Consider the following 45,865-nt stretch of genomic DNA (forward strand, 5'->3'; position numbering starts at 1 on the left):
TTGTTGTGGATCTGCAAAACCAGATTCGCAGTGCTGGTGTCACCGTCCGAATCGGTGATGGTGTAGGCGAAGGTTTCGGTGCCGTTGCCGCCGCCGTGCAAGGCTTTGAAGTCGGCGTCGCTGGTGTTCAGCGTGTAGGTGTAGGTGCCGTTGGCGTTCAATACCAACGTGCCGTAGGTGCCGGTGAATGTACCGGCCGTCACCGGCCCGGTGGGTACACGGTCGGCGCCTTGCACGTCGTTGCTCAGGACGTTGCCGGTCAGCGTGAGCAAGGTTTCCGAGGCGGTCGACGCGTTGCTGTCATCGAACGCTTTGGGCACGTCGTCGATGATGTTGATGTCCAGCGTACCGGTCGCGGTATCGCCATTGCTGTCGCCAGCGATCACGGTGAACTGTTCGCTGAGACTATTGGCGCCGCCACCCGTCGCGTGGGTGTCGTTGCCATTGAGGGTGTAGCTGTAACTGACCACGCCGGTCGCCGCGTTGTAACCGGTGATAGTCAGGGTGTTGCCCAGTTGCGTGGTGATCGACTGCGGGAAACCGACGGCCACCCCACCGCTGATCACGTTGATGCCGCCGATGTTCAGACTGTTCAAACCATCCGGTGCCGTTACCGTGAAGCTTCCGTTTTGGGTCAGCGCGCCAGCGTTGGCCGCCGAGCCGTCTGGCAGATTGGCTTCGTTGAGGGTCAGTTCGCCCCCGGGCACGGCGAGGCCGGTGAGGGTCACAAGGTTGTTGACGGGCGGCACGACAGGCGCGGGCGTGCCATCGCCGTTATCGATCACAGCGTTTTGGCGTACTTCGGGAAATTCGGGAATGCCATCGAACCCGGCAGTGGGGAAACCGATGATCGGATCAACCCGCCCGCCGACTTCCGTCAGCAAGACAAAACTGTGCCCGCCGCCCACTGCACCACCGGTATCGCCCGGGGCGTTGGGGCCAGCGGCGGTGGCTTCAGCGGTTTTGGTCGGGTCGTCACCCGCGGCGATGGCTTTCTGGATCTGCTCGACGTCGGTCAGTTGCGCTTCGCTCGGGGTCACAGCCTCCGGCGCGTTCACATGGGCGGCCTGATCGGCGAGCAATTGGCCGGTCATGGTCAGGCTGCTGTCGCGGCCCAGGGTCAAGTCCTGGCCATTTTGCAGATGAACGGCGACGGCGCCTTCGGCCCCGGTGATCAGTTGATCGCCAGCAAACAAGCGGTCGCCCTCGACCAAGGCACGACGAGTGCCGTCAGTACCTTGCGCGAAAACCTGACCAATGACTTTAGTGACGATACCAATGAGCGTTGCCATGTGAATTCCTCCGCTGCCGACCACCGTCGGCACTGGTTCGCGAAGCAGCCCATGGCTCAATCGGGTTGCCGGGGCGACGCTCGCACCCTCGACAGTTCGTTTGGCCGGTGACGCCTCAAGCGGAAACTTCAGTGCTATCAAGCACTTGCAAACCCCGATTGAAGCAGCACACCGACTAACGCTACGTAACGGTGGTGAATCACCAAGGTGACAAAAATCTGTCGCCCATCAACCGCTACGCGTCCCTCCCCTTCAGCAGTACTTCGCCGTATGTCGCAAAGTGAATGGAACTTTCCTCAAGCCTTTTCGCGCTCCCTAAAGCACATAAAACAAAGGCTTTCGACCTGAACAATGTGCCGGTTTTTACAAAGCGCATAAGTTTTTTTCGGCATAAGCCTTATGAAAATTTTTTCTTAGCTACGCTTCAGGATGTTCTTAGCTCTGTTGTTACAAGAGTGAAACGCCTATAGCTAAAAATACCGCCAAATTTTTGGCGACAGTAAGACACCATCAGGAATCAGGGAGATGCACCCATGCGCGTTCTAACCCCCCTCTGCAGCGCGGTTTTGCTGGCCATGGCTTGCACTTCTCAAGCTCAGGCCATGAACCTCACCGAGGCGATCCAAAGTACCATCGCCACCCACCCGGAACTGGCTTCACGCGTGGATGCACGCCTGGCTGCGGATGAACAAATCAAAGTCGCCAAGGGCGGTTTCTACCCGTCCGTCGATTTGAACGCCTCCTACGGGCGCGGCTACAGCGACAACACCAATACCCGGGCGCTGGGTAACCACCACACGTCGATCCTCAACTACACGCAGTCCGAATTGCGGCTGCGGCAGATGCTCTTCGACGGTTTCAACACCGCCAACGAGGTTGAACGCACCAAAGGCGTGTCCAACTCGCGCGCTTACTACGCGCAGGGCACCGCTCAGGATCTGGCTCTGCGCACCATCGAGGTTTACCTCGAAGTGCTCAAGCGCCGCGAACTGGTGACCCTGGCCCGCAACAACCTGCAGGCGCACTTGCGTGTAAACGACCAGATTGGCCTGCGCACCGAGCGCGGCGTCGGTAGCACCGCCGACTCCGACCAGTCGGGTGCCCGTAAGGCACTGGCGCAAAACAACCTCGATACCGCTGAGGTCGATCTGGCCGACGCCGAATCGAATTTCTACAGCGTGGTCGGGCGCATGCCCGATGAGCTGGAAGCGCCGGCATCGACCCGCGGCGAGTTGCCCACCACCCTGCCGGAAGCCCAGCAGAGCATGGTCGAGAACAACCCGTATCTGAAATCCGCACAGGCCGATGTGCAGTCGGCCGAGAGCCAGTACGAAGTGGCCAAATCGCCGTTCTACCCTCGCTTCGACGCGGAAGCGGCAGTGGGCGCGAACAACAACGTGCAGGGTGACCAGGGCCACGACAACGAATGGCGCGTGGGCGTGGTGATGAACTACAACCTGTTCCGCGGCGGCAGCGACAAGGCACGACTGGCCTCCGATGCACACCAGATCAATCAGGCCATGGACATCCGCAACAACGCCCTGCGCCAGCTCAACGAGAACATTCACCTGGCCTGGAATGCCATGGTCAACGCCAAGAAACAAACCCCGACCGCCCGCGAATACGCCGAAACCACCAAACGCGTGCGCGCCGCGTATCAGGACCAGTTCGGCCTCGGCCAACGCACCCTGCTCGACTTGCTCGACAGTGAAAACGAGCTTTACAACGCCAACCGCCGCTACACCGAAATCCGTTACACCGAGGAATACTCTATGTACCGCGTGCTGGCGAACATGGGTCAGTTGCTGAGCAAACAACGGGTGGTGCTGCCTGCCGACGCGATCGCTGCGACCGAGGTGAAAAACGAAGCGCGCTTGCCTGAACTGAAATAAGCCCAATGAAGCGGTAACAGGGGAACGATCAATATGACCAGCATGGAACCCGGCCATTCCGGGGTCGATCCGCGGCTGAGCTTCGATGATCCGTTACTCGACGGTCTGTTGATCCTCTGCAAACTCCATGGCGCGACGGTCAGTCGCGCCAGCCTGAGTGCCGGTCTGCCGCTGAACAAACAACGCCTGAGCCTGGATCTGCTGCCCCGCGCCGCCGCCCGGGCCGGGTTACAGGCACGGTTGTTGCGGCGAGACCTGAACGACATTTCGCCGCTGAACCTGCCGCTTCTGTTGCTGCTCAACGACGGTCGCACCGCCGTGTTGCGGCGTTTCGGCGACGACGGCAAAGCGCTGATTTTGCCCAGTGAAGCCGATGGCGGCGAGCAATGGGTCAGCCGCGAAGAGCTCAGCGAACACTACAGTGGCCAGGCCTTGTTCGCCCGGCCTCGGCATGAACTCGAAGACCTGCGCTCACCGCTGGTGCCACGGGTGCATGCGTGGTTTCGCGACACCCTGAAGCTGTCGAAATGGTTGTACAGCGATGCAATTCTCGCCAGTTTCCTGATCAACCTTTTAGGCCTGATGGTGCCGCTGTTCGTCATGCAGACCTACGACCGCGTGGTGCCCAATCAGGCCACCTCGACCCTGTGGGTGTTGTCGATCGGTCTGCTGATCGGCACCGGTTTCGAACTGGTATTACGGGTGGTGCGCGCGCACCTGCTCGATACCGCCGGCAAGAAAACCGATGTGATCCTTTCCGCGACTTTATTCGAGCGCATCACCGGCATGTCGATGAAGGCTCGGCCGGCGACCATCGGCGGTTTTGCCCAGAGCATTCATGACTTCCAGGGCCTGCGCGAATTTCTTACGGCGGTGACCCTGACCAGCCTGATCGATCTGCCCTTCGTGGTGTTGATGCTGGTGGTCATCGGCCTGCTGGGTGGTTGGCTGGTGATGATCCCGCTGCTGGCCTTCCCCATCACCATCGTCTTCGCGATGGTCATTCAGGTGCGTCTGCGCGACACGGTGCAAAAAAGCCTGAGCCTGGGCGCTGAGCGTCAAGCGCTGCTGATCGAAACCCTCGGCGGCCTGGAAACCCTCAAGGCTTGCAGCGCCGAAAGCGAGCGCCAGCACAAATGGGAAAGCACACACGGCGCCCTCACCCGCCTCGACAGCCATGCGCGCAACCTCTCGGCGCTGGCGACCAACGGCACGCTGTTCATTCAGCAGTTCTCGGGGATGGCGACGATTGTCGCCGGGGTCTACAGCATCATCGCCGGCAACCTCAGTGTCGGGGCGCTGGTGGCAACCTACATGCTCGGCAGCCGCGTACTCGCACCGCTGGGGCAGATTGCCGGGCTGATCACTCGCTACCAGCAAGCGCAACTGACCATGAAAAGCACCGACGCGCTGATGTCGCTGCCACAGGAGCGCGACGGCAAACAGCGACCGCTGGAGCGTACGCAACTGCAAGGCGCACTGGACGTCAGCGGTGTGACGTTTCACTACAACGGCCAGAATGCGCCGGCCCTGAGCAACGTCACTTTCAGCCTGAAGCCCGGAGAACGGGTCGGCATCATTGGCCGTAGCGGCTCAGGCAAAAGCACCCTGGCGCGGCTGGTGATGGGGTTCTACGAACCGGAGGAAGGCCAGTTGCTGCTCGACGGCCTTGACCTGCGGCAACTGGATGTCGCCGACCTGCGCCAGCAGATCGGTTACGTCGCCCATGACCTGCCGCTGCTGGCGGGCAGCCTGCGCGACAACCTGACCCTCGGCGCGCGCTACGTCAGCGATTCACGGATGCTTGAAGTGGCCGAACTGACCGGTGTCACCGAACTCGCCCGTCAGCATCCGCAGGGTTTTGACCGCCCGGTGGGCGAGCGCGGGCAGTTGCTGTCCGGCGGTCAACGCCAGGCCGTATTACTCGCTCGGGCATTGCTGCTCGACCCGCCCATCATGCTGCTCGACGAACCGACCAGCGCCATGGACAACAGCAGTGAGGACCTTCTGCGTCAGAAACTGCACAACTGGGTACAAGGCAAAACCCTGCTGCTGGTCACCCACCGCACCTCGATGCTGAGCCTGGTGGACCGGCTGCTGGTACTGGACAACGGCCGGATCGTCGCCGACGGTCCGAAAGAAGCGGTCATCGATGCACTGCGCAAGGGCCGTGTCGGCTCGGCGGCGGTCTAGGAGTTGCCCCATGTCTGCTTCTTCAGATAGCAAATCACGCGGCTACTTCGACAGTTTCGGCAAAAGTGCCGAAGCCGATTTCATGCCGGAAACCGCCGGCGCCTCGTTGCAGGATTCGCCGCGCTGGTCGCGGATTACCGTGTGGCTGGCAGCGGGGTTGCTGATCAGCGCGCTGGTCTGGGCCAAGTTTGCGGTGCTTGAAGAAGTGACCATGGGCGAAGGCAAGGCGATTCCGTCGAGCAAGGTTCAGGTGATTCAGAACCTTGAGGGCGGCATCGTCACCGAGATTTTCGTCCGCGAAGGCCAGATGGTGAACAAGGGCGACACCCTGTTGCGTCTGGATGACACGCGATTTTTATCGAACAAGGGCGAAAGCGAAGTCGACCGTTATGCATTGACCGCACAGGTCGAACGGTTGGCCGCGGAATCGGAAGGTCGGCCCTTCAAACTCTCCGAAGAGGTCATCGCCAAGGCCCCGCAAGTGGCCGAAGACGAGCGCTCGCTGTACGAACAACGCCAGCGCCGACTGGCCAGCGAACAGCGCACCTTGAGCGAACAGTTGCGGCAGAAAACTCAGGAACTGGCGGAGTTCCGCTCCAAGCAAGGCCAATTCAGTTCAAGCCTGTCATTACTGCAACAAGAGATGAACATGTCCGAGCCACTGGTCAAGGCCGGCGCGGTATCGCCCGTGGAGATTCTGCGGCTCAAGCGTAGTGCGGTGGAAATCCGTGGTTCGCTGAATGCGACGACGCTGGCGATTCCCCGTGCGGAATCGGCGATTGCCGAGATCCGCAGCAAGATCGACGAATCGGAGCAGACCTTCCGCTCGGAAGCCGCCAAAGAGCTGAATGAAAAACGCACCGACCTGTCGAAAATCACTGCAACCAGCATCGCCATCGACGACCGCGTCAGCCGCACCACCGTGACCTCACCGGTACACGGGGTGATCAAGCAATTGAAGGTCAACACCATCGGCGGCGTGGTCCAACCGGGCAGCGACATGTTGGAAATCGTGCCACTGGAAGACAACCTGCTGATCGAGGCCAAGGTGCGTCCGCAAGACGTCGCGTTCCTCCATCCGGGTCAGAAAGCCATGGTCAAGTTCAGCGCTTATGACTACACGATCTACGGTGGGCTCAGTGCGAAACTGGAGTTGATCGGCGCCGATACCATCACTGATGACAAGGGCAACAGCTTCTATCTGATTCAGGTGCGTACCGATAAAAACCATTTGGGCGGGGATGTGAAACCCCTGCTGATCATCCCGGGGATGGTGGCGACGGTGGACATCATTACCGGGGAGAAAAGTGTGCTGGATTACCTGCTCAAACCAGTGCTCAAGGCCCGAACCGAGGCGATGCGCGAACGCTAGTCATTTTTGAGATTTGCGGTGATTGTTCTAACGCTTTCGCGAGCAAGCCCGCTCCCACATTTTGGAATGCGTTCCCCCTGTGGGAGCGGGCTTGCTCGCGAAGAGGCCGGCATTATCAACACCTATCTTTCGCCATGGTTCTTCTGAAAGGTCTCCTCCCCCATCGCCGCTATCTGCCCCTCGATCAACGCTTCAAACGGCTTGAGCAACGGTTCGAAAGAGGCCGGCGCCTCCAGCGTGTGCAATGCCTGCACAATCGCCTCAACCGTCGACAAGGCTCCCGGCCCTGGGGCCTTGCGCAACCGATAGCGCGACACCCCGCCCTCTGCCAGCGTCACCCGTGGCAACGCCGCCAGCAGCGGATTGAGATGGAGCATTTTGCGTGCCTTGCGCCAGGTGCCGTCCGGCACCACCAGCAACAGCGGTTGATCGGACTCACCATAAGCCTGCATCGGCTGCGCATCTTCGGCGGGAAACAACAACCGCGCCCGATACCCCGGTTGATTCAACAGGGTCGGCAAATCCTCAAACACCTCACCCACGATCAGCTCGGCATTGGTCAAACCCAGCGCCGCCAGCCGTGCCGTGTTCAACGCATGATTGACCTCACTCGGATGCTGCAACAACAGCACCCGCGTGCGGCTGTCGAGACGCGGAATCAGCGCACACAGGCAATGGGTTTGTGGGCGCAGGCAGCGCGGGCACTGGGGTCTGGACATATTTCTTTTTCCTTCGAGCTATGCCTGATTGAGCTGGGCTTTGAGCAAATCGCGGAACGTCTGAATCAACGGCTCACGGCTACGGCCACGGCGCATGATCATCGAAAACGGCGCCTGATAACCGAAAGTCGCCGGCAGCAACACGCGTAAATCGCCCTTGTCGGCCCAGGCCTGAGCGTAGTGTTCCGGCAGATACCCGATATAGGCGCCGGACAGCACCAGAATCAGCTGTGCTTCCATACTTTCCACGGTGGCGGCGCTGTGTTTGAAGCCGTGACGTGCCAGTTCCGCCTGGCTCCAGTAGCCGCGACCGACCATGCGTTGCTGAGTGATGACTTGCTCGGGAATGCGCCGCTCGTTGAACAACGGGTGACGGCTGCTGCAATACAGCCAGTGCTGCTCGCGGTACAGCGGCATGTAGACCAGACCGCTCATGCGCGTCGAGAACGCGCCGATCGCCAGATCGAGGCGGTTGTCCTGCACGCCGAGTTGCAGTTCGTAAGGGCTCATCACCGACAGGTGCAAATGCACCGCCGGGTGTTCCTGGCTGTAGGCGCCGATGGCTTCGGCGAACGGCAGCGCTTTGTCGCTGACGGTGGAGTCGATCACCCCCAGGTTGAGCGTGCCGCGCAGCTCACCCTTGAGCGCGGCGGCGTACTGCTCGAAACCTTCAAGTTCGCCGAGCAGGCGCAGGGTTTCCTGATGGAACAGCTCACCCTTGCTGGTCAGGCTGAAGCCGCCACGGCCGCGATGACACAGCACCAGACCGAGCGCGGCTTCGAGCTGGCTCATGTAGGTGCTGATCGCCGAGGTCGACAGGTTGAGTTCCTGCTGCGCGTTGGCGAAACCCTGATGACGCACCACGCTGACGAAGATGCGCAACAGTTTCAGGTCGGGTAAAGCGTTGGCCATGTCTACTCCATGTTCCTGTCGAAACGCCTTAAATGTGGGAACGGGCTTGCTCGCGAAAGCGTCGGGCCAGCCAACATCCACGTTGCCTGACACACCGTATTCGCGAGCAAGCCCGCTCCCACTGAGGCGCCATCTTCCCCCGGTGAACGACAACGAGTCTATCTTCAGCCTCGCCGTTAGTTTAGAAAAATCTGAACTAAGTATTTGCCCGTAGCGATTCTTCCCCACCCCTGCATTTCGCAGAATCGGCCCACAGCGGTGCCCGCCTGCCGGCGCGCCGACATAAATAAAACAAAGACGATGAGGCCCTACCCGTGGACAAAATTCTTCACCAACCACTGGGCGGCAACGAAATGCCGCGCTTCGGCGGCATCGCCACCATGCTCCGACTCCCCCATGTACCGACCGCTGCCGGCCTGGACGTTGCCTTCGTTGGCGTGCCGCTGGACATCGGCACATCGCTGCGCCCCGGCACCCGCTTCGGGCCACGTGAAATCCGCACCGAATCGGTGATGATCCGCCCGTACAACATGGCCACTGGCGCCGCGCCGTTCGACTCGCTGTCGGTGGCCGACATCGGTGACGTGGCGATCAACACCTTCAACCTGCTCGACGCCGTGCGCATCATCGAAGAAGCCTACGACAACATCCTCGAGCACAACGTCATCCCGATGACCCTGGGTGGCGACCACACCATCACCCTGCCGATCCTGCGTGCCATCCACAAGAAACACGGCAAGGTCGGTCTGGTACACATCGACGCCCACGCTGACGTCAACGATCACATGTTCGGCGAGAAAATCGCCCACGGCACCACCTTCCGTCGCGCCGTCGAAGAAGGTCTTTTGGACTGCGATCGTGTCGTGCAGATTGGTTTGCGCGCTCAGGGTTACACCGCTGATGACTTCAACTGGAGCCGCGATCAGGGTTTCCGCGTGGTGCAGGCCGAAGATTGCTGGCACAAGTCGCTGGCGCCGCTGATGGCCGAAGTGCGTGAGAAAGTCGGCGGCGGTCCGGTGTACCTGAGCTTTGACATCGACGGCATCGATCCGGCCTGGGCGCCTGGCACCGGCACCCCGGAAATCGGCGGTCTGACGACCATTCAGGCGATTGAAATCGTTCGCGGCTGCCAAGACCTCGACCTGATCGGTTGCGATCTGGTAGAAGTCTCGCCCGCTTACGACACCACCGGTAACACCTCGCTGCTGGCCGCCAACCTGCTGTACGAAATGCTCTGCGTACTGCCTGGCGTGGTCCACCGCTGAGGGTTTGGCCATGAACGAACGTGATCAGGTTCTGAAAGCGGCCGCCGAGCTGGTGTGCGCCTTCGCCCGTAATGATCGCGAGGCTTACTTCGGCGCGTTCAGCGCTGATGCGAGTTTCGTGTTCTACACCCTCCAACAGCCGCTGCTGTCGCGCGACGCCTATCAGGCGTTGTGGGACAACTGGCGCGCCGAGGATGGCTTCGAGGTGCTCTCGTGCACGTCGAGCAACGCCTTCGTCAGCCTGCAAGGTGACGTGGCGATTTTCATCCATGACGTGGCCACCGAGCTGCGCATGCAAGGGGAGCAACACTTCAGCCAGGAGCGCGAGACGATTGTTTTCAAGAAACAAGCGTCAAGCCTAGAACAACAAGGCCTTTGGCTGGCCTGTCATGAACATTTATCCGCAATGCCGGAAGGGCTGCCATCCCCTTAGCCAAACAGGTGACGCTCACGCACGATGCGCGCGCCTTTATGATCGGAGCAGATCATGAATAACAACAACAACGACCAAAGCCTTACGCAAATTGAAACCCACGGGGTCGAACAGATCCCGGACAACGAACGCACCGCAGGCCCGACGGATTTGTTCCGGATGATCTTCGGCGGTTCCAATACCTTTGCCACCGCCGTGCTCGGCAGTTTCCCGGTGCTGTTCGGTCTGTCGTTTCAGGCCGGCGTCTGGGCGATTGTCGCGGGCGTGTTGCTCGGCTCGCTGATCCTCGCACCGATGGGCCTGTTCGGCCCGCTCAATGGCACCAACAATGCCGTGTCGTCCGGTGCGCATTTCGGCGTACACGGGCGGATCGTCGGCTCGTTCCTGTCGCTGCTGACCGCCATCGCCTTCTTCTCGCTCTCGGTGTGGAGTTCGGGGGATGCGCTGATTGGCGGTGCGAAACGCTTGATAGGCTTGCCGGAAACCGACCTGACCCTAGGCTTGGCCTACGGCCTGTTCGCGATCCTGGTACTGACCGTGTGCATCTATGGCTTCCGCTTTTTGCTGTGGGTGAACAAGATCGCGGTGTGGAGCGCCAGCCTGCTGTTTCTGCTGGGCGCCTTCGCTTTCGCCGCTCCTTTCGACGCGCAATACGCCGGCACGGTCAGCCTCGGTCAGCCCGGCTTCTGGGCCGCGTTCATCGGCGCCGCGCTGGTGGCCATGAGCAACCCGATTTCCTTCGGCGCGTTCCTCGGCGACTGGTCGCGCTACATCCCGCGTGACACCTCCAAGCAGCGGATCATGGCGGCGGTGGTGCTGTCGCAGATCGCTACGTTCATCCCGTTCCTGTTCGGCCTGGCCACCGCGACCATCGTCGCGATCAAAGCGCCGGACTACATCGCGGCGAACAACTATGTGGGCGGTCTGCTGGCAGTGTCGCCGAGTTGGTTCTTCCTGCCGGTGTGCCTGATTGCGGTGATCGGCGGCATGTCCACCGGCACCACGTCGCTGTATGGCACCGGGCTGGACATGTCCAGCGTGTTCCCAAGAGTGCTGTCACGCGTAAAAGCGACGTTGCTGATCGGCGTGCTGTCGATTGCCTTCATCTTCATCGGGCGCTTTGCGGCGAACCTGGTGCAGAGCGTGTCGACCTTCGCTGTGCTGATCATCACCTGCACCACCCCGTGGATGGTGATCATGATCATCGGCCTGCTGGTGCGTCGCGGCTTCTACTGCCCGGACGACCTGCAAGTGTTCACGCGCGGCGAGCAAGGCGGACGCTACTGGTTCACGCACGGCTGGAACTGGCGCGGTCTGGGCGCGTGGATCCCGAGCGCGGCGGTCGGCCTGTGCTTCGTCAACCTGCCGGGACAGTTCGTCGGCCCGCTGGGTGAAATGGCCGGCGGCATCGACATCAGCCTGCCGGTCACCCTCGGCCTGGCTTCGGTGGTGTACCTGACGCTACTGCGCCTGTTCCCCGAACCGCGCGAAGTGTTCGGCCCGCAGGATGCCCGAAGCCAGGGCGCAAACACGCCGGCTAAAGCGTCGTTGCGCCAGGCCGCCTGAAGAAACACATAACCCCTGCGGGAGCGGGCTTGCTCGCGAAAGCGATCTGTCAGTCACATCACTGTTGAATGTGCCGACGCCTTCGCGAGCAAGCCCGCTCCCACAAGGGCAAATCGATTCCAGCCTCACATAAAAAAGACAATCGGAGACACGCCATCATGGCTTTGGATTTAATCGTCGTACTCATCTACGCCGCCGCGATGCTGATTCTGGGCTATTACGGCATGCGCAAAGCCAAGACCCACGAAGACTATCTGGTCGCCGGTCGTAACCTGGGCCCAAGTCTGTACATGGGCACCATGGCCGCGACTGTACTGGGTGGCGCGTCCACCGTGGGTACCGTGCGTTTGGGTTATGTGCACGGTATTTCCGGGTTCTGGCTGTGCGCAGCACTGGGTTGCGGCATCGTTGCGCTGAACCTGTTCCTCGCCAAGCCACTGCTGAAACTGAAAGTGTTTACCGTCACCCAGGTGCTGGAAAAACGCTACAACCCGATGGCTCGTACCGCCAGCGCCACCATCATGCTGGCCTACGCCTTGATGATCGGCGTGACCTCGATCCTGGCGATTGGCACCGTGTTGCAAGTGCTGTTCGGCCTGCCGTTCTGGATGTCCGTGCTGCTGGGTGGCGGCATCGTCGTGATCTATTCGACCATCGGCGGTATGTGGTCGCTGACCCTGACCGACATCGTCCAGTTCGCGATCCAGACCGTCGGCCTGATGTTCCTGCTGCTGCCGATCTGCCTGTACCGGGTCGGTGGCTGGGATCAACTGGTGGCGCAATTGCCGGCCGCCAGCTTCAGCTTCACCAGCATCGGCTGGGACACGATCATTACCTACTTCATGATCTACTTCTTCGGCATCCTGATCGGTCAGGACATCTGGCAGCGCGTGTTCACCGCCAGAAGCGAGAAAGTCGCGAAGTACGCCGGCACTTCGGCCGGCATCTACTGCATCATCTACGGCCTGGTCTGCGCCCTGATCGGCATGGCTGCACACGTCCTGATCCCGGATCTGGATAACGTCAACAACGCCTTCGCCGCCATCGTCAAAGTCTCGCTGCCGGACGGCATCCGGGGTCTGGTGATCGCCGCAGCACTGGCTGCGATGATGTCCACCGCCAGCGCCGGTCTGCTCGCCGCGTCCACCACGCTGACAGAAGACCTGCTGCCGAAACTGCGCGGCGGCAAACAGTCCAACGTGGCCGTCAGCCGCCTGTTTACTCTGTTGACCGGCGTTGCGGTGCTGGGCATCGCGTTAGTGGTCAATGACGTCATCAGTGCCCTGACCCTGGCCTACAACCTTCTGGTCGGCGGCATGCTGATTCCATTGATGGGGGCGATTTTCTGGAAACGCGCGACCACCGCTGGCGCGATCAGTGCGATGACCTTGGGTTTCGCCACCTCATTGATCTTCATGTTCAAGGACGGGATGGACGCCAACTCGCCGATCTATTACAGCCTGGGTATCAGCCTGGTGAGTTTCGTGCTGGTCAGCCTGTTCTCGCGCCGCCCTGCGATGGTGGCGAGTGCGCTATAAGCTTTGATGTAACGACTTGATGCTTTCTTCAACGGGTGTGGCGTCGGTTGCCACACCCGTTTTTTTCGTTTTAAGGAATGTACTGATGAAGATTGTTTCTCGCGATCAGTGGTTCGAAGTGCAAACCCTGAGTGACAGCATCCGCCTGATTCACGAGCCGTACATCCGCCCGTTCTACCGCTGCAACCTGTGGCACGTTCAGGGCCGCGATAAGGATCTGTTGCTCGACAGCGGTTCAGGGCTGGTCAGCCTGCGCGAGCAACTGCCATGGCTGACCGAGCGGCCACTGGTGGCCGTGGCCAGCCATTGCCATTTCGACCACATCGCAGGCCATCACGAGTTTGCCGAGCGGCTGGTGCACCCTGCCGAGGCCGACATCCTTGCCGCGCCGGATGGTGAAAACGATTTGAGCCGTACCTTCGTCGGCGACGACATGTTCGAAGCACACCCGGATTGCCCGCTGTGCTACGCCGAATACCGCGTCAAAGCGGCACCGGCGACCGGGTTTGTCGAAGACGGGGATGTGCTGGATCTGGGCAACCGCACGTTGCAGGTGCTGCACACGCCGGGGCATTCGCCGGGCGGGATCAGCCTGTTTGAAGCCACGACACAAATACTGTTCAGCGGCGACATCATTTACGACGGGCCGCTGATCGAAGATGCCTACCATTCGAATCTGGACGATTACGCCACCAGTCTGCGACGTTTGCAGGCGTTGCCGATCCGTACCGTGCATGGTGGACACTTCGGCAGTTTTTCCGGTGAGCATTTGCGTTCGATGATTGACGAATGGTTGCGCCAACATCAGTGAGGCCTGCTGTAATCAAGCAGAACAACGACTAGAACTGCCTGCCATGAGAAGAGCTGCCGTGCGTGCTGCCGTGCATCGGTTCATCCGCCGACTGCTGGAAAACCGCGAATTCGATGACCACACCCGTCTGGTGCAATTGGGACTGGAGAAAGCGGATATCGAGGATCTGATTTTTCATCTGGAGGATGAATTCGGACTGACGGCATTCACCGCCGAAGAAGATCACCTGCTCAAAACTGCGAAGACCGCGAATGACTTGAGCCGGTTTTTACTGATGATCGCGCGGCACTGAATGCAAAAGATCGCAGCCTTCGGCAGGTCCCACACCGTTTTGTGTGGGAGCTACCGAAGGCTGCGATCTCTCGATCGATTAATGGGGCATTACCGCCGACGCTGCTGACGCCGACGCTGTTCGTCGTCTGTGCGAATCGGTACCGGTTGCAGAGGCGGTTCGATCAAGCCGAGGGCCACACCCAAATCATGCAGCCAATTCTGAATTTTCTCTTTCATCGTAATGCCCCCTTCAGGGTGGTGCCGAGCGACCGGAATTCTGAGGTCGCCTCGCACTGATAATAGTCCGAAGTCCTGCGCAATGCTCGGCCTAATCCGCAATGATCTGTTACTGAATAGAACAGAATCCATTGCCATCGGTTCAAGCCGTTTCGCGGGTTTCAGCCAGAGCCGCAGGATAGACGGCCTGCTGCACTTCAATCCATGCATTGAGATTGGCGCCCCCCCTGCCCTTGCGCCACATGAGCCATGTTGTCGCACCCTCGAACGCTTCGGCCAGCGGCTGGTTCCTCACCGCGCCGCCGGCCAACTCAGCGATGGCCTGGCGATGCAATCGACTACTACTGGCCGAGCGCTTTGCGCAAACGGCGACGCAACCACTGCTCAGCGCTGACGAAAGTGATGCCGAGCAACACCAGTACCGCGCCGATGACGAAGTTCAGGCTCAGTCGCTCGCCGAGCAGCAACACACCGAAGGTGACCCCGAACAGCGGCGTCATGAATGAGAACACCGCCAGATTCGCCGCCAGATAACGGCGCAATAGCCAGAACCACACCAGATAACTGAAGAACGACACCACCAGCCCCTGGAACAGCACACTGGCCACCGCCACGGAGGTCAGGCTGACATGGGTGATCTGGCCGCTGAACAACGCGATCAACAACAGGCCGATGAAGCCGACGATCAACTGATAGAACAGGGTCAGCGTCACCGGAGCGTCCGACAGTCGCGAGGCGCGCACCACCACGGTGGTCGCACCCCAACAGGCGCCGGCCAACACACCGAAGGCATCGCCCAGCAACATGCGACGGTCGATGTTATCCCACGACACACCGCCGGCGAAGGCCAGCGCAATGCCGATGAATGCCAACACAATCCCCAGCCACTGCAAGGGCCGCAGACGCTCACTGGCCAACAGAAAATGCACGCCCAGCGCGGTGAAGATCGGCGCGGTGTAGAGGAACACCGACATGTGCGCAGCGGTGGTCAGTTGCAAACCTTCGCTGATAAAGAAGAACTCCAGGCCGAACAGTGCACCGGCCAGCAAACCGCCGCGCCAAGTGCTGCCGACCTGATCCCAGCCACCCTTCCAGCAGATGAGCAAGCCTACAAGCAACGCGGAAATCCCTGACCGCCCCGCCGCCTGCATCACCGGCGCGATATCCGGTGCAGCCCACTTGATCATCACTTGCTGCACGCCCCAGATCAGACACAGGCCGATCATCACCTGCAAGGCAAAACGGTCGGCATTGCGCCGCTCGGCACTCACCGCAACACCTCGAACACACACAACATGGCAGCCATCCAATGGTCAAAAACAGTGCCGAGGATTATCAATCAGTCAGGCAGAAAAAGCCGTCTGAAAAAGACTCTGGAGGCGTCAGTAACGTCACCGGGGGAATGGCGGATGGCTGCGCCATCCATCGCGAGCAGGCTCGCTCCCACAGGATTCGGCGTCGAGCTCAGAATTTGCGCACGACATCGGTCCCTGTGGGAGCGGGCTTGCCCGCGAAGAGGCCGGTTCTTTCAACAAATACTACAGACCAGACCTGTCCAGTCGCTTCGCCGCCAGGAAACCAACAGTACACGCCACAGCCGTGGCAAACGTCCCCCACGCCCAATCCATCAACGTCACCTGCACCGACCACCCACGCAATGTCGCCCAATTGGTCAGGTCATACGTGCCATACGCCACGAGCCCCAACAACGCGCCCATCTTCGCTGCCCGCTGCCAACTCGATGCCGGCAACACCACAAACACCACACACCCGAAAACGTACAGGCAATAGAAAACCGCTGCCGGAACCAGCAGCGGTTTTTCGAGCATCAGGGTACCGAGCAACTCACGATAGGTCGGCGCCATCAGCAGGCCGAGCCAAATACCGTCGAGCAACAGAAACGTCACCAGCGTGGCGACATAGGCAATCAGCGCTTTTTTCATTTAACCGACCTCAAGTAAGCCCATGAAACATGGGCCACGCAAGGCTCAGGTTAGTTCAATGCGATCGGCATGAATGACGATCTTGCCTTCCTTGTACAGCGAACCGATAGCCTTCTTGAAGTTGCCTTTGCTGACGCCAAACAGGCTAGTGATCAACACCGGATCGCTCTTGTCGCTGACCGGCAATGTGCCGGCGTTCTCGCGCAACTTGGCGAGGATTTTCGAGTTCAGGCTGCTGGCCGCTTCCTGGCCAACCGGTTGCAGGCTCAGGCTGATCTTGCCGTCGGCGCGCACTTCCTTGATGAAGCCTTTCTCGATCATGCCGGCGCGCATGAACTTGAAGATTTCGTTCTTGTGGATCAAACCCCAGTGCTTGTTGTTGATGATCGCCTTGAAGCCCATATCGGTGGCTTCGGCAACCAGCAGATCAACTTCCTGGCCCTGGCTGTAGTTGGCCGGGGTCTTGTCGAGATAGCGATCCAGCCGCGCGGTGGCGGTGATACGACGGGTGTGTTTGTCGAGGTAGACGTGCACCACGCAATACTCGCCCGCCGTCATCTGACGCTTTTCTTCGGAATACGGCAGCAACAGATCCTTCGGCAGCCCCCAATCGAGGAACACACCGATGCTGTTGACTTCAACAACTTTCAGACTGGCAAATTCACCCACCTGAACTTTTGGTTTTTCTGTAGTAGCGAGAAGTTTGTCTTCGCTGTCCAGATAAACAAAAACGTTGAGCCAGTCTTCATCTTCGCTGGGAATATCTTTAGGGATATAACGGTTGGGCAAAAGAATCTCACCATCGGCACCGCCGTCCAGATATAAACCGAAGTTAGTGTGTTTAACCACTTGCAAACTGTTGTAACGCCCGACTAAAGCCATTTCCAGAACCCTCATTGCGTGGGCGGCATTCTACCCGTTTTGCCGTGAACGTTGGCCGGCAGATTCCCAGGTTTCAGTAAAATCTGCGCAAAGCCTTGATTTTCCTTGGCCCCGGATAAGCGGGTTGCCGCTCGTCAGGCCGGTTTTGCGCCTTACGGGAGAACGCCACAGCACGGCAGAATATAAATGATGTTATTTAAAACAGCAGGTTAGACGATTATTTCGAGTATTGAATCGAGCGTAATGCCGTCACGGGGCGTGTTATTCCGGGGGATATTTAACAAGCTATTGTCAAGTTATTCCTGTACGATGCCTGGCCGAGTTACTTTTCTACAGGTTAATGGCCGCCATGCGTGTAAAAGCATCCACCAGCAAAGCAAAGCCAGCTCCAGCCGTTGAAACCAGCGAATCGATCAACGATCAAATCGCCGCATTCCTCAAGTCTGGCGGCGAGATTCAGCAAATTGCCAAAGGCGTCAGCGGCCAGACGTTCGGCCCGTCCAAGCAGATCAGCCTGGGCAAGAAGTAACACCCGGTTTTACCCCCGTCCAGAGGCGCTTTGAGCTTCGAAGCGTCTGGACTGGCACCACGCAATACTCCCCCCGTTTAAAACAAACAAATACTCAAAAATCGACGAACGGCCATCAATGCCGATCATTCGCCGGTATCCTTGCACGCGTCTGGATCAAGCGTTTCAGCAGGCCCGCCGCCCTGCGCTCGCTGTTCATGGAGTGACGCATGCGCAAATCATCCTGTTTATTGCTCTCAAGCCTGATGGCTTGCACAGCTGTGCATGCGCAGGTTTTCCAGCGTGAACTTGGTGACTTCGACCTGAAACTCGACACCACACCCAGCCGCAGCATGGCCCAAGGCCTGGTCAAACCGGCGGCCGCGGGCTCGTTTCATGGCGGGCTCGACCTCAGCCACGACAGTGGCCTGTATTTCGGCCAGTACGCGCCGAGCATGGGCATCACGCCGGGCAAGAACCTCGAAATCGATTCCTATGTCGGTTTTAAACAACCTTTCGATCAAACCCTCGGCTATGAAATCGGGATGATCCACTACAGCTATCCCGAGGTAGACACACTCGACAGCCAGGAACTGTTCGGTGGCCTGACCCTGCTCGGCAGCCGTTTCGGCATCGCCCTGAGCCACGACCCGGACAAACAGAACAACACGTTGTTTGCCGATCTTGGCGGCAACCAACCGTTCGGCATCGGGGTCAGCATGAAATACACCACCCACCAACTGAATACACCGGTGGCGGTGGACGGCGGTTATGTCAGCAACTTTACCGATTGGTCGGTGAAACTGTCACGGCCGTTAATGGGCGTCGATCTCAACCTGATCTACAGCAACTCCAGCCTCAGCGGCAGCGATTGCTCGGCCTACTCCGGACACAACAGCCAGTGCGACGGCCTCGTCACACTCAAGGCCGAGCACGCATTCTATTGATCGGCTGAACTGCCGGGTTCATTGTGCGTTCACACAAGAATCAGATCCCCAAGGCTGGCTATCGCAAGGATTCGCCCATGTCTCGCTGGTTCAAACATATCGCTACCCTCTTGATCTTCACCCTTGCCCTCGGCGCCTGCAGCCGCGTCGGCCTGGCTTATCGCAACCTCGACGTGATCATCCCGTGGACGCTTAGCGACTACCTGGACATGAACGGCGAGCAGAAAGGCTGGTTCAACGAACGCCTCAAAGAACACCTGAGCTGGCACTGCAGCACGCAATTGCCAGAGTATCTGGACTGGCTCGACCGCCTGCAAACGATGGTTGAAAACAATCAGGTGACCGACACAGCGCTGCAGACACGCACGGAAGAAGCCAAGCAGGCGATTGCTCAAACCGCACGGGAAATCACTCCGTCAGCCATCGAGTTGCTGCAAGGCTTGGATGACAAACAGGTCGCGGAAATGAACGACGCATTTGCCAAGGATTTGCGTAAACGCCAGCGGGAATATTTGAACCCGCCGCTTGCCCAGCAGATCGCCGAACGCGGCGCACGCATGGTCAAACGCCTCAACGACTGGCTCGGGCCATTGAGCGTCACTCAAGAACAGCGGGTAATGGCGTGGTCGACCGCGCTGGGCGACCAGAACACCCAATGGATCGCCAACCGCGCTCACTGGCAGCAGCAGTTCAGTAACGCCGTTGCCCAGCGTAAAAGTGCCGAATTCCCACAGCGAATCGAGACACTTCTGGTCAACCGCGAGCGTTTATGGACAACGGATTACCAGAAGGCCTATGCGAACACCGAAGCGCAAGCGCGCTCGCTGGCGGTGGACCTGATGGCCGAGAGCACACCGCAGCAGCGTCAGCGGTTGCTCAAGAAAATCGAAGGGGTGCGTAAAGACTTCAATGACCTCAAATGCCTCAAGGCCGCACAAAAACCTTGAATCAGACGTCAAACCAATGTGGGCTTGCTCGCGAAGGCGGTGTATCAGACACGTAAAGGGTGAATGACACACCGCATTCGCGAGCAAGCCCGCCCCCACAAAGGCTATCAGGCAATCTGCGCTTTGGAAGCCACGTCATCAAACGTGACCGGGTCCAGCGCGTCTTCCTGTTCATCCAGCACCTGCCGTGGATGATCATTGCCGGGAATGCTGCTGTCGATCAGGCTCAGCAGGCTCGAACCACGCGGAGTCAAAATGAAGTTTTCGCCATTGCCGCCCTGATCCTCGGGCCGTGGCTCGAAATAACCGCGATCCAGCAACAACTTTTCATACTCGCAAGCCAACGTTTTCAGATGATCCAGATTCTCTACCGACTCACCTTGTGCTGCAGTCTGCGCCGCTTCCTGTTCGGCATAAGGCCGTGGCGTGAAGCTATGGCCAGCGCTGTTCTGCGCTTCATGCAGCAAGCGCTCAATCAAACCCCAGTTATAAGTCGTCATCCTGATTCAACCTCCGGTGCACGTGAATTTTGGCGCGTTCATAGGTTGTGACCCAAGCGGATCGTAGCCGTTCAGCCAAGTTTTCCCATGCGACCGACCGGCGGTCTGTCGAATTCTTCAAGGTTTAAACGACTAGTCTGAAACAGACGGTTTCAACCCCGCAGGAGAAATCATCATGAACATTGAGAATCATCCGGTGGTATCGCACGAAGAATGGCTAGCCGCCCGCCAACAACACCTCGCCCACGAAAAAGCCTTCACCAGGGAACGCGATCGCCTCAGTGCAGAACGCCGCGCATTGCCTTGGTTGAAGGTCGACAAGGACTACCGCTTTCAGGGGCCGAATGGCGAACTGAAGCTGGCTGATCTGTTTGGCAAGAACAGCCAATTGGTTGTTTATCACTTCATGTTCGCCAAGGACTGGGAGGAAGGCTGCCCAGGCTGCTCGTTTCTGAGCGATCACATTGACGGCGCCAATCTGCATCTGGCCCATCACGATATTGCAGTGGTCGCGGTTTCCCACGCCCCGTTCAACGAATTTCAGGACTTTAAACGGCGCATGGGCTGGAAGTTTGACTGGGTGTCGTCAGACGATTCCGATTTCAACTACGATTTTGGCGTATATGCCCGAGCTGAAGACGCCGAGGCCGGCAAGGCTACCTACAACTACGAAAAGACTGACAGCGCCGAGGAGGAAATGCCGGGGCTGAGCGTGTTTTACCGCGATGATAAAGGTGGGATTTTCCACACTTACTCAACGTATGCCCGTGGGCTGGACATGTTGGTGGGCGCCTACAACTACCTCGATCTGACGCCCAAGGGCAGGAATGAAGACGAGATCATGGAGTGGGTGCGGCATCATGATCGGTATGAGTCGGCAATCAAGTCTGAATGCTGTCATGGGAAAGAAGGTTGAACAAAATAGCCAAAGCGGGGGCCCATGGCCATCCGCTGTTTACTTAAAGAACAGGGCAGATTTGTTATCTGAATTGCTAATCGCTATGGCCCTGCAAGAGCGCCATTCTGATCATCGAAGATAAACAGCGATCTCAAAATAGTGACCATCCAACAGATAATTTCGACCCGATCAAGTCAATGGGTTCAGCACGTTTGTTGCGCTGAACTTTATCCCTGAAAAGCTCCTCAACCGGTTAACCCGACTTAACCGGAACGAAGGCCTACCCCATGAAAACCCTGATCAAGCTCACCCTCGCCGCCACGCTCGCCTGCGCCCTGCCCGTCTGGGCTTGCACGCCGGAAGAAGCCACCGCCAAACGCGAACAACTGGCCAAGGAAGTTGCGAAGCTCACCGAACAGAACCCGGCCAAGGCCAGGGAGATCAACGCCGAGCTGCAGAAAGTGGATCTGGGCACGGCCAGCGCCGATCTGCCGGACAAGTGCCAGTTGATCGATCAGCGCTTGAAAGAGCTGGATTCGGCCGAGAAGAAAACCGAGGGTTAATCACCGCAGAATCAAAAGATCGTCCGATCGCGGCCCGAGCCTTCGGCAGCGCCTACACCGATCCCTGTAGGAGCTGCCGAAGGCTGCGATCTTTTGACCCTGAAAATGCATCAATGCATTTATTTACTTGCATAAACGCATACTCGAACTAAGATTACCTCGAGCAAGGAGATCGGCACCGTTCATCGCAGATGAAAACCTTTAACCACCGATCGCTCGGCAACACCGCTACAACCACACAAGCTGGACGCTTGTTTTCACTCATGGAGGATTGAAAAAATGTTAACCAATGAAGCAACCCGATTCACCGGCGAAACGCTGCCAAGGTGCTTGAGCGGCCATCTGCTTGACCCGCAACTGGTCGAAGTCGAAGCGGCTGAACAGATCAACGCCCTCGCCACTGGAAGCCTCAATTTCAGCATGCAGAAACAGACCCAGACCAACTGGTGCTGGGCGGCCGTTTCCGCTTCGGTCGGCAACTATTACGGCACCGGGTCCTGGACCCAGTGCGGTGTCGCCAGTTCGGAACTGAATCGCAACTGCTGCAATCAGCCGGGGCCGTGCAACGTTTACGGCTATCTGGATTCCGCCCTGCGCACCACGCGCAGTTACAACGGCATGAATCAAGGCTCGCTGCAGATGTCGGCCATTCAGAACCAGATCAACATGGGCCGTCCGGTCGGCCTGCGCTGTGCCTGGTACGGCGGCGGTGCGCACTTCCTGACGATCTATGGCACCAACGGCAACTACGTGCTGGTCGCCGACTCGATCTATGGCTATTCGACCCGTGCGTTGAACGCTTTCCCCGGTTCGTATAACGGCGGCGGCAACTGGACCCACACTTACTTCACCGCCAAAAACTAGGAGGGCGACATCATGCAACTGACTTATCCAAAGGCGCCTTCCAACGGCGTTCAGACACTGCGTCCGGCGCTGCAAGCCGCACTGCAAAACCAAGGCTTCGGCGCCAATCGCCAGTTTGCCAATGCAGCACCTGCGAAAATCAGCCTCAGCGAAGCCTATCGCGGCTACTCATTGAGTCTGGATGACCTGAGCACCGGCAAAGGGCTGAAAGACGCCAAGGTGGGCGACTGGCATTACTTGGTGTTCGCCGATGGCGTGACGATTGCCGATGCGCAACTGGCCGATGTACGCGGTCACGTCGAGTTCGCCTCGTTGAACCACGGGACGCTCGCCGCCGCGACTGTCGGAGCGCTGAAACTGGCCGAACAGTCACCACAACTGCAGGGTAAAACCGTTGAGCTGCGGGTGTTGTTTGTTTCAGCGCTGCACGTTGTGGCGATCTGGCTGCACGCCGACGGTGAAGATGTGCTGATTCCAATCGATCCAACGCCCAAAGAACTGGCGGGCACCCGGTTGTACAGCGAGGCGGCGCTGCTCGCCCTGCTGAAGCCGGCCGCTGACACGGCAAAGCAACGTTTTGATGCCGACACCAGCGGGCAGCTCGGGAGCTGACAAATCCCGGCCGTAAAAAAACCCGGACACTGTCCGGGTTTTTTGTGTGCGCCTGAAACGACTTACTCAGCCGCTGGCTCTGCCGCCTTGCGGCGCTTGAGCGGGGCCATGCCGTCGCTGCTCACCAGAGAGTCCGGCTTCGGACGATTGACGCTCTTGCGCTTGGTCGGCGTCTTGGCGGCAGTTTTCTTCTTGTCGCCCTTGGCGTCGGTCTTTTTCTTCTTCACGCCAACCGCTTTACCCGAGGCCTTGACCTTTTTCGGTCCGCCGTAGGTGCCTTTGACTTCCTTGACGGTGCGGCGCTCGAAGCTCTGCTTCAGATAACGCTCGATGCTCGACATCAGGTTCCAGTCGCCATGGCAGATCAGCGAGATCGCCAGACCGTCGTTACCGGCACGACCGGTACGACCAATGCGGTGTACGTATTCGTCGCCGCTGCGTGGCATGTCGAAGTTGATCACCATATCCAGACCATCGACATCCAGACCACGGGCCGCGACGTCGGTCGCTACCAGAATCTTCACCCCGCCCTGCTTCAGACGATCGATCGCCAGTTTGCGATCCTTCTGGTCTTTCTCGCCGTGCAGCACGAACGCCTTGTATTCCTGAGCCACCAGACGACCATAGATGCGGTCGGCCATGGCGCGGGTGTTGGTGAAGATGATTGCTTTCTGATAGGTCTCGTTGGCCAGCAGCCAGTTCACGATCTGTTCTTTGTGCTGGTTGTGGTCAGCGGTGATGATCTGCTGACGGGTCGTCGAGTTCAGTTGGCTGACCGCGTTGAGCTGCAAGTGCTCAGGGTTGTTCAGCACCTTGGCGATCATCTCGCGCAGGCCGGAGCCGCCGGTGGTGGCGGAGAACAGCATGGTCTGCTGACGGTTCGGGCATTCATCGACCAGACGCTGCACGTCTTCGGCAAAACCCATGTCGAGCATGCGGTCGGCTTCGTCGAGAACCAGCACTTCAACTTCTTTCAGATCGAGGTTGCCGGCGTTGAGTTGCTCGATCATCCGGCCTGGGGTGCCGATGAGGATGTCCGGCACCTTGCGCAGCATGGCGGCCTGCACCTTGAAGTCTTCACCGCCGGTGATCAGGCCGGACTTGATGAAGGTGAACTGCGAAAAACGCTCAACTTCTTTCAGGGTTTGCTGGGCCAGTTCACGGGTCGGCAGCAGGATCAGCGTTTTGATGCTGACGCGGACCTTGGCCGGGCCGATCAGGCGGTTGAGGATCGGCAGTACGAAAGCGGCGGTCTTGCCGCTACCGGTTTGCGCCGTCACCCGCAGGTCACGCCCCTGGAGCGCCAGCGGAATGGCCGCGGCTTGCACAGGCGTTGGCTCGACAAATTTCAGCTCGGCCACGGCTTTGAGCAGGCGTTCGTGCAGGGCGAATTGGGAAAACACGGGTGCTACCTCGAAGATATGCAAAAAAACAGCTGCATAGGTTACCGGTTTCGAGCGCTCAGGCCGAGTTTCTTTATACAAACGGTGCTAATCAGTGGTTTTTTGTTGCCTGATTTGTCTCTTACGGTAATACACAGCGTCTTAAATGCTCTAATCGCCCATCGCGTCTTACAGAAGAATCGTTTCTCTTATGGATTTCAAACAGCTCTGGCTCAACGCCCAGGACCTCTGGGGCACCCTGGAACAGCATCCACTCTTGCAGGCCGGCCTGGCTTTGGCAGTGTTGCTGGTGATCGCGCTGGTACTCGGACGAGTGGCGCGCTACCTGATCCTGCACGCCAGCCGTATGCTCGGCCGCCAGCCTTCGCTGCACTGGATCAATGATTTTCGCCATAACAAGGTGTTTCAGCGTCTGGCGCAAATGACGCCATCGCTGGTCATCCAGTTCGGCCTGCATCTGGTGCCCGAACTGAGTGACACCGCCATGACCTTTCTGGGCAACGTGGCGCTGGCGTTCACCATCCTGTTCCTGTTGCTGTCGGTCACCGCCCTGCTCAACGCCTTGCTCGACATCTATGCACGCACCGAACACGCCCGTACTCGCTCGATCAAGGGCTATGTGCAACTGGCGAAAATGGTCTTGTACGTGTTTGGCGCAATCATCATCGTCGCCACCCTGATCGACCGTTCGCCACTGTTGCTGCTCTCGGGTCTGGGCGCGATGTCGGCGGTGATTCTGTTGGTCTACAAGGACACGCTGCTGTCGTTCGTCGCCAGCGTGCAGTTGACCAGCAACGACATGCTGCGGGTCGGCGACTGGATCGAGATGCCACAAGTCGGTGCCGATGGCGACGTGGTCGACATCACCCTGCACACGGTCAAGGTGCAGAACTTCGACAAGACTATTGTCTCGATCCCGACCTGGCGCCTGATGTCCGAGTCGTTCAAAAACTGGCGCGGCATGCAGCAGTCTGGCGGGCGGCGGATCAAACGCAGCCTGTTCATCGACGCCAGCGGTGTGCGTTTCATTCGCGATGATGAAGAAGAGAAGCTGAGCCAGGTACATCTGCTGACCGACTACATGGGCCGCAAGAAAGCCGAGCTCAAGGCGTGGAACCAAGCCCAGGGCAATGTCGCGGCGATGTCCGCCAATCGTCGACGCATGACCAACCTTGGAACGTTCCGCGCTTATGCGCTGGCGTATCTGAAAAGCCACGCAGAGATCCAGCCGAACATGACCTGCATGGTCCGTCAGATGCAGACCACGGCTCAAGGCATTCCCCTGGAAATCTACTGTTTCACCCGCACCACGGCGTGGGCCGATTACGAGCGGATTCAGGGGGATATTTTTGACTATCTGCTGGCGGTGTTGCCGGAGTTCGGCCTGAGCCTGTATCAGCAGCCAAGCGGCGGGGATCTGCGGACGGGGTTGCTGCCGGCGGTGTTGGGTGCAAGCCACATTCCCGAAGCCCAGAAACACTTGATGTAACACCGCGAACCAAAAACGGTGGGAGCGGGCTCGCTCCCACAGTGGGTTATGCGCTGGCCAGTGGTTTGCGGATACCCAACCGGCTGATCCACACTGCCGCCAGAATCACACTCGCGCCGAGGAACAATCTTCCAAGCTCCTCATGCTGATTCCAGATCAGCAGATTCAGCAGCAAGCCCAACGGTACATGCAGGTTGTTCATCACCGCCAAAGTCCCGCCGTTGACCATGCAGGCGCCCTTGTTCCACCAGTACATGCCCAACGCGGTCGAGACCAGACCGAGGAACAGCAACACCCCCCATTGCAGCGGCGCTTCAGGCAAGAAGTTGGCTTTGCCGAACATCAGGAACGCTGGCAACACCACCGCCAGCGCACCGAGATAGAAGAAGCCGAAGCGCCGGTAATGCGGCAGATCGCTGGGGTGTTTTGCCACCAGATGCTTGTACAGCACCTGCCCGGCGGCGTAGGTGAAGTTGGCCAGTTGCAGCAGCAGGAAGCCCATGAAGAAGTCCGGGTTGATCCGGTCGAAACGAATCACCGCCGCGCCGCCCACCGCCACCAGTGCGGCGACCAGCGCCCATGGGTTGAAGCGGCGATTCAGCGCATCTTCGATCAGCGTTACGTGCAACGGCGTGAGGATGGTGAACAGCAACACCTCCGGCACCGTCAGCACCCGGAAGCTCAGGTACAGGCAAACGTAGGTCACACCGAACTGCAAGGCGCCGATCAGCAGCATGCCGCGCATGAACGCCGGTTCTACCGAGCGCCAGCGGGTCAGCGGGATGAACACCAGCCCGGCCAGCACCACACGCACCAGCACCGCGAAGTAGCTGTCGACATGACCGGCCAGGTATTCACCGATCAGACTGAAAGAAAACGCCTGGATCAGCGTGACAAAAAGTAGATAGCCCATGCTCGCCTCTGTTTCGAATGGCGGCGACGATAGCGGGTTTTGTCGTGAAACGGATAAATCGCAGGCAAAAAAACCTCGAAAGAAATGCCTGGTCAGTCCCCTCGCCTTCCGGGAGAGGGCTATCAAGAACCTCCAACGAACTCAAGGTTGAGCAAAGACCAAGGCCTGCGGCACATCGATGTCCCAAAGCACCCCGGGATCCTCCACCACCACTTCCACCACCCGTCCCTGCTTGAACAAAGGTCTGGCGCCGCGCTCACCGGACAACGCCTGCAACCGCCCCCCCAACGAACGACCGAACCCTACTGGATGCCCAAACTCGCCATCCAGCACCGGCACACTCACCGCATCATCGGCCATTGCCGCGGCGACCCGCTCGATACTCGACGGCAAGATAAACGGCATATCCCCCAGCACGATCAGCCAGCCATCCACATCCGGACACGCCGCCACACCCGCTGCAATGCTGTCGCCCATCCCGGTTGATGCAATTGACACCACCTCGCAGCCATAAGCCTGCGCCATGCGCATTGCCTGCGGCCGCGCTTCAGTCGTCACAAGGATTCGTTTGTCGAGACTGGCCGGCAGATTGACCAAGACCTGCTCGATCACCGAACGCAAGGCGCCATCACGTGCGGCGCAATCAGCCAGTAATTTATCCTTGTCGGCGCCCGCCACTTCGCGAAAGCGACGGCCCTCGCCCGCTGCCAGCACAATCACAGCAATGGATCGACTCATGCGCCCTCCACTGCCCTTTTCTGTTTCAGCTCGACGCCGTTTTTGATCGCGACGATTTCTGCCAGCAAGGACAAAGCAATTTCCGCCGGCGAATGACTGCCGATGTGCAGCCCGATCGGACCGTGCAATCGACTGATGGCCTGTGCCGACAAGCCTAGCTGGGCCAGATTTTCCCGACGCTTCTGGCTGTTGACCCGCGAGCCCAGCGCGCCGACGTAAAAGGCCCGCGAATCGAGCGCAGTGAGCAGCGCCATATCATCCAGGCGTGGATCGTGAGTCAGCGCGACAATTGCCGTGCGTTCGTCGGTCTGAATGCTCAACACCGCATCATCCGGCATGCCGGGGACGAAACGACCGTGATGCTCTTCCCAGCCATAGACGAACTCGGTGCGCGGATCGCAGATCAAGACCTCGAAATCCAGCAACCGCGCCATGTCCGCGACGTAACGCGACAATTGTCCGGCACCGATCAACAGCAGACGCCAACGCGGACCATAGATGGCACGCAGTTTTTTGCCGTCGAAGAGCAGCGAATCAGACTGGCTGGCTGGCGACAACACCACTTCACCCGTGTCGATATTCAGCTCACGCGCCACAATCTCGTGGGCTTCGCAACGTGCGAGCAATTCGGCCACCCACGCCGGATCGCCGACGCGCTCTTCAGTCAGACGCAACGTGCCACCGCAAGGCAAGCCGAAGCGCGCCGCTTCTTCACGGGTAACGCCGTAAGTGATCAATTGCACGGGCGGCCCGTCGGTAGCGATGCGTCCGTCGTGCAGACGGGCGATCAAGTCATCCTCGACACACCCACCCGACACCGAGCCGATCACCACGCCATCTTCGCGCAACGCCAACATCGCGCCAGGAGCCCGGGGCGCGGTGCCCCAGGTCTGCACCACGCTGAACAGCACCACCCTCTGCCCGGCGCGGCGCCATTCGAGCACGCTGCGCAGGACGTTCAGGTCGACGCTGTCCATCACGCTTTCGCCTTCTGCCAGCCCTGCAACTGATAACGCACTGGCAGGTTCCGGATACGTTGGCCCGTCGCCGCAAAAATCGCGTTGCACAACGCCGGCGCGATAGGTGGCACACCCGGCTCACCGACGCCGCCCAATGGCACATCGCCCGGCGGCGTCACCAGATGCACCGCGACTTCCTTGGGCGCCAGCGACATACGCGCCACTTCATACATGTGGAAGTTGTCTTGCTGAACCTTACCGTCCTTGAAGCTGATTTCACCCAGCACCGCGTTCCCCAGGCCCATGACACACGCGCCCTCGAACTGCGACCGAATGCGTTCAGGGTTGATCTGCGGCCCGCAATCCACAGCGATGTCAGCCTTGTGCACGATCAGCGTGCCGTCATCCTTGACCTCGACTTCAATCACCGCCGCCACGTAAGTCACGAAGCTGTAATGCACCGCCAATCCCAGACCACGGCCCTTGGGCAATTTCCGCCCCCAACCGGCCGCCTTGGCTGCGGTTTCCAGCACGGTGCGCATGCGCCCGGTGTCGATCGGATAGCGCTCAGGTGATTCGCCGTAATTCCACTCTTCACTCAACGTGCGCGGGTCGATCTGCCGATCCGGGCCAAGCAGCTTGATCTGGTACTTGAGCGGATCCTCACCGGCCTTGTGCGCCAGTTCGTCGACAAAGCTCTGGATCGCGAAACCATGGGGAATGTTCGACACCGAGCGATACCAGCCAACCCGCGTATGCACCGTGGCTTCGGGGTTTTCCAGACGCACATTGGGAATCGCATAAGCCATGTTGGTGAAGCCCATGCCCAACTCGAACGCCGCTTCATGATTCATGCCCGGCGCGAACAGCGCGGTAATGCTTGGCGCCACGGTGCGGTGCAACCAGCCGGACGGCATGCCGTCCTTATCGACGCCAGCCTTCAGGTATTCAGCGGACACGGTGTGGAAGTAAGAATTGTGAACGTCATCTTCGCGCGTCCACTGTACCCGCACGGCTTTGCCGGGGAATTGCTTGGCGAGGATTGCCGCTTCGATGACAAAGTCGGGTTTCGACTTGCGACCGAAACCGCCGCCGAGCAAGGTGACATTAACGGTCACGTTGTCGAAAGGCAGCCCTAAACGCTCGCTGATTCGCTCACGGGTAACCTGCGGTGCCTGACTCGGCGCCCAGGCTTCGCAGAGGCCGTCCTTGAAGCGGGCAATCGCGACCATCGGCTCCATCGGCGCTTGCGCCAGATGCGGCAAATAGTAAGAGGCCTGGAGGGTGCTCGCGGCGCCGCTCATGGCTTTGTCGATATCGCCAGTGTTGCGCACCACTTTGCCGGGTTTCAGCGACGCGGCTTCCAGTTCCTTGCGGTAGGCAACCGAGTCGTAACTGGCGTTCGGGCCGTCATCCCACTCGATCTTCAGCGCCTCGCGCCCCTTGATCGCCGCCCACGTGTTACTGGCGACCACCGCGACTCCGCCCAACGGCTGGAACTCCGAGGGCAACGGACGACTTTCGATCTGAATCACTTTAAGCACGCCGGGGACCTTCAGCGCGGCGCTGTCATCCAGCGATTTGACCTTGCCGCCATACACCGCTGGCCGGGCAATGGTGGCGTACAACATGCCATCGAAATGCACATCGGCGCCGTACACCGCGCGCCCCTTGACGATGTCATCACCGTCGATGGCTTTGGTGCCCTCCTTCCCGATGTAGCGAAATTCGGACGGCTGCTTGAGGCGCAGACTGTCACGCGCCGGCACCGCCAACGCACTGGCCGCAGCGGCAAGTTCGCCATAGCCCAGCTCACGGCCGGACGGTTTATGCAGCACTTTGTGCAACTGTGCGTGACACTCGCCAACCGGCACTTTCCACTGCTCGGCCGCCGCTTGTTCCAGCATCGTCCGGGCTGCCGCGCCGCAGCGTCGCATCGGTTCATACCAGTGGCGCATGCTGCGCGAACCGTCAGTGTCCTGGTTACCGAAACGCACTTCATCGCCCGGTGCCTGCTGGACTTTGACGTGAGCCCAATCGGCCTCCAACTCGTCGGCCACCACCATGGTCAGACTGGTACGCACGCCCTGGCCCATCTCGGAACGGTTGCAGACCACGGTTACGGTGCCATCAGCGGCGATGCTGACGTAAACCTTCGGATCGTCGATCCAGCCGTTGGGCATGCCGTCGGCGCCGAACTTCTTCGGTTTGTCCTCAGCCAACGCATCCTGCCAACCCCAACTCGCTGCCAACACCAGTGCACCGGTGGCGGTGGCGCCTTTGAGAAAACCGCGACGGCTGAGATTGCTCAGGGCGAAATCATGGGGTAGACGACTCATGCCTTGGCCTCCTTCAAATGAGTGGAAGCCTGACGGATCGCGGTTTTGATTCGGTTGTAAGTGCCACAGCGGCAAATATTGCCAACCATCGCTTCTTCGATCTGTTGGTCGCTCGGGTTCGGGTTGGTTTTCAGCAATGCAGTGGCCGACATGATCTGCCCGCCCTGACAAAAACCACACTGGGCCACGGCGCTGTCGAGCCAGGCTTGCTGGACGACTTGCCCGACCGGATCAGCGTGCAGGTTGTCGATGGTCGTAACGTTCTGCCCGACGACCGAGCCGATCGGCGTGATGCAACTGCGTGCCGGCAAGCCGTCGATATGTATCGTGCATGCGCCACACAAGCCCATGCCGCAGCCGAACTTGGTGCCGTTGTAACCGGCGACGTCGCGAATGGCCCAGAGCAGGGGCATGTCTTCGGTGACATCAAGGGAATGGTCTTGGCCATTAAGTTTCAGGGTAATCATGGGCACGCCCGCATATTCATGGAGGTTATGGGGTCGAGCAATCTGCTGCCGAAAAAGCAACGGTGGGTTCACGCAGATCGACTCAGGCTAATGAGGCTCTCTTGTGCCGACGGGAACGCCTGCACCGGGCCTTTGATGGAGCAAATGGCTGGTATCGTTAGCTCGCTAAGTTAACCCAACGTTAACAAAAAAGCCCTGCACTTTTTAATCGGTGCAGGGCTTCGGATGGTGTTCGGCAAGCGTAGCCTCAATAACGATTGGGCTCCATTTCCAGCTCGACATTGAAACGCTCGGCAATATCTTTCTGGATACGTTGCGCCAGATCGAGCAATTGCAGGCCGGTCGCTGCCCCGTAATTGACCAACACCAGCGCCTGCAATTTATGCACGCCGGCATCGGCCTCACGGAAACCTTTCCAGCCTGCGCGCTCGATCAGCCAACCGGCCGCCAGCTTCATCTGCCCGTCAGGCTGCGCGTACGCCACCAGATCCGGATGCTGCTCCTTGATCTGCGACACCTGCGCCGCCGACACCAGCGGGTTCTTGAAGAAGCTGCCAGCATTGCCGAGCACTGCCGGGTCCGGCAGTTTTTCGCTGCGAATGCTGCAAATGGCGCGGCTGACGTCGGTGGGCGTCGGCTGTTCGATGCCCTGTTCGGTCAAGCGCTGACGCACCGGGCCGTACTCCAGGTGCAGATGTGCCACGCGATCGAGTCTGAAGCGCACCCGCAGAATCAGCCAACGCCCCAGCTCCTGTTTGAACAGGCTGTCGCGGTAGGCGAAGTTGCATTCTTCCAGGGTGAAATCGCGCAGCTCGCCGCTCTGACGATCCAGCGCGGTGAGCCCGGCAAACACATCCTTGATCTCGACACCGTAGGCACCGATGTTCTGCATTGGCGCTGCACCAACGGTGCCGGGAATCAGGCTGAGGTTTTCCAGTCCGGAGAAACCCTGTGCCAAGGTGTGTTGCACAAACGCATGCCACGGTTCGCCCGCTTCGGCTTCAATCACCACACGGTTGCCGTCATCACTGATCACGCGGATACCGCGTGTGGCCATGCGCAGCACCAGCGCCGCAATGTCAGCGGTCAGCAGCAAGTTACTGCCGCCACCGATCACCAGCAACGGCACCTGGTGAGCAGCGGCATAGCTCAGCGCCTCACGCACATCGGCGTCGCTGTGGGCTTCGGCATACAGTTGCGCCCGCACATCAACGCCAAAGCTGTTGAACGGTTTAAGGGAAACCCGGGGTTGCACCTGCAAACTCATAAACGGCCCTTCACTTCGATCAACAACTGGTCACAAGCCGCCTCGATCAGGTCCAGCACCTGCTCAAAACCTTGATCACCGTCGTAATACGGATCTGGCACTTCATCGACCACACCGGCATAACGACGCAGGAACAGATCCAGTTCGGCTTTGCCGGTAGACGGTTGCAACGCCTTGAGATTGCGCAGATTGCTGTTATCCATGGCCAGGATCAGGTCGTAACTGGCGAAATCGGCACGGCTGACCTGTTGCGCGCGCTGCGCCGACAGGTCATAGCCACGCACTTTGGCCGCGGCCTGGCTGCGCTTGTCCGGCGGGTTGCCGACGTGCCAGTCACCGGTACCGGCAGAAGCCACTTCAACCTGATCCGCCAACCCGGCCTCACGCAGTTTGCGGCGCAGCACGCCTTCGGCAGTCGGTGACCGGCAAATGTTGCCCAGGCACACAAACAGAACACGCATCAGGCCTCCAGCAGGCGACGAACGCGCTCGAGGTCTTCGGCGGTATCGACACCGGTCGGCGGCGCGATCAGAGCGTCAGCCACATGAATACGCACGCCATGCCACAAGGCACGCAGTTGCTCGAGGGATTCGGTGTTTTCCAGCCAGCACGGCCCCCAACTCACGAAGTCCTGCAAGAAACCAGCACGGTAGGCATAAATGCCGATGTGGCGACGGTACGGCACGCCTTCGGGCAGTTGCTCGCGGCTCTTGGCGAAGGCATCGCGGGCCCACGGCAAGGTGGCACGGCTGAACGTCAGCGCCAGGCCGTTGAGGTCGCTGACGACCTTGACCACGTTCGGGTTGAACAGGGTTTCCACGTCCTCGATGGGCTCGGCCAACGTGGCCATCCGCGCTTCGGTGTGGGCCGCAAGATTGGCGGCAACCTGATCGATCACGCTCGGTGGAATCAGCGGCTCATCGCCTTGCACGTTGACCACGATCGCGTCGGGTTCAAGCCCCAGTTTCGCCGCGACCTCAGCCAGACGATCGGTGCCGGAGTTGTGATCTTCACGGGTCAAAACCACTTCGGCGCCAAACCCTTTGCACGCCTCAACGATGCGCGCATCGTCCGTTGCGACCACCACGCGGGTGGCGCTGCTTTTGCTCGCCTGTTCCCAGACGTGCTGGATCATCGGTTTGCCGGCAATCAACAGCAGCGGTTTGCCCGGCAACCGAGTGGAGGCGTATCGCGACGGGATGACAACGGTGAAGGCTGTGGTCATTTATCCAGGCGCTCGTCGGTGGTCAAGGTGCGGGCTTCGGTCTCGAGCATCACCGGGATGCCGTCGCGGATCGGGTATGCCAGACCGGCGCCCTTGCTGATCAGCTCGGTTTTGTCGGCGCTGAGCTTGAGCGGGCCTTTGCAGATAGGGCACGCGAGGATGTCGAGCAATTTGGTGTCCATGAACATTCCCTGGATAAAAGAGTTAAGGCAAAAGACGATCCGGCAACAGGCGCATCAGTTGTGTGTCGAACCAGGCCACAAAGGCCGGCGACGGCACCGCATCGACCGCCAGGTACCACCAGTCGGCAGCAGCGAAGGCACGGCACTTCACCGCGTCCTTTTCGGTCATCACCAATGGCAATGACGGTGTGAAATTCAAGGCCTGCACGCTGTATTCGGCGTGGTCGGCAAACGCATGGGGGACGGGTCGCCAGTCTAGCGCTTCGAGGGTATTGAAGAAACGTTGCGGATTGCCGATCCCGGCGACCGCGTGCACAGCCTGACCGGCCGGAAAATGATCGAGCGGCATACGTTCGCCACTGCGCAGATTGACCAGCGCGGTGGGTTGAAGACGGAAGGCGAAACCGTCGTCGCGATCATCGAGCGCACCGTTGAACAGCACACCGTCGACGCTTTGCAGACGTTCAATCGGCTCGCGCAATGGCCCGGCAGGCAGGCAGCGCTTATTGCCCAGACCTCGGGCGGCGTCGATCAGCACCAACTCCAGATCCCGTGCCAAACGGTAATGCTGCATGCCGTCGTCGGAAAGAATCAGATCCAGCGGTTCGCTTTCGAGCAAGGCTTTGACGGCGGCGCTGCGATCGGGGTCGATCATCAGCGGCACGCCGGTGCGCTGAACAATCAGCAGCGGTTCATCGCCCGCGATATCGGCGCTTTGATCGGCCTCAACTCGCCATGGCAGTTGCGCAGGCTTGGCGCCGTAGCCACGACTGACCACGCCCACACGCAAACCGCTGCGCCGGCAGTGTTCGATCAGCCAGAGAATCATCGGTGTCTTGCCCGTGCCCCCGACGGTGATGTTGCCGACCACGATCAGCGGCACTGGCGGCTGGTAGATTTCACCTTCGCCATCAAGAAAACGCTGACGTTTGTTGACCACCACGCGGCGGTACAACATTTCCAGCGGCCGCAGCAGCGTCAGGGCCGGGTGCCCCTGATACCACGCGGCGAGCAAGCGATCAGACAGGCTCATCAGGATTTGGGCGCCGCCTCGACCGTGGTCATGCGCAGATGGCTGAAACCGAGCTTGCCGGCCGCGTCCATGGCAGTGATCACCGATTGGTGTTGAGTTTTGCCATCGGCACTGATCGACAACGGCAGGCTGGTGTCGCCGTTGGATTCTTTCTGCATGGCCTCCATCAGGGTGGCCAGATCGTTTTTCGGCAGAATCTTGTTGTTCACCGAAAACACGCCCTCGGCGCTGATGGCGACGTCGATCTGCTTGACCTGCTGATCTTCGGCGGGCGAGCCGCTGACCGCTTCTGGCAAATCGACGCGCAACTGGGTTTCACGGGTAAAGGTGGTGGTCACGACGAAAAACAGCAGCAGGATAAACACCACGTCAATGAGCGACGCGAGGTTGATGTCCACGGTTTCCCGGGGTTTGCGACGGAATTTCACGCTTTGCCCTCAGCCAGATCGACGTCACGGTCGCCCTGCACCACTTCAACCAGTTTGATCGCCTCCTGCTCCATGCCCACCACCAGTTCATCGATGCGGCGCTGCAGGAAACGGTGGAAGAAAACCGCCGGAATACCAACCATCAGGCCCGCTGCGGTGGTGATCAGCGCTTTGGAAATACCGCCGGCCAACACCGAGGCGTTGGTGCCCATGCCGGAACCGGTGAACGCGCTGAAAATATCGATCATGCCCAGTACGGTGCCGAGCAGGCCCAACAAAGGCGCCATGGCGGCGATGGTGCCCAGTGCATTTATGTAGCGTTCAAGCTCGTGAATGACCCGGGCAGCGGCCTCTTCGATGCACTCTTTCATGATCTCGCGACCATGTTTGGAGTTGGCCAGGCCAGCGGCGAGGATTTCCCCCAGCGGCGAATTGGCGCGCAATTCCTTGAGTTTTTCTTTATTGAGCTGCTTGTCCTTGATCCAGACCCAGACCTGACCCAGCAGATGCTCGGGAGTGACGCGACTGGCGCGCAGGGTCCACAGGCGCTCGGCGACAATCGCCATGGCCGCGATGGAACTCAGAATGATCGGCAACATCATCCAGCCGCCGGATTTGACCAATTCCCACACAGTGACAGTCCCCTCGAAAAAGTGCGTCACTTTACCATACCGGTTCATGATTAAGACCCGCCGCCCCGACGACCGTGACGTCGCCTTCGTCCGCGCCCCGATCAATGAGCCAATGACGGTGGATCACGCCAGAAACGCCGCTGTTGGCGCATTGTCCAGGGTGGCCTGAAGCGGCCCAATTGCAGATGAATGGCGCCCTGTTCAGCACTGTCATAAATGCGCAGCCCCTGTTTGCGATAGCGTGCCAGCACCGTCGGGTGGGGGTGGCCAAACGAATTCCCGTGGCCTCGGGAAATCAGCACGGCGTCGGGCTTCAACACTTTCAGCAAGGCCATCGATGAAGAACTGCGACTGCCGTGGTGCGGCGCTTGCAACCATTGCGTCGGTGCTGCCAGTGGGCTGTCGAGCAGGACACGTTCGGCATGGGTGTCGATATCGCCGGTCAACAGCAGGCGCTCGCCGTTGGCCTCGACCTGTAATACGCAGGAGCGCTGGTTGCTGTCGCGGGCATCCGCCCATTGCCACAGGTGAAAACTGACGCCGTCCCACTGCCATCGGCGGCCACTTTCACAAGCTTCGGCGTTCAGTTCGGCTGGCAGCCCGGGCGGATCGCCGCTGATGACTCGATCCACCTTCAAGTGGCGCGCCACTGCCAGGGCGCCACCGGCATGATCGGCATCGGCGTGGCTGAGCAGCATCAAATCAAGCTTCTCGACCCTCAATTTGCGCAAGGCCGGCACCACAACGCGCTCACCGAGATCGGAATCACCGAAACGCGGCCCGGCGTCGTAGAGCAAGGTGTGATGCCGGGTGCGGATCAGAATCGCCAAGCCCTGGCCGACGTCGAGCTGCCAGAGGTCGGCTAAATTTTCCTCCAGTTGCTCCCGTGGCGGCACGACCAGAACCAGCAGCAACGGCCAGCCCAGAGGACGCATCGGTACACCGCGCGGCAGCAGTAACAGCAGGGTTCCGAGACTGCCCATGGCTAACGCCCACGCGGGAATCGAGGGAGCAATCCACGCAGGCCATTGCCCGGCAACCAACGCCAAGGCTCGAAACAAACCGTTGATCAAACCTCCGGCCAGCCATAACAGGCCTTCGCCGACATACGGCACGGCTAACAATAAAGTGCCGAGCAATGCCGGCGGTAACACCACCAGACTGATCCAAGGCACCGCCAGCAAATTCGCCAACGGCCCACTCAGGCTGATCGGCAAACTCAGCGCCATCAGCACTGGACACAAACCGATTGCAATGAGCCACTGCGCCCGCGTCCAGGTTTGCCACCAACGCCAGCCTCCGAGACGACCGCCAAAGGTAAGGACCAGCACCGCCACCGCCGCGAACGACAACCAGAAACCGGGGCGCAAACCGGCCAGCGGATCAAGCAACAGCACGGCGTTGAACGCCAGCAACAGCGGCCACCACGCGCCGAGATGGCGAAAGCGCAAACGCCACAACAGCACCAGCCCGACCATTACGCAGGCCCGGCGCACCGGCACGTCGAACCCGGCGAGCAGCCCGTAACCGAGCGCCGCGGCGAACGCCAGCGCACAGGCCCACGGCAGCCACGGCCAGCGCAGCGGCCACAGCCCATAACGGGCCAACCCGGCAACCAGCAAGTACATCACCGCCGCCAGCATTGCGATGTGCTGGCCGGAAATCACCAGTAAATGGACGGTGCCGGTGTCCTGCAGAATCTGCCAATCGTTGCGGCTGAGTCCGGAGCCATCGCCCAGCACCAGCGCGGCCAGTGCGCCTGCCCGCCCCTGCGCGTCTACCGCGAGCAAGCGCTGACGAATGCTGTCGCGCCACGCCCACCGCGCCTCGGCCAAACGCCGGCCATCCTTGATCGTACCGGTCGCACCGATGCGTTGCGCCAGCAGCCAGGCTTCGTAATCGAAGGCATCCGGATTGAGCAAACCGGCCGGGCGTTTGAGCTTGACCGCCAGGCGCCAGCGCTCGCCACTGTTGACCGGTGGCCCGGCGTACCAGGCCAGACGCATCAGTGACGGCAGTTTCTCGTGACGCGAGCGCGCCTCAGCCAATTCGAAACGCACCACACCGTCGCCATTGTGCGGCAGACCAACCACCCGCCCCTCAAGCCAGCGGGTCTCGCCGTCCAGACGGGTTGAAAGTCGCTCATCCAGCGCCCATTGCGCGCCGACGCAGGCCCAAGTGAAACCAAACAATAAAAATGCCAATGGATAGCTGCGAAACGGCAGCAACATCAAACCCACCACCGCCATTAACACGGTCAACCCGACCGGCGGCAAGGCTGGCAAAACTATCGGGGCCAGCAGACCGACTGCCAACGCCATCATCCCTGTGCGCATAAGCCCGTCCTTGAGAGTCGCGCACTTAGGCATAGCGGGTCTTGGGCACGACCGTCGTCAACAATTGTCACAAAGTCTGAATGGGCGGTTCGTAGAATCCAGACATACTTGCCGCCTTAATCGACCGAGAAGCCTTATGCCCCGGCGCTTATTCAAACGCTACATGCCCGACCCAACGAGGATCAGGGAACACAAATCCTTACGATTTCTCGGCAAGTTGCTGCATGACCCGAACCTCTGGCACCTCAATCGCCACTCGGTTGCTCGAGCAATGGCAGTGGGTCTGTTTACCGCATTCCTACCGATCCCGTTGCAGATGCTGGTGGCCGCGGCGCTGGCAATCATGGTGCGCGGCAACATGCCGATTGCCGTGAGCCTGGTCTGGCTGACTAATCCGATCACCATGCCAGCGGTGTTTTTTTGCACTTATAAGGTGGGTGCGTGGCTGATGGACGTGCCGATACGGCATCTGCCCGATCAACTGACCTGGGAATGGATAAGCGGTGAGCTGTCGACGTTGTGGCAACCGTTTTTGCTCGGTTCGGTGCTGTCCGGGTTGGTGCTGGGCGCCCTCGCCTACTTCGTGGTCATGATGTATTGGCGCTGGTGGGTCGCACGGCAATGGGCGCGCCGCAAGAAAAATCGAACGCCTTGAATGCAAAACGGCCTGCGCAATGGAGGCCGTTTTTTGTGGTGCCCGGACTAGCCAGGCATGCGACTGGGCATAGCGTCAGGTCCGCATCCCGCGCCCACTCACCAGTAACCGCGCGCAACCGAAATACAACACCACCGTCGCCACCAGCATGAAGGTGATCGCAATACCGATGCGGATATCCGAAACACCGAGGATGCCGTAGCGGAAGGCGTTGACCATGTGCAGCACCGGATTGGCCAGCGACACCGTCTGCCAGAACGGCGGCAGCAAAGTGATCGAGTAGAACACGCCGCCCAGATACGTCAGCGGTGTCAGCACGAAGGTCGGGATGATCGAAATATCATCGAAGTTGCGCGCAAACACGGCGTTGATAAAGCCCAGTAACGAGAAAATCGTCGCCGTCAGCACCACCACCAGAATGGTCACGCCCAGGTGATGCACCTGCAAGTGGGTAAAGAACAGCGACAGGATGGTGACGATCACACCCACCATCAACCCGCGCAGCACGCCACCACAGGTATAGCCGATCAGGATTGTGTGCGGCGAGACCGGCGAGACCATCAACTCTTCGATGGAACGCTGGAACTTGCTACCGAAGAAGCTCGACACCACGTTGCCGTAGGAGTTGGTGATCACCGACATCATGATCAGCCCCGGCACGATGTACTCCATATAAGTGAAGCCACCCATGTCGCCGATCTGCCGACCGATCAGGTTACCGAAGATCACGAAATACAGAACCATGGTGATCGCCGGCGGCAGCAGGGTTTGCGGCCAGATCCGGGTGAAGCGTTTGACCTCGCGGTAAACAATGGTTTGGAGCGCGACGAGGTTGGGACGGAATTCGGAACTCATACCGCCACCTTCGACAGATTTTTCTCCACCAGGGACACGAACAGCTCCTCAAGGCGATTGGTTTTGTTGCGCAGGCTCAACACTTCGATGTTCTGCAGAGCCAGTTGGCCGAACAACGCGGTGATGCCCATGGATTTGTCGACCTGCACCTCCAGCGTGTGTGCATCCACCAAACGGGACGGATAGCCGACCAGTTGCGGCGCGACGCTCAAATTGCCCTTGAGGTCGAGCAGGAAAGTTTCTACATGCAGTTGGCCGAGCAACTGACGCATGCTGGTGTTCTCGACAATCGTGCCGTGGTCGATGATGCCGATGTTGCGGCACAACTGCTCAGCCTCTTCCAGATAATGCGTGGTGAGGATGATGGTGATGCCTTTCTGGTTCAGTTCGGTGAGGAACGTCCACATCGAACGACGCAGTTCAATGTCGACGCCGGCCGTCGGTTCGTCGAGGATCAACAGGCGCGGCTCATGCACCAGCGCACGAGCAATCATCAAGCGGCGCTTCATGCCGCCCGACAGCGAACGCGAAGGCACATCGCGCTTGTCCCACAGGCCGAGCTGGGTCAGGTACTGCTCGGCACGTTCTTTGGCGATTTTCGCCGGAATGCCGTAGTAACCGGCCTGGGTCACGACGATGTCGAACGTCTTTTCGAACTGGTTGAAGTTGAATTCCTGGGGCACCACGCCGATCGAGCGCTTAAGCGCGGCCGGGCTCTTGTCCAGGTCATTGCCAAAGATATTCACCGTGCCGCTGGTCTTGTTCACCAGGGTGGAAAGAATGCCGATGGTCGTGGATTTGCCGGCGCCGTTGGGGCCGAGCAAGGCGAAAAAGTCACCTTCGGCGACGTCCAGATCGATACCACTCAAGGCCTGGAACCCGTTGCCGTAGGTTTTGGTTAGCTGCCGGATGGACAGAGCGGAACTCATATCTGATTTACGCACCATGGTGAAGGGAGGAAAGAGAGAAATAAGGGCAAGCGGCGAGGGATACAACCGCAGCGCAAGAGCGCAATGGTGCTTGCCCTCGCCGCACAAGTACAGTCAAGTGTGTCGATAGTAATTATCAAGTCAACGCGGTCATGACGGCTTTTTTGTAGGCCGGACGCTGTTTGAGCCGCTCGTACCAGGCTTGCAGATGGGGTTGCGGAGCCCGCTCGATGGGCATCTCGAACCAGGCATAAATGAAACTGCCGAGCGGAATATCGCCCATGCCGATTTCTGTTCCGCCAAGGTAAGGTTGGCTGGCCAAAGCAGCGTTGACCATGCTCAAAAGCTCGTTACATTGCGTGATCGCCGCGTTGATCGCCGCCCAATCCTGCTGGTCGGCCGGTGTACGCAAAACGCCCCAGAACACGGTGCGGAAGGGACCGGCAAAACTCGAAGTGGTCCAGTCCATCCACTTGTCAGCGATAGCCCGGGCTTGTGGGTCTGCCGGGTACCAGGCGCTGTCAGGCGCATGTTTGGCCAGCAGATAGCGGACGATGGCGTTGGACTCCCACAGCACAAAACCGTCGTCTTCGATCACCGGCACCCGGCCATTCGGATTCATCGCCCGGTACTGCGGCGTGTCGACCACACCGAACGCGCCACCCGCATCGATCGCCTCATAAGCCAGGCCGAGTTCTTCGGCGGCCCACAATGGCTTCCTGACATTCGATGAGTTTTTCCGTCCCCAGATCTTCAGCATGACCGCCTCTTTGCAAATGTGTGGGCAGGCAGCATACGCCGGATCAGAGGCGGCTGACATCGCTCTGCATGTCACCCAATAGTGGCGGCTCTTGATCGCCGAACAGGTGCGGATAACATTTTTCCAGGTGCTCAAAGAAGAAGGTTTGCGGCACATCGGTGAACTGGCCGTGATCGACCAGATACTCCATCAACTGGGCACCGTCCCGGTTGTACGGGTGGAAAACACTGTCGTTGATACCGTCAAAATCCAATGGCGCGACGTTGAACAGTTCGCAGAGTTTCTGGTTAAACGCAGGCGTCGCCTTGACCCAGCGATCACCAAGAAACAGCTCGGTGTAACCGTGCATGGCGAACACATCGCTCTTGAGCAGTTCAAGCAGGCGCGGGGTCGACAGATGATTGCGCACATCCGCCAGACCGATGCGTGCCGCAATCGCGCAATGTCGCGCGCAAGCGGCCAGCAGCGTGGCTTTCGGCACACAATAGCTCTCCCCCGTTGCCAAAGCGTAACTGCCGCGCAACGTCTGCGGATCTCGACTGAAGGTGTAAGGGTTGTAGCGCACCGTCTCGCGCACGGCGTAATAGAGATTGATCGCCTGCTTGAGCGGGTCACCGCTGGCACCACGGTGCTGTTCGGCGAACTCCACCACCGCCGGGTGGTCACTATCGATGAAGCGGCCGGGACTCAGATACTCGTGCATGACGGCAATCTCCTGGGTGAGCCCCGAGTCTAGCGACCGCTCAAGCACAGAGATAACGACGTTTCGGCCAAACATGCACGCAAAGTTGCGCAATGAACGAACGATTTCCCACGCGTGTTGCCCACCGAACCTACGAAAACCGTCAGAGGTTTCCCACGATTTCAATCACCATGGTCTGACCACCCGGTTTTACAGATGCCGTCTAAGCTCTGAAGGGTCGATTTGCCTTGGTTCACGGAGGACTGAATATGCTGTTGTTGTGGATACTGGTTTTGGTCGTTGGCGTGGCGTATCTCGCCCACCGGCGAATTTCCCCGCTGCCTGCATTGGGCATCGTTGCCGTCTACCTGCTGGCGATGGGGATTTTCAGCCACGCACCGGGCTGGCTGTTGGTGGTGCTCTGGATCGTACTGGCGATGGTGGCCGCGCCATTGGTGCTGCCTGACCTGCGCCGCAAATATTTCAGTGCGCCGCTGTTCAACTGGTTCCAGAAAACCCTGCCGCCGATGTCGCAGACCGAACGCGACGCGATCGATGCCGGCACCGTCTGGTGGGATGGTGAGCTGTTCAGCGGTCGTCCGGACTGGGAAAAACTGCTGTCCTATCCCAAGGCACAACTGAGTGAAGAAGAGCAGGCCTTCATTGATGGTCCGACTGAAGAGCTCTGCGCGATGGTCACTGACTGGCAAATCGGCCAGTCGATGGATCTGCCGCCAGAAGCCTGGGCGCATATCAAGGAACACGGCTTCTTCGCCCTGATCATTCCCAAGGAATTCGGGGGCAAGGGCTTTTCCGCCTATGCCCACTCGCAAGTAGCGATGAAACTTGCGACCCGCAGCGGCGATCTCGCCTCCACGGTGATGGTGCCCAACTCCCTCGGCCCGGCAGAACTGCTGCTGCATTACGGCACCGACGAACAACGCAATCACTACCTGCCACGGCTGGCCCGTGGCGACGACATCCCGTGCTTCGCCCTCACCGGCCCGCTCGCCGGTTCCGACGCAGGCGCGATGCCGGACACCGGGATCATCTGCAAAGGCCAATGGGAGGGTCAGGAAGTCCTCGGCCTTCGCCTTAACTGGGAAAAGCGCTACATCACACTGGGTCCGGTCGCCACGCTGCTCGGCCTCGCGTTCAAAGCCTATGACCCGGATCACCTGCTGGGCGACAAAGAAGACCTCGGCATCAGCCTTGCGCTGATTCCAACCGATACCGCAGGCGTGGAGATTGGCCGCCGTCACCTGCCACTGGGCGCGGCGTTCATGAACGGCCCGAACTCGGGCAAAGACGTGTTCATCCCGCTGGACTTCCTGATCGGCGGCCAGGAGATGCTCGGCAAAGGCTGGATGATGCTGATGAACTGCCTCTCTGTCGGCCGTTCGATCTCGCTGCCAGCAGTCGGTACCGGTGCAGCCAAATTCACCAGCCTGGTGACCGGGCAATACGCGCAGATTCGTGAGCAATTCAATGTGCCGCTGTCGGCCTTCGAAGGCATACAGGAAGCCATGGCGCGCATCGGCGGTAACGCGTGGATGATGGACGCAGCACGAATGTTGACCGCCAACGCGGTGGATCTGGGCGAAAAACCGTCAGTCCTGTCGGCGATCCTCAAGTACCACCTGACCGAACGCGGCCGTGAATGCATCAGCCACGCCATGGACGTACACGGTGGCAAGGCAATCATCATGGGCCCGAACAACTACCTTGGGCGTAGCTGGAACGGCGCGCCGATCTTCATCACCGTGGAAGGCGCGAACATTCTCTCGCGTAACCTGATGATCTTCGGTCAGGGTGCGATTCGTTGCCATCCGTTCGTGCTCAAGGAAATGGCCCTCGCCGGCCGCGAGGACAAGGATCAGGCACTGAAAGAATTCGACGGCCTACTGCTCAAGCATATCGGTTTCGCCGTGAGCAACGCCGCCAGCACCCTGGTGTTGAACCTGGGTTTGGGCCACTTCGAACCTGCGCCGGGCGACAAGATCAGTCAGGGTTACTTCCGCGCGCTCAATCGTCAGGCGGCAGCCTTTGCCATGCTCGCCGACTTCAGCATGATGCTGCTGGGGGGCGAACTGAAACGCCGCGAGCGTCTCTCGGCCCGTCTTGGCGATGTGCTGAGCAACCTGTATCTGGGGTCCGCTGCGCTCAAGCGTTATCACGATCTGGATTCGCCAGGGTATATGGAGCCGCTGTTGCGCTGGGCCATGGAAGAAAGCCTTTTCCAGTCGGAGCGTGCTCTCGATGAGCTGCTGAGCAATTTCCCGAACAAGGCATTTGGCTGCATTTTGCGGGTCATCGTGTTCCCGTTCGGCCGGCGCCACAAAGGCCCATCGGACAAACTCGGTGCCGAAGTGGCGAGCATTATTGGCCGAGCCAAGGGCGATCCGGCGCTGGAAGAGTTACTTGCCGGCTGCTATCGCCCGCACTCGGCAGATGATGCCGTCGGCGCACTGCAACACGCCAGCGATCTGCTGAGTGCTGCGCAACCGTTGCAGAAAAAACTGCACACTTCGCTGAAAAGCGGTCAGGTCAAACCGGTCGCAGGCGAAAACGCGATCGATGCAGCGCTTGAGGCTGGAGTTCTCCAGGCGGCGCAAGCGCAGAGCTTGCACGAAGCAGAGGCAGCAAGGCGCAAGGTGATTGATGTCGATGATTTCGACAAAGAGGAGTTGGTGCTGGCCGACGGCAAAGTCCGCTAATCCTTCAACGTGTAGCCGTTTATTTGTGAAAAACGGGCGCAGGGGCTTTATACTCCCGCGCCCGTTTTGCTCTTGAGGACTTATCTCGTGTCCAACGTCGTTGCCGACCATCTTGTTTTGCTCGACCATCTGCGCAGTATCCTGGTCGCCGTAGGTGAGGCCGATCAGGTTCCCGAAGAAAGCCATGCCCTGTTCCTGGAGCGCTTCGACGAACTACTGGCATCACTGCCGATTGAGCCGATCGAAAGCCAATACCTGGGCCAGGATATCCTGACTCAAGTGATTACTCGCTATCCGCAAATTGCCCACCTCATCCCGCGGGACCTGCTGTGGTTCTTCGCTGGCGACTGCCTGCACTACCTGGCCGATGAAGAAATCGACCTATATCAGGCCTTGGAAGAACGCCGCTACGAAGCCGAACAAAACGACGAACCGTTCGACTGGAATCAGGAAAAGCAACTGATGGCGATGTCCGCTCAGGACAGCAAGCACTGATTTTCTTTCGGTAATGAAAAGGCCCGCCTGGTTGTCCAGGCGGGCCTTTTTTTGCCGTTTGTCTAGTCCTGAATAAGGTTTACACCTTCTGGCTTCTTATCAGGAGGGTGCAATGGATACGGGCGCAAAACGTAGTCAGCGCGATTACACGCTGACTTTTAAATTGTCGGTTGTCGACCAAGTAGAAAAAGGCG

Annotated in this window: 47 protein-coding genes; 20 read left to right on the top strand and 27 right to left on the bottom strand. The window is 59.5% G+C overall.

The window, feature by feature from the left end:
• Positions 1–1,292 (bottom strand): retention module-containing protein (locus K5E40_RS29060; protein WP_221733680.1); only part of this gene is annotated, 1,292 nt, incomplete at its 3' end.
• Positions 1,293–1,825: 533 nt separating this feature from the next.
• On the opposite strand from K5E40_RS29060, the gene K5E40_RS29065 reads away from it, so the two are divergent.
• Genes K5E40_RS29065 through K5E40_RS29075 form a run of 3 tightly spaced genes read left to right on the top strand, consistent with a single transcriptional unit; the run spans position 1,826 to position 6,749 of the window.
• On the top strand, positions 1,826–3,184 hold the full coding sequence (locus K5E40_RS29065) for a TolC family outer membrane protein (RefSeq protein ID WP_221733681.1): 1,359 nt from the start codon (positions 1,826–1,828) through the stop codon (positions 3,182–3,184).
• A 33-nt stretch (positions 3,185–3,217) separates the two neighbouring features.
• Positions 3,218–5,377 (top strand): type I secretion system permease/ATPase, encoded by a 2,160-nt coding sequence (locus K5E40_RS29070; protein WP_221733682.1) that lies wholly within the window; start codon positions 3,218–3,220, stop codon positions 5,375–5,377.
• A gap of 10 nt (positions 5,378–5,387) precedes the next feature.
• Positions 5,388–6,749 (top strand): HlyD family type I secretion periplasmic adaptor subunit, encoded by a 1,362-nt coding sequence (locus K5E40_RS29075; protein WP_221733683.1) that lies wholly within the window; start codon positions 5,388–5,390, stop codon positions 6,747–6,749.
• A gap of 122 nt (positions 6,750–6,871) precedes the next feature.
• On the opposite strand, the gene K5E40_RS29080 is transcribed toward K5E40_RS29075, so the two are convergent.
• Complete coding sequence (locus K5E40_RS29080; protein WP_221733684.1) at positions 6,872–7,468, bottom strand: tRNA-uridine aminocarboxypropyltransferase; 597 nt, start codon at positions 7,466–7,468, stop codon at positions 6,872–6,874.
• Positions 7,469–7,486: 18 nt separating this feature from the next.
• On the bottom strand, positions 7,487–8,380 hold the full coding sequence (locus K5E40_RS29085) for a LysR family transcriptional regulator (protein WP_090282283.1): 894 nt from the start codon (positions 8,378–8,380) through the stop codon (positions 7,487–7,489).
• A gap of 314 nt (positions 8,381–8,694) precedes the next feature.
• Here K5E40_RS29085 and speB point away from each other — a divergent pair, with 314 nt between their 5' ends.
• The 6 genes from speB to K5E40_RS29115 all read left to right on the top strand — a co-directional run bounded on the left by speB (position 8,695) and on the right by K5E40_RS29115 (position 14,285).
• Positions 8,695–9,645, top strand: a complete 951-nt coding sequence (gene speB, locus K5E40_RS29090; protein ID WP_221733685.1) for an agmatinase — start codon at positions 8,695–8,697, stop codon at positions 9,643–9,645.
• Between the two features lie 10 nt (positions 9,646–9,655).
• Positions 9,656–10,078, top strand: coding sequence for a nuclear transport factor 2 family protein (locus K5E40_RS29095; protein WP_221733686.1), 423 nt, complete (start codon positions 9,656–9,658; stop codon positions 10,076–10,078).
• A 54-nt stretch (positions 10,079–10,132) separates the two neighbouring features.
• A complete protein-coding gene (locus tag K5E40_RS29100) occupies positions 10,133–11,644 on the top strand; it encodes a cytosine permease (protein WP_221733687.1) in 1,512 nt (503 codons plus the stop codon).
• A gap of 158 nt (positions 11,645–11,802) precedes the next feature.
• Positions 11,803–13,182 carry a sodium:solute symporter gene (locus K5E40_RS29105; protein WP_221733688.1) on the top strand — a complete coding sequence of 460 codons (1,380 nt, stop codon included), beginning with the start codon at positions 11,803–11,805 and terminating at the stop codon, positions 13,180–13,182.
• A gap of 85 nt (positions 13,183–13,267) precedes the next feature.
• A complete protein-coding gene (locus tag K5E40_RS29110) occupies positions 13,268–13,993 on the top strand; it encodes an MBL fold metallo-hydrolase (RefSeq protein ID WP_221733689.1) in 726 nt (241 codons plus the stop codon).
• 43 nt (positions 13,994–14,036) lie between these two features.
• Positions 14,037–14,285, top strand: a complete 249-nt coding sequence (locus K5E40_RS29115) for an acyl carrier protein (RefSeq protein WP_221733690.1) — start codon at positions 14,037–14,039, stop codon at positions 14,283–14,285.
• 89 nt (positions 14,286–14,374) lie between these two features.
• Here the strand turns inward: K5E40_RS29115 and K5E40_RS35200 are convergent, their stop codons facing one another.
• The 5 genes from K5E40_RS35200 to K5E40_RS29135 all read right to left on the bottom strand — a co-directional run bounded on the left by K5E40_RS35200 (position 14,375) and on the right by K5E40_RS29135 (position 17,328).
• Positions 14,375–14,503, bottom strand: coding sequence for a PA1414 family protein (locus K5E40_RS35200; RefSeq protein WP_007914492.1), 129 nt, complete (start codon positions 14,501–14,503; stop codon positions 14,375–14,377).
• Positions 14,504–14,645: 142 nt separating this feature from the next.
• Positions 14,646–14,837, bottom strand: a complete 192-nt coding sequence (locus K5E40_RS29120; protein ID WP_409339154.1) for a hypothetical protein — start codon at positions 14,835–14,837, stop codon at positions 14,646–14,648.
• Between the two features lie 7 nt (positions 14,838–14,844).
• Entirely contained in the window at positions 14,845–15,774 is a 930-nt protein-coding gene (locus K5E40_RS29125) for a DMT family transporter (protein WP_221733691.1), read from the bottom strand.
• 267 nt (positions 15,775–16,041) lie between these two features.
• Positions 16,042–16,446, bottom strand: coding sequence for a DUF2177 family protein (locus K5E40_RS29130; RefSeq protein WP_221733692.1), 405 nt, complete (start codon positions 16,444–16,446; stop codon positions 16,042–16,044).
• Positions 16,447–16,491: 45 nt separating this feature from the next.
• Positions 16,492–17,328 carry a S1 RNA-binding domain-containing protein gene (locus K5E40_RS29135; RefSeq protein ID WP_221733693.1) on the bottom strand — a complete coding sequence of 279 codons (837 nt, stop codon included), beginning with the start codon at positions 17,326–17,328 and terminating at the stop codon, positions 16,492–16,494.
• Positions 17,329–17,668: 340 nt separating this feature from the next.
• Between K5E40_RS29135 and K5E40_RS29140 the strand changes: the two genes are divergently transcribed.
• From K5E40_RS29140 to K5E40_RS29150, 3 genes are all read left to right on the top strand, one after another.
• Complete coding sequence (locus K5E40_RS29140) at positions 17,669–17,857, top strand: hypothetical protein (protein ID WP_016985943.1); 189 nt, start codon at positions 17,669–17,671, stop codon at positions 17,855–17,857.
• 209 nt (positions 17,858–18,066) lie between these two features.
• Entirely contained in the window at positions 18,067–18,783 is a 717-nt protein-coding gene (locus K5E40_RS29145) for a TorF family putative porin (protein ID WP_221733694.1), read from the top strand.
• Between the two features lie 77 nt (positions 18,784–18,860).
• Positions 18,861–19,730, top strand: coding sequence for a DUF6279 family lipoprotein (locus K5E40_RS29150; protein ID WP_221733695.1), 870 nt, complete (start codon positions 18,861–18,863; stop codon positions 19,728–19,730).
• Between the two features lie 107 nt (positions 19,731–19,837).
• On the opposite strand, the gene K5E40_RS29155 is transcribed toward K5E40_RS29150, so the two are convergent.
• Positions 19,838–20,230, bottom strand: a complete 393-nt coding sequence (locus K5E40_RS29155) for a transcriptional regulator (RefSeq protein ID WP_221733696.1) — start codon at positions 20,228–20,230, stop codon at positions 19,838–19,840.
• A gap of 175 nt (positions 20,231–20,405) precedes the next feature.
• On the opposite strand from K5E40_RS29155, the gene K5E40_RS29160 reads away from it, so the two are divergent.
• The 4 genes from K5E40_RS29160 to K5E40_RS29175 all read left to right on the top strand — a co-directional run bounded on the left by K5E40_RS29160 (position 20,406) and on the right by K5E40_RS29175 (position 23,167).
• Positions 20,406–21,146: a thioredoxin family protein gene (locus K5E40_RS29160; RefSeq protein ID WP_221733697.1), complete on the top strand. Its 741-nt coding sequence runs from the start codon at positions 20,406–20,408 to the stop codon at positions 21,144–21,146.
• Between the two features lie 269 nt (positions 21,147–21,415).
• Positions 21,416–21,691, top strand: a complete 276-nt coding sequence (locus tag K5E40_RS29165) for a hypothetical protein (protein ID WP_221733698.1) — start codon at positions 21,416–21,418, stop codon at positions 21,689–21,691.
• A gap of 279 nt (positions 21,692–21,970) precedes the next feature.
• On the top strand, positions 21,971–22,555 hold the full coding sequence (locus tag K5E40_RS29170; protein ID WP_221733699.1) for a papain-like cysteine protease family protein: 585 nt from the start codon (positions 21,971–21,973) through the stop codon (positions 22,553–22,555).
• 12 nt (positions 22,556–22,567) lie between these two features.
• Complete coding sequence (locus K5E40_RS29175) at positions 22,568–23,167, top strand: hypothetical protein (protein WP_221733700.1); 600 nt, start codon at positions 22,568–22,570, stop codon at positions 23,165–23,167.
• Positions 23,168–23,229: 62 nt separating this feature from the next.
• On the opposite strand, the gene K5E40_RS29180 is transcribed toward K5E40_RS29175, so the two are convergent.
• Positions 23,230–24,570, bottom strand: coding sequence for a DEAD/DEAH box helicase (locus K5E40_RS29180; RefSeq protein ID WP_221733701.1), 1,341 nt, complete (start codon positions 24,568–24,570; stop codon positions 23,230–23,232).
• Positions 24,571–24,760: 190 nt separating this feature from the next.
• On the opposite strand from K5E40_RS29180, the gene K5E40_RS29185 reads away from it, so the two are divergent.
• A complete protein-coding gene (locus K5E40_RS29185; protein ID WP_221733702.1) occupies positions 24,761–26,059 on the top strand; it encodes a mechanosensitive ion channel family protein in 1,299 nt (432 codons plus the stop codon).
• A gap of 46 nt (positions 26,060–26,105) precedes the next feature.
• Here the strand turns inward: K5E40_RS29185 and K5E40_RS29190 are convergent, their stop codons facing one another.
• The 13 genes from K5E40_RS29190 to K5E40_RS29250 all read right to left on the bottom strand — a co-directional run bounded on the left by K5E40_RS29190 (position 26,106) and on the right by K5E40_RS29250 (position 38,578).
• Positions 26,106–26,972: a carboxylate/amino acid/amine transporter gene (locus tag K5E40_RS29190; RefSeq protein ID WP_221733703.1), complete on the bottom strand. Its 867-nt coding sequence runs from the start codon at positions 26,970–26,972 to the stop codon at positions 26,106–26,108.
• Between the two features lie 141 nt (positions 26,973–27,113).
• Complete coding sequence (locus K5E40_RS29195; protein ID WP_221733704.1) at positions 27,114–27,710, bottom strand: nucleotidyltransferase family protein; 597 nt, start codon at positions 27,708–27,710, stop codon at positions 27,114–27,116.
• Complete coding sequence (locus K5E40_RS29200) at positions 27,707–28,687, bottom strand: XdhC family protein (protein ID WP_221733705.1); 981 nt, start codon at positions 28,685–28,687, stop codon at positions 27,707–27,709. Before K5E40_RS29200 ends, K5E40_RS29195 begins: the two co-directional genes overlap by 4 nt.
• A complete protein-coding gene (locus tag K5E40_RS29205) occupies positions 28,687–31,008 on the bottom strand; it encodes a xanthine dehydrogenase family protein molybdopterin-binding subunit (RefSeq protein ID WP_221733706.1) in 2,322 nt (773 codons plus the stop codon). Before K5E40_RS29205 ends, K5E40_RS29200 begins: the two co-directional genes overlap by 1 nt.
• Positions 31,005–31,475, bottom strand: a complete 471-nt coding sequence (locus tag K5E40_RS29210) for a (2Fe-2S)-binding protein (protein WP_221733707.1) — start codon at positions 31,473–31,475, stop codon at positions 31,005–31,007. The genes K5E40_RS29205 and K5E40_RS29210 overlap by 4 nt, the downstream gene beginning before the upstream one ends.
• Before the next feature lie 247 nt (positions 31,476–31,722).
• The gene (murB, locus tag K5E40_RS29215) at positions 31,723–32,742 is read right to left on the bottom strand and encodes a UDP-N-acetylmuramate dehydrogenase (protein ID WP_221733708.1); all 1,020 of its coding nucleotides are present in this window, start codon (positions 32,740–32,742) and stop codon (positions 31,723–31,725) included.
• A complete protein-coding gene (locus K5E40_RS29220) occupies positions 32,739–33,203 on the bottom strand; it encodes a low molecular weight protein-tyrosine-phosphatase (protein ID WP_221733709.1) in 465 nt (154 codons plus the stop codon). The genes murB and K5E40_RS29220 overlap by 4 nt, the downstream gene beginning before the upstream one ends.
• Positions 33,203–33,967, bottom strand: coding sequence for a 3-deoxy-manno-octulosonate cytidylyltransferase (kdsB, locus tag K5E40_RS29225; protein ID WP_221733710.1), 765 nt, complete (start codon positions 33,965–33,967; stop codon positions 33,203–33,205). Before kdsB ends, K5E40_RS29220 begins: the two co-directional genes overlap by 1 nt.
• Entirely contained in the window at positions 33,964–34,149 is a 186-nt protein-coding gene (locus K5E40_RS29230) for a Trm112 family protein (protein ID WP_187677807.1), read from the bottom strand. The genes kdsB and K5E40_RS29230 overlap by 4 nt, the downstream gene beginning before the upstream one ends.
• 22 nt (positions 34,150–34,171) lie before the next feature.
• Positions 34,172–35,182, bottom strand: coding sequence for a tetraacyldisaccharide 4'-kinase (gene lpxK, locus K5E40_RS29235; protein WP_221733711.1), 1,011 nt, complete (start codon positions 35,180–35,182; stop codon positions 34,172–34,174).
• On the bottom strand, positions 35,182–35,610 hold the full coding sequence (locus K5E40_RS29240; protein ID WP_221733712.1) for a biopolymer transporter ExbD: 429 nt from the start codon (positions 35,608–35,610) through the stop codon (positions 35,182–35,184). Before K5E40_RS29240 ends, lpxK begins: the two co-directional genes overlap by 1 nt.
• Positions 35,607–36,242, bottom strand: a complete 636-nt coding sequence (locus K5E40_RS29245) for a MotA/TolQ/ExbB proton channel family protein (protein ID WP_221733720.1) — start codon at positions 36,240–36,242, stop codon at positions 35,607–35,609. Before K5E40_RS29245 ends, K5E40_RS29240 begins: the two co-directional genes overlap by 4 nt.
• Positions 36,243–36,343: 101 nt before the next feature.
• Positions 36,344–38,578, bottom strand: a complete 2,235-nt coding sequence (locus K5E40_RS29250; protein WP_221733713.1) for a DNA internalization-related competence protein ComEC/Rec2 — start codon at positions 38,576–38,578, stop codon at positions 36,344–36,346.
• 136 nt (positions 38,579–38,714) lie between these two features.
• Here K5E40_RS29250 and K5E40_RS29255 point away from each other — a divergent pair, with 136 nt between their 5' ends.
• Entirely contained in the window at positions 38,715–39,233 is a 519-nt protein-coding gene (locus tag K5E40_RS29255; RefSeq protein ID WP_221733714.1) for a DUF2062 domain-containing protein, read from the top strand.
• Between the two features lie 75 nt (positions 39,234–39,308).
• Here the strand turns inward: K5E40_RS29255 and K5E40_RS29260 are convergent, their stop codons facing one another.
• From K5E40_RS29260 to K5E40_RS29275, 4 genes are all read right to left on the bottom strand, one after another.
• Positions 39,309–40,088 carry an ABC transporter permease gene (locus K5E40_RS29260; RefSeq protein ID WP_187677812.1) on the bottom strand — a complete coding sequence of 260 codons (780 nt, stop codon included), beginning with the start codon at positions 40,086–40,088 and terminating at the stop codon, positions 39,309–39,311.
• Positions 40,085–41,017 carry an ABC transporter ATP-binding protein gene (locus tag K5E40_RS29265; protein ID WP_221733715.1) on the bottom strand — a complete coding sequence of 311 codons (933 nt, stop codon included), beginning with the start codon at positions 41,015–41,017 and terminating at the stop codon, positions 40,085–40,087. Before K5E40_RS29265 ends, K5E40_RS29260 begins: the two co-directional genes overlap by 4 nt.
• Positions 41,018–41,153: 136 nt before the next feature.
• Complete coding sequence (locus K5E40_RS29270; protein ID WP_221733716.1) at positions 41,154–41,777, bottom strand: glutathione S-transferase family protein; 624 nt, start codon at positions 41,775–41,777, stop codon at positions 41,154–41,156.
• A gap of 43 nt (positions 41,778–41,820) precedes the next feature.
• The gene (locus K5E40_RS29275; protein WP_221733717.1) at positions 41,821–42,480 is read right to left on the bottom strand and encodes a transglutaminase family protein; all 660 of its coding nucleotides are present in this window, start codon (positions 42,478–42,480) and stop codon (positions 41,821–41,823) included.
• 248 nt (positions 42,481–42,728) lie between these two features.
• Between K5E40_RS29275 and K5E40_RS29280 the strand changes: the two genes are divergently transcribed.
• Together K5E40_RS29280 and K5E40_RS29285 are read left to right on the top strand one after the other, a co-directional pair.
• The gene (locus K5E40_RS29280) at positions 42,729–45,176 is read left to right on the top strand and encodes an acyl-CoA dehydrogenase (RefSeq protein WP_221733718.1); all 2,448 of its coding nucleotides are present in this window, start codon (positions 42,729–42,731) and stop codon (positions 45,174–45,176) included.
• An 87-nt stretch (positions 45,177–45,263) separates the two neighbouring features.
• Positions 45,264–45,671 carry a PA2817 family protein gene (locus tag K5E40_RS29285; protein ID WP_221733719.1) on the top strand — a complete coding sequence of 136 codons (408 nt, stop codon included), beginning with the start codon at positions 45,264–45,266 and terminating at the stop codon, positions 45,669–45,671.
• The last annotated feature ends 194 nt before the right edge of the window (positions 45,672–45,865 follow it).

This window comes from Pseudomonas baetica (assembly GCF_019733355.1).
Classification (GTDB): Bacteria; Pseudomonadota; Gammaproteobacteria; order Pseudomonadales; family Pseudomonadaceae; genus Aquipseudomonas; species Aquipseudomonas baetica_A.

Coding starts and splice junctions, on each gene's coding strand:
- K5E40_RS29275 (WP_221733717.1), bottom strand. CDS start 42,480: ATGCACGAGTATCTGAGTCCCGGCCGCTTCATCGATAGTGACCACCCG.
- K5E40_RS29250 (WP_221733713.1), bottom strand. CDS start 38,578: ATGCGCACAGGGATGATGGCGTTGGCAGTCGGTCTGCTGGCCCCGATA.
- K5E40_RS29115 (WP_221733690.1), top strand. CDS start 14,037: ATGAGAAGAGCTGCCGTGCGTGCTGCCGTGCATCGGTTCATCCGCCGA.
- K5E40_RS29270 (WP_221733716.1), bottom strand. CDS start 41,777: ATGCTGAAGATCTGGGGACGGAAAAACTCATCGAATGTCAGGAAGCCA.
- K5E40_RS29155 (WP_221733696.1), bottom strand. CDS start 20,230: ATGACGACTTATAACTGGGGTTTGATTGAGCGCTTGCTGCATGAAGCG.
- K5E40_RS29135 (WP_221733693.1), bottom strand. CDS start 17,328: ATGGCTTTAGTCGGGCGTTACAACAGTTTGCAAGTGGTTAAACACACT.
- K5E40_RS29170 (WP_221733699.1), top strand. CDS start 21,971: ATGTTAACCAATGAAGCAACCCGATTCACCGGCGAAACGCTGCCAAGG.
- K5E40_RS29160 (WP_221733697.1), top strand. CDS start 20,406: ATGAACATTGAGAATCATCCGGTGGTATCGCACGAAGAATGGCTAGCC.
- K5E40_RS29200 (WP_221733705.1), bottom strand. CDS start 28,687: ATGGACAGCGTCGACCTGAACGTCCTGCGCAGCGTGCTCGAATGGCGC.
- K5E40_RS29130 (WP_221733692.1), bottom strand. CDS start 16,446: ATGAAAAAAGCGCTGATTGCCTATGTCGCCACGCTGGTGACGTTTCTG.
- K5E40_RS29095 (WP_221733686.1), top strand. CDS start 9,656: ATGAACGAACGTGATCAGGTTCTGAAAGCGGCCGCCGAGCTGGTGTGC.
- K5E40_RS29100 (WP_221733687.1), top strand. CDS start 10,133: ATGAATAACAACAACAACGACCAAAGCCTTACGCAAATTGAAACCCAC.
- K5E40_RS29140 (WP_016985943.1), top strand. CDS start 17,669: ATGGCCGCCATGCGTGTAAAAGCATCCACCAGCAAAGCAAAGCCAGCT.
- K5E40_RS29080 (WP_221733684.1), bottom strand. CDS start 7,468: ATGTCCAGACCCCAGTGCCCGCGCTGCCTGCGCCCACAAACCCATTGC.
- K5E40_RS29265 (WP_221733715.1), bottom strand. CDS start 41,017: ATGAGTTCCGCTCTGTCCATCCGGCAGCTAACCAAAACCTACGGCAAC.
- K5E40_RS29065 (WP_221733681.1), top strand. CDS start 1,826: ATGCGCGTTCTAACCCCCCTCTGCAGCGCGGTTTTGCTGGCCATGGCT.
- K5E40_RS29260 (WP_187677812.1), bottom strand. CDS start 40,088: ATGAGTTCCGAATTCCGTCCCAACCTCGTCGCGCTCCAAACCATTGTT.
- K5E40_RS29145 (WP_221733694.1), top strand. CDS start 18,067: ATGCGCAAATCATCCTGTTTATTGCTCTCAAGCCTGATGGCTTGCACA.
- murB (WP_221733708.1), bottom strand. CDS start 32,742: ATGAGTTTGCAGGTGCAACCCCGGGTTTCCCTTAAACCGTTCAACAGC.
- K5E40_RS35200 (WP_007914492.1), bottom strand. CDS start 14,503: ATGAAAGAGAAAATTCAGAATTGGCTGCATGATTTGGGTGTGGCCCTC.
- K5E40_RS29195 (WP_221733704.1), bottom strand. CDS start 27,710: ATGAGTCGATCCATTGCTGTGATTGTGCTGGCAGCGGGCGAGGGCCGT.
- lpxK (WP_221733711.1), bottom strand. CDS start 35,182: ATGAGCCTGTCTGATCGCTTGCTCGCCGCGTGGTATCAGGGGCACCCG.
- K5E40_RS29185 (WP_221733702.1), top strand. CDS start 24,761: ATGGATTTCAAACAGCTCTGGCTCAACGCCCAGGACCTCTGGGGCACC.
- K5E40_RS29190 (WP_221733703.1), bottom strand. CDS start 26,972: ATGGGCTATCTACTTTTTGTCACGCTGATCCAGGCGTTTTCTTTCAGT.
- K5E40_RS29175 (WP_221733700.1), top strand. CDS start 22,568: ATGCAACTGACTTATCCAAAGGCGCCTTCCAACGGCGTTCAGACACTG.
- K5E40_RS29075 (WP_221733683.1), top strand. CDS start 5,388: ATGTCTGCTTCTTCAGATAGCAAATCACGCGGCTACTTCGACAGTTTC.
- K5E40_RS29165 (WP_221733698.1), top strand. CDS start 21,416: ATGAAAACCCTGATCAAGCTCACCCTCGCCGCCACGCTCGCCTGCGCC.
- K5E40_RS29220 (WP_221733709.1), bottom strand. CDS start 33,203: ATGCGTGTTCTGTTTGTGTGCCTGGGCAACATTTGCCGGTCACCGACT.
- K5E40_RS29110 (WP_221733689.1), top strand. CDS start 13,268: ATGAAGATTGTTTCTCGCGATCAGTGGTTCGAAGTGCAAACCCTGAGT.
- K5E40_RS29255 (WP_221733714.1), top strand. CDS start 38,715: ATGCCCCGGCGCTTATTCAAACGCTACATGCCCGACCCAACGAGGATC.
- K5E40_RS29230 (WP_187677807.1), bottom strand. CDS start 34,149: ATGGACACCAAATTGCTCGACATCCTCGCGTGCCCTATCTGCAAAGGC.
- K5E40_RS29070 (WP_221733682.1), top strand. CDS start 3,218: ATGACCAGCATGGAACCCGGCCATTCCGGGGTCGATCCGCGGCTGAGC.
- K5E40_RS29205 (WP_221733706.1), bottom strand. CDS start 31,008: ATGAGTCGTCTACCCCATGATTTCGCCCTGAGCAATCTCAGCCGTCGC.
- K5E40_RS29280 (WP_221733718.1), top strand. CDS start 42,729: ATGCTGTTGTTGTGGATACTGGTTTTGGTCGTTGGCGTGGCGTATCTC.
- kdsB (WP_221733710.1), bottom strand. CDS start 33,967: ATGACCACAGCCTTCACCGTTGTCATCCCGTCGCGATACGCCTCCACT.
- K5E40_RS29150 (WP_221733695.1), top strand. CDS start 18,861: ATGTCTCGCTGGTTCAAACATATCGCTACCCTCTTGATCTTCACCCTT.
- K5E40_RS29105 (WP_221733688.1), top strand. CDS start 11,803: ATGGCTTTGGATTTAATCGTCGTACTCATCTACGCCGCCGCGATGCTG.
- K5E40_RS29210 (WP_221733707.1), bottom strand. CDS start 31,475: ATGATTACCCTGAAACTTAATGGCCAAGACCATTCCCTTGATGTCACC.
- K5E40_RS29085 (WP_090282283.1), bottom strand. CDS start 8,380: ATGGCCAACGCTTTACCCGACCTGAAACTGTTGCGCATCTTCGTCAGC.